The organism is Variovorax nivicola (assembly GCF_051216475.1).
GTDB lineage: Bacteria > Pseudomonadota > Gammaproteobacteria > Burkholderiales > Burkholderiaceae_C > Variovorax.
On record NZ_JBPJZK010000007.1, the window covers coordinates 113,540 to 169,996 of the forward strand.

Genomic DNA, 56,457 nt, shown 5'->3' on the forward strand with positions numbered 1-56,457 from the left:
TGCCGGTGCGCGTGCCGCCGATCTGCCTGATCACGCGGGAAGACCGGGCGCTGTCGCCGGCGGCAGCGCAGTTCCGGCGCCAGCTGCTGGGCGGCGTCTGAGGCCTTTGGGATGCGGTTTTCCATGCTGTATTGCATCAACTAGGGAATTCACTAGCCAACTGGTGCATGAAAGTACCGGTAGTGGCTATCGAAGTACCAAAACTGCAAGCGCGTTTCTCCAGAATCCGGCCACGGCGACCCGACAAGAGGGCGTCGCTCACCTCTAGGAGACAACATGAAGCGTTTTCTGAAAGCGGGCCTCGTCCTCGCACTCATCGGCTCGGGCGTCGTGTCCCAGGCCGCCACTGAACTCGTGATCGCGACCGTGAACAACGGCCACATGATCGAGATGCAGAAGCTCACTCCCTTCTTCGAAAAAGCCTACCCCGACATCAAGCTCAAGTGGGTCACGCTGGAAGAAGGCACGCTGCGCCAGCGCGTGACCACCGACATCGCCACCAAGGGCGGCCAGTTCGACGTGATGACCATCGGCCTGTACGAAACCCCGATCTGGTCGAAGAAGGGCTGGCTCAAGCCCATTGCCACCGACGCTGCCTATGACATCGACGACCTGCTGCCCGCCATCCGCGACGGCCTGTCGACCGACGGCAAGCTCTACGCCGCTCCCTTCTACGGCGAGAGCTCGATGCTCATGTACCGCAAGGACCTGGCCGACAAGGTGGGCGTGAAGTTTTCCGACCAGCCGACATGGGCGCAGGTGAAGGAGTTCGCCGACAAGGCCAACGACCCGAAGGGGGGCGTGTACGGCATGTGCCTGCGCGGCAAGCCGGGCTGGGGCGACAACATGGCCTTCTTGACCACGCTGGTCAACACCAACGGCGGCCAGTGGTTCGACATGCAATGGAAGCCGCAGATCGACACCAAGGCCTGGAAGGACGCAATCACCTTCTACGTCGACATGATGAAGAAGGACGGCCCTCCGGGCGCATCGGCCAACAGCTTCAACGAGAACCTCGCGCTCTTCAACGAAGGCAAGTGCGCGGCCTGGGTCGACGCGACCATCGCGGCCTCGTTCATCAGCGACCCGAAGCAATCGAAGGTGGCCGACAAGGTGGCCTTCGCGCAGGCACCGACCGCCAGCACGCCGAAGGGCGCCAACTGGCTGTGGTCGTGGAACCTCGCCATTCCGGCCAGCTCGACCAAGGACGACGCGGCGCAGAAGTTCATCAAGTGGGCCACTTCCAAGGAATACATCAACCTCGTGGCCAAGGAAACCGGCTGGGCCTCGGTGCCGACCGGCACGCGCAAGTCGACCTATGCGAACCCCGAGTTCCAGAAGGTCGCCAAGTTCGCCGCGGCAGAGAAGAAGGCGATCGACAGCGCGAACCTCACCGACAGCACCTTGCCGAAGTCGCCGTACGTCGGCGTGCAGTACGCGGCCATTCCGGAGTTCCAGGCCATCGGTGTGGCGGTGGGCCAGCAGATGAGCGCGGCGCTGGCGGGCAAGGTCACGGTCGACCAAGCGCTGAAGACTTCGCAGATCGCGGCCGAGCGTGAGATGAAGAAGGCCGGGTACTACAAGTAACCCGCTTCTTTTCCCTCTCCCCTCGGGGAGAGGGCCAGGGTGAGGGGGCAGCAGCGCGTGCGTCGCCGACGCCGCTTGCCCTCACCCCAACCCTCTTCTGACCCTTTGTGAAGGGAGGGAGAGGGGGCAACAGCCCCGGAGAGGAACACACAATGAAAAGACTCCTGCCCCGCGCCCTCATGGCGCCCGCGGTGCTCACGCTCTTCCTTTGGATGATCGTGCCGCTCGCGATGACGTTGTACTTCTCGTTCGTCAACTACAACCTCATGCAGCCCGGTGAACGCACCTTCGCGGGCATCGAGAACTTTCACTACTTCATCACCGACCCCGATTTCTGGCCGGCCACGTGGAACACGCTGCTGCTGATCGGCAGCGTGATCGTCATCACGGTGGTGTTCGGCGTGCTGCTCGCGCTGCTGGTGAACGAGCCCTTCCCGGGGCGCGGCATCGTGCGGGTGCTGCTGATCTCGCCCTTCTTCGTCATGCCCGCGGTCAACGCGCTGCTGTGGAAGCACATGATGATGAACCCCATCTACGGCGTGCTGGCCGACGTGTGGCGCGCCTTTGGCGCCCAGCCGGTGGACTGGCTCACCGACGTGCCGCTGCTGTCGGTGATCATCATGGTGGCCTGGCAGTGGCTGCCCTTTGCCTGCCTGATCTTCATCACATCGCTGCAGTCGCTCGACCGCGAGCAGATGGAAGCCGCGCGCATGGACGGCGCGAGCTCGTTCCAGCGCTTCTTCTATCTCACCATTCCGCACCTCGCGCGTCCCATGGCGGTGGTGATCATGATCGAGATGATCTTTCTGCTCAGCGTGTTCGCCGAGATCGCCATCACCACCAATGGTGGCCCGGGCAACGAGAGCACGAACATGACCTACATGATCTTCAAGCAGTCGCTCATGAACTTCGACGTGGGCGTGGCTTCCGCGGGCGCACTGTTCGCGGTGGTGCTGGCCAACATCGTGGCCGTGTTCCTCATCCGAATCATCGGCAAGAACCTCGACTAGACATGATGCACACCCCCAGTCTTCGCGCACTTCGTGTCGCTTCGCCAACCCCCTTGCAGGGGGCAACACCAACGGCCCGGCAGAGCCGGTTCCGTGGTGTTCCTGGAATGAGCCGTGCCTCGCCCCCTGCACGGTGGAGGAACTGAACCATGCAACAACAAGCCCCCAGCAACTTCCTGCCGCAAGCCATTCGCACAGTGGGTGCGTGGGCCGTCACGCTGCTGCTGTTCTTTCCGCTCGGCTGGCTGTTTCTCACGGCCTTCAAGACGGAGCTGCAGGCCATCCACGTGCCGCCGCTGTTCATCTTCGAGCCCACGCTCGGCAACTTCAGCGAAGTGCAGCGCCGCAGCGACTACCTGCTGTACGCGCGCAACTCGCTCATCACCAGCCTGGGCTCGACCATCCTCGGCCTCTTGATCGCGGCGCCTGCCGCGTACTCGATGGCCTTCTTCCGCACGAAGAAGACGCGCGACATCCTGATGTGGATGCTTTCCACCAAGATGATGCCGGCCGTGGGTGCGCTGGTGCCGATCTACGTGATCGCGCAGACCGCGGGCATGCTGGATTCGCTCACCGCGCTGACCATCGTGTTCACGCTGTCGAACCTGCCGATCATGGTGTGGATGCTCTACAGCGCCTACAAGGACATCCCGCCCGAGATCCTGGAGGCCGCGCGCATGGACGGCGCCAACCTCTGGACCGAGTTCCGCCACGTCGTGATGCCGCTGTCGGTGGGCGGGCTCGCATCGACCGGCCTGTTGTGCCTGGTGCTGAGCTGGAACGAGGCCTTCTGGGCGCTGAACCTCACCTCCGCCAAGGCCGGCACGCTGGCCACGCTGATCGCCTCGTACTCCAGCCCCGAGGGCCTGTTCTGGGCCAAGTTGTCGGCGGCTTCGCTGATGGCCATCGCGCCCATCGTCGTGTTCGGCTGGTTCAGCCAGAAGCAACTCGTCCAAGGCCTGACCTTCGGCGCCGTCAAGTAAAGAAAGGGAGACATCTCATGGCCTACCTCGAACTCAAGAACATCAAGAAGAGCTTTGGTGAAGTCAACATCATCAAGGGCGTCGACCTGCAGATCCAGAAGGGCGAGTTCATCGTCTTCGTCGGACCCTCGGGTTGCGGCAAGTCGACGCTGCTGCGGCTGATCGCGGGGCTCGAGCCCATCACCAGCGGCAACCTGCTGCTCGACGGCAAGGACATCACTTGGGCTCCCTCGGGCAAGCGCGACCTCGCGATGGTGTTCCAGAGCTACGCGCTCTATCCGCACATGAGCGTGTACGACAACATGTCCTTTGCGCTGAAGCTCGCGGGCGTGTCGAAGAGCGAGATCAAGACCAAGGTCGATCATGCGGCGAAGACGCTCAACCTCACGCAGTACCTCGACCGCACGCCCAAGGACCTGTCGGGCGGCCAGCGCCAGCGCGTTGCCATCGGCCGCGCCATCGTGCGCGCGCCCAAGGTGTTCCTGTTCGACGAGCCGCTGTCGAACCTCGATGCGGCGCTGCGTGGCAACACGCGGGTTGAAATCCACAAGCTGCACCGCGCACTCGGCGCGACCACCATCTACGTGACGCACGACCAGGTCGAGGCCATGACGCTGGCCGACCGCGTGGTGGTGCTGAAAGACGGGCTCATCGAGCAGGTCGGCACGCCGCTGGAGCTGTACGACCACCCGGCCAACCAGTTCGTCGCGCAGTTCATCGGCATGCCGTCGATGAACATGGTGGCGGCGAATGCCATTCCCAGCTTCTCGGCCGCCACCGGCGGCAGGCTGCCCGCCGACGGCTTCCTGGGCGTACGCCCCGAGGGCCTGCGCGTGCATCCGAAGCAGGGCGCGCCGGTGAGCGACGTGCAGGGCCGCGTCGAGCTGATCGAGGCGCTGGGCGCCGACACGCTCATTCACGTCGACGTGGGTGGCGTGCCGCTCATCGCACGGCAGAACGACCGCACGCCGCTGCAGGCCGGCGACGACGTGGCCGTGGAGCTCGACCCGTCAGTGCTGCATCTCTTCAACCGCGAAGGCCGCACGGTCAGCGCGTGACCACCCCTTTTTCTTCACTGCATTCTTCAACGGACATTCCCGTGACCATCGCGCAAATTCCACCGGCTCTCACGGAGTTCACGGTGCTTCACCTGGGCCTTGGCTCATTCCACCGCGCCCACCAGGCGGTGTACCTGCAGCGGCTGATTGACGCGGGCGACACCCGCTGGTCGCTGTCGGGCGCCAACATCCGGCCGGACATGGCCGATGTGGTCGCTGCCCTGCAGGCACAGGGTGGGCGCTACACGCTCGAAACCGTGTCGCCAGCGGGCGAGTACCGCTATGAAGAGATCGAAGCCATCCGCGAGGTGCTGCCCTGGGAGCGCTCGCTGGCCGGCGTGATCGCGCGCGGTGCGGCGCCAACGACCCGCATCGTGTCGTTCACCGTGACCGAGGCTGGCTACTACCTCGACGACAAGAGCAAGCTAGACCTGTCGTTCGCCGACCTGGCGGCCGATGTCGAACGCGCGCGTCGCGGCGAGGCCGGCGGCGACGGTGTGACCATCTACGGCGCCGTCTGCGCGATCCTGCGCGCGCGCAAGGCTGCCAATGCTGGCGCGGTGACGCTGCTGAACTGCGACAACCTCCGCCACAACGGCGACCGCTTTCGCGCCGGACTGCTGGAGTTCATCGAACTGGCGGGCGACGCCGACCTGCTGGCGTGGGTCAACGCGAACACGCGCTGCCCGAACGCGATGGTCGACCGCATCACGCCGCGCCCGCCGCCCGAGCTGCGCGCACGCGTGAAGGCCGCCACGGGCCGCGACGATGCGGCTGCCGTTACCGGCGAGAGCTTCATCCAGTGGGTGATCGAAGACAACTTCGCGGCCGGGCGACCCGATTGGGGACGCGTGGGCGTGGAACTGGTCGAATCGGTGCAGCCTTATGAAGAGGCCAAGATCCGCATCCTCAACGCCACGCACAGCTGCATTGCCTGGGCGGGCACGCTGGTGGGGTTGAACTTCATCCACGAAGGCACGCACAACGCAGCCATCCGCAAGATGGCGTTCGACTACGTGACCGACGACGTCATCCCATGCCTGAGCCCGAGCCCGATCGAACTTGCGTCGTACCGCGACGTAGTGCTCGACCGCTTCGGCAACCCCGCCATCCGCGACACCAACCAGCGCGTGGCGGCGGACGGTTTCTCGAAGATTCCGGGCTTCATCGCGCCGACGGTGCGTGAGCGGCTGACGGCGGGCCAGACCATCGACAGCGTGGCGATGCTGCCGGCGCTGTTCCTCGCGTTCCTGCAGCGCTGGCACAAGGGCGTGCTGCCCTATGTCTATCAGGACCAGGGCATGGACGAGGCCGTGGCTCACGCGATCTGCGGCGCGGCCGACCCGGTCGTTGCGCTGTGCTCGGACGCGGGCCTGTGGGGAAACATCGCCGCCGACGCCCGGTTGATCGATGCCGTGCGCCGGGCCGCCGAGCGCGTCGCGCGCTTCGTCGCCGCGGAAAGCCGACCATGACGAGCGGGCGCCTTCAGGACAGGCATGTGCTGCTGACCGGCGCGGGCGGTGGCATCGGCCTGGCCGTGGCGCAGGCCTGCATTGCCGAAGGCGCGCGCTGCACCGTGATCGACCGCGCCACCGCCGCGCCCGAAGCCGTGCGCATGCTGCAGCAAGAACACCCCGACAAGCTCGCCTACATCGCAGCCGACGTCACCGACACCCAGGCCATCGCGCACATGCTGGCCGAGGCGCAGGTGGCCTTCGGGCCGATCCACACGCTGTTCAATAACGCGGCAGTGTTCGACCTGGCACCGCTTCTCGACAGCGACGAAGCATCCTTCGACAAACTCTTCGCCGTCAATGTGAAGGGCATGTTCTTCGTGATGCAGGCCGTGCTGCGCCACATGGTCGAAGCCGGCACGCAGGGCGCGTCGGTCATCAACATGGCCTCGCAGGCGGGGCGCCGGGGCGAGGCACTGGTGTCGCACTACTGCGCGACCAAGGCGGCCGTCATCAGCTACACGCAGAGCGCCGCGCTGGCCATGGCGCCGCACGGCATCCGCGTCAATGGCATTGCGCCCGGTGTGGTCGATACGCCGATGTGGGACCATGTAGACAGCCTGTTCGCCAAGGCCGAAGGGCTGCCGCCCGGAGAGAAGAAGCGGCAGGTCGGGCTGGCGGTGCCTCTCGGGCGCATGGGCGTGCCGGGCGACATCGCGGGGGCGGCGGTATTCCTTGCCAGCGACGAGGCGCGTTACATCACGGCGCAGACCCTCAATGTCGATGGCGGTAACGTGATGAGCTGAGATGAGCGAAGACTTCCACCTGTACCTCGACAGCGCTGACCTGATAGAGCTGAAGGCCTGCCTGCCGCACCCCGTAGTGCACGGCGTGACAACGAACCCGACGCTGCTGCAACGCGCAGACATCGGCCGCGCCGCCTTACCGGGCCTGCTGAAGCGCTGCATCGAACTGGGCGCACGCCAGGTCCAGGCGCAGGTGTATTCGAGCGAAGTCGACGGCATGCTCGAAGACGCACAAGCCCTGCTCCCGCAGTTCGACAGCGGTCAATTGGTCATCAAGATTCCCGCCACGCGCCAGGGCCTCGATGCCGGCGCGCGGCTCATTGCGCAGGGCGTGCCCGTCACCTTCACTGCCGTGTATGCGCCCGAGCAGGCGCACTTCGCGGCGCAACTGGGCGCGGCCTATGCGGCGCCGTACCTCGGGCGGCTCGATGACTCCGGCATCAACGGCCTGGCGCTGATCGGGCAGATGCAGTCGCTGGTCGCACGCCGGCCCTCGTCGGGCACGCGGCTGCTGGTGGCCAGCATCCGCTCGCGCGAGGCGTATCTTTCATTGCTGGGGCTTGGCGTGGGAGCCATCACCATCCCGCCGCGTCTTTTTGCCGAACTGCTCGACCATCCCGCCACGCTGGCCGCCGAACGCGGCTTCCTGGCCGATGCACGAGCTTTGCCGTGATCCAGAATCCAGACACCATGCGCATTGCACTCACGGGCGAAGCCCTTATCGATTTCACCGCCAGCGAGGCGGGCACCCTGGCTTTCCTCGGGCACGAGGGCGGCTCGCCGCTCAACACGGCCGTGGCCTGCGCGCGGCTCGGGCAGCCGACAGGTTTTCTCACGCAGCTGTCGACGGACTTGTTCGGCGAGCGGCTGATGGACTTTCTGCAACGCAACGGCGTGGACACCAGCTTCATCCTGCGCAGCAACGCGCCCTCGACGCTGGCTTTCGTAGAGCGCACGCCGCAGACCAACCGCTACGCGTTCTACACACGGGGCAGTGCTGACGCCACCTGGGCGCCCGAGCCGCTGCCGCAGTTGCCGGCGGACTGCCGCTTTTTGCACTTCGGCTCGATCTCGCTGCTGCAGGACCCGGCCGCCACGCGCATCACCGACCTCGTCGCAGCGAACAGGGAGCGCTGCGTGATCATGTTCGACCCCAACGTGCGGCCGAGCCTGATCCAGGACATGGCAGCCTACCGGGCACGCGTCACGGGCTGGTTCGCCATGGCCGACTTGGTCAAGCTCAGCGACGAAGATGCGGCGCTGCTCGCGCCCGGCCAGCCGGTCGATGCACTCGCCGCCGAGTGCCTGAAGGCCGGCGCGCGCGCCGTGATCGTCACGCGCGGCGGCGACGGCGCGACGCTCTGGCGCACGGGGCACGAGCCGCTGACTGTGGCCGCGCCACGCGTCACGGTGGTCGACACCATCGGCGCGGGAGACACCTTCACGGCCGGGTTGTCGGTCTCGTTGCTCGCGCATGGCGTCGAGCGACCGGCGCAGCTCGGCGAGCTGGGCGACGACGCATGGCGCGAAGTGATGAGCTTCGCCGCCACCGCTGCCGCCCTCAACTGCACCCGCGAGGGTGCCGATCCACCGACGCTGGAGGCGGTTCACGCCGCGCTGGCGAAGGCACAAAATACCGCTGTTGCTGCTGCTTCCCGGCCCTGAGCCGGGCTGCCATCATGACGACGTCCACCCGCAAACGTTCGATCCCTCGCCAGCGCCAGCCCGAGCTGGAGCGCGACTTTGCACGCTCCCCCTCGCTGGGCTACGAGGCCCCCGAAGAAACAGGCTTGGTGCGCTGCCTCGCGCATGGCTTTCCGAGCCCGCTGGTGCGATGGCACTTCCATGAAGACTACGAGCTGCATCTGATCACCGAGACATCGGGCAAGGCCTTCATCGGCGACTGGATCGGGCCGTTCCAGCCCGGGCACCTGGTGCTGTGCGGGCCGCGGCTGCCGCACAACTGGATCTCGCTCGACGTGCCCGAAGGCGGCGCCGCGGGGCGCGACCGGGTGATCCAGTTCCGCCACGAGCCTATCGAGCATGCGGCCGACCAGATTCCCGAGCTGCGCGAAGTGATGCACCTGCTGGAGCGGGCGCGCCACGGCATCGAGTTCTTCGGCATGTCGGAGAACGCGCAGGCGCACTGGGACAGCATCAAGGCCGCGCGCGGCGTGCGGCGCCTGAGCCTGTTTCTCGACTTCATGGCCGATCTGGCGCAATGCACCGACTACCGGCTGCTGTCGAGCGTGCAGATGCAGGGCGCGCAGGGTGCGGACGGCGACGCGCAGGTCGACCAGATCAACGGCATCGTCAACCGCATCACCAACAACATGGCCGACCCGATCTCGATGTCGGACGTGGCGGCCGAGTTGGGCATGAGCGAGAGCCGCTTCAGCCGCTTCTTCCGGCGCTCCACCGGCAACAGCTTCACCGATTTCGTCAACCGCGTGCGCATCAACAGCGCCTGCCACCTGCTGATGCAGACCGACCACTACGTGACCGACATCTGCTATCAGGTGGGCTTCAACAACGTGGCGAACTTCAACCGCCGCTTTCTTGAAATCAAGGGCATGACGCCGAGCGAATTCCGCAAGCAGGCCGATACGCGCTTCGGCAGCGGCATCTCTTCCTAAGTAAGTAGCAGAAAACCAGGGGGTTCATCTTGTATCTGGGACTCGACCTCGGCACGTCCGAGCTCAAGGCGCTGTTGCTCGCCGACGATCATCGCATCGTGGGCGTGGCCCGCGCGCCGCTCACGGTCGAACGGCCGCAACCGCTGTGGTCGGAGCAGGCGCCGCAGAAGTGGTGGCAGGCGCTGGAGCAGGTGATGGCGCAGCTGAAGGCGTCGCATGGCGAGGCGCTGTCGGCGGTGCGTGCTATCGGCCTGTCGGGCCAGATGCATGGCGCCACGCTGCTCGACGCAGCGGGCGAGGTGCTACGTCCGGCGATCCTCTGGAATGACGGGCGCAGCGGCGCGCAGTGCGAAGCGCTTACGCGCGCGGTGCCTCGGCTCGGAGAGATCGCGGGCAACCTGGCGATGCCGGGATTCACTGCGCCCAAGCTGCTGTGGGTGAGCGAGCACGAGCCCGAAATTTTCAGTCGTGTCGCGCGCGTGCTGCTGCCGAAGGACTGGCTGCGCTTCATGCTCAGCGGCGAGGCGGTCAGCGAGATGTCGGACGCGGCCGGCACGCTGTGGCTCGACGTGGGTGCGCGCGACTGGTCCGACGAACTGCTCGCGGCCACGGGGCTCACGCGTGCGCACATGCCGCGCCTGGTCGAAGGCAGCGAGGTGTCGGCGCAGCTCAAACCCGAGCTGGCGGCGCGCTGGGGTGTGGGCGGCGGCACGGTGCTGATCGCCGGCGGCGCAGGCGACAACGCGGCCAGCGCGGTCGGCATGGGGCTGGTCGAACCGGGGCAGGGCTTTGTGTCGCTGGGCACGTCGGGCGTGGTGTTCGTGTCGACCGACCGCTTCTTGCCGAACCCCGCGCAGGCCATGCACGCCTTCTGCCACGCGCTGCCGAAGCGCTGGCACCAGATGTCGGTGATGCTCTCGGCCGCGAGCGCGGTGAGCTGGGCGGCAAAGACCTTCCGGTTCGCCGACGAGGCCGCGCTGCTCGAAGCGGCGGCGTCCGTTCCGCTGGCGCAGCGCGAACGCTGCCCGCTGTTCCTGCCGTATCTCTCGGGCGAGCGCTCGCCGCACAACAACCCCAATGCACAGGGCGTGCTGTTCGGGCTGACGCACGCGCACGGGCCGGCGGAAATCGCATACGCCGTGGTCGAGGGCGTGAGCTTCGGGCTGCGCGATGGCTTCGACACCCTGCGGCTGCCGGCAGACATGCCGTTGCGCGAAATGGCGCTGGTGGGTGGCGGTGCGCGCAGCGTGTGGTGGGGCCAGTTGCTGGCCGACATCTTTCAGGTGCCGTTGACGCTCTATGCGGGTAGCGAGACGGGCGGGGCGCTGGGGGCGGCGCGGTTGGCGTGGCTGGCCGATGGGGGCGATGTCGCCGAGGTGTGCACGCTGCCGCCGGTGAAGCAGCAGTTGCTGCCTTCGGGTGACGGTGCGGATCGGCACAAGGCACGGCATGCGCGGTTCCAGGCGCTGTACGCGGCGTTGAAAGGCTAGTTCCAGTAGGCAGGTTGTCGGGCGGGGCCTGGAAGCTCAATCGATGCGGGTCGAAGTCTGCGACGCGATGAGAACGGCGCCGCATGCCGTGAACATTCCTTCGACCGCAATCTCGGTTCCCTTGATCGTGGCGGCAGGGCCAGGGCCGACGATCGGAAACACGCCGCCGCATTTCGGACACATCACCTTGTGTCCGACGCCGGACGGTGTTCTTCCGTCCAGAGAAAAATCGGAGAAGCCTTCGATAACGACACCTCCGTGCGAGGTCTTGTCATTGACGCAGATGACAGGCCTTGCCATGAGCCTCTACGTCCTCGCGTATCTACCGGCGCACTTCTCGACAGGCTGGATGACCCAGACATTGTCCCTTGAGAAGACGATGGCTCCGGACCGTTTGGCTTCCGACGTGTTGGCTGGGATCAGCAGCTTCGAGTTCTTGTAGAAGAGGATTTCGGGCTCGGATTTTTCTTTTCCAACCCATTCATCGTCCTCGACCTTGAGCTTGTTCCTGTCCGAATTGAAGAGGATGAATATGCCTGCCTCGACGACTCCGACGCTGGCCTTCTTGATGTACACGTTCGAGTCGATCCGCCTGTCCGTACGAAGGAAAGAGAGGTCCGAATCCGTCACGCTTGCCTTCCTGGAGAGGTGGAACAACTTCTCCATGATGCTGTTCATTCTGGTTGGCGACATAGATGGCTGGCACGCATGTGCGCTGCTTAGGAAAAATGCGAGGCAAAGTGTCAGAAGCTTTCTTGTCACTTGAACTTCCCCGGCGGATAGATGGTGGGCGGCTTTATCTTCGACATTTCTTCGTTCAGCTTGTAGGGGTTCGCATAGTCTCCTGCGCCGAAGGGAAACTTCGTATCGACTTTCCCGACGCCCGAGGGTAGTCCGATTCCGCACGCCTTGGCCAATGCGAGTGCCGCAGAAGTGCATTGATATTCGGGCGTGTACGACTTCTTTGCCTTCTTCTCGCTCTCGCATTTCTTCAGGCAGGCGTCATACATCGGATCGCTGATCTTGTATTCGAACGCCCGTACTGACTCGCCGACGGGCCAGTTTGTCACAGCCGGTATCTTCCCGTTCTTGAAGCTCTTCACATTGCCCATGCCAATTGGATTGGACGGTCCTACGCTCAGCTGGCAAGTGATCTTCCCGCTGCTGTCTCTCAGATAAGCCACCGTATGGCCGGGATCGTCCATGACGTAGTGAACGCCCGCCGCATACGCCTTTGGGTTGTTCGCCTCGATGCCGATGCCGAAGGTCTTCGTCGTCTCCTGGTACCAGGGGTCCAGCCCCATGGGGTCGCTCCAGTAGTTCGGATTTCCCTCGGCATATGCGAACGGATTCGTTCCTCCCGCCAGCCCGATCGGGTCCTTCGACAGGTATCTCCCGGTTCGCGGGTCGTAGTACCGGTGCCGGTTGTAGTGCAGGCCGCTTTCTTCGTCGAAGTATTGCCCCTGGAACCGGATGTTGTTCGTTCGCGCTTCGGTCCTGCCCATCCGTGCCTCTCCGAATGCCTTGTAGCTTGCGCTCCAAACGATCTTGCCCTCGGCGTCCGTCAGCTCCATCGGTGTACCCAGGTGGTCGCACTGGTACCAGGCCGTCTGCCCTGTCTGCAACGCTTGTCCCGAGCCCTGCTTCCTGCGGATCGAGATCATCGGCACGAACCTTCCCGGCTCGTAGATGTAGTTCACGGCTTCCGCGGCGCTGCTTTCGCAGGCCAGGGTATTTCCGTCCCAGACGTACAGGGTGGTGCCGTGGTTCCGACTGGCGTCGCCATGTCGCGCGGAGCCAGCGTCGGTCTCGTTGTACTTGCCGATGCGGCGGCCCAGCGCGTCGTAGCGATACGCCACGCGCCAGCCGCCCGCTTTCTCGATGCTCGCAAGCCGGCCGAAGCCATCCCAGTGCAAGAGCATGTCGGACTGGCCGGTCGTCCTGATCCTGATCGAGTTGCCGCGCCCATCGTGCTCGTGGTGGCGTTCGTCGAGGCCGGCCCTGAACTGGCGCAGCAGGTTGTCCATCAGCGCCGGCTGCGAAGGCTTGCGCGCGGCCGGGCTTGCCTCTGCATCGGCGCCCATCGAGATGTGCAGGAGGTTGCTCGCCGGATCGAATTCGAAGCGCTCCTGGCCGAGTGCGCTGTTGGCCTCGATGAGCCGGCCCAGCGGGTCGTACCGGTAGCTCAGCGCACCGCGGCGGCTGTCCTGGGTGGTTTGCAACTGGCCGGCCGGATCGTATTCGTACTGGCGCCGGACGACCGGTGCGGCGCCGGCCCCGGCGATGTTGCTGCCCGGCCGGGTCCCGGGCTCTTCCTTGGGGCCCCATTGCTGACTGACCAGCCGGCCTTGCGGGTCGTAGCTGAATCGCTGGGTCAGGCCGTTGCCCTGGATGCGGACCGTCTCCCGATGCAGGCTGTCACGCTCGAAACCGACGAGTTCCTGGCCATCGAGCATCAGCCCGTGGACGTGGCCGGAGCCGTACGTCAGCCATTGCAGTTGCTCGCCGTCGGGGCGGATGGTGGATACGCGCTCGTCGAGTTCGTCATACGTGTGTTGCCACACCTTGCAATAGGACTCGCGCAGGAAGTCGTAGTGCTGGTGCTCGCGCACCAGATTGCCCACCGGGTCGAAGAACCATTGCAGCCTGCTCGCGCTGTTGCTGGCCGATATGCGACGTCCGGCCGGGTCGTACTGGAACGTCTCGACCTCTTCCTCGCCGACCGGGCCGGGGCTGCCTCCGGTGGTGCCCATGCGCTGCGCGCAGCGGCGCAGCAGGCGACCCATCGGGTCGTACTCGAAGCGAAAGAGCCAGTCCGCGGTTTGCTGCATCACGGTTCGTGGCTCGTGGCGATAACGGGTGACCTGGCCATCGAAGCCGCGTTCCTCGATCAGGCGCCCCATGACGTCGTAGGCAAAGCTGTGGCGTGCCCCGTTCTCGTTGATCAGCGCCGTCAGGCGTCCCAGTCTGTCCCACTCGTAGCGCAGCGTCTGGCGGCCGTACCTGGCGAGCACGTCGGCCTCGCCGGACTGCATTCCCTGGACCCGCTCCTGGATCAACCCGGCCTGGTTGTAGCGGTATTCCGTTCTGCGTCCCAGGGGGTCCGTGTGTACCAACAGTCGCCCCTCGCCATCGCGCTGCTGGCGCGCTTCGGCACCGCCGGGCTCGACCATGGCGGCTAGCTGGCCGTTCTGGTAGACGTACCCGGTCTTCCGGCCCGCCGCGTCGGTTTCGGAACTCTGGCGGCCCTGGTCGTCGTAGCTCCAGCGGGTGACCGAGCCTGAGCAGTCTGCATAGCTGGCGAGCTGCCCCCTGTCGGTGTAGCCCAGCTTCTTGCTGGCGCCCTTGGGGTCGACGATCTCGGCAAGCTGTTGCTGCTCGTTGTAGACGTATCGCGTGACGCGGCCGAGCGCATCGGTCTGGCTGGCGAGCAGGCCGGAAGCGGTATAGCTGCGCTTCCAGCTTCCGCCCTGGGCATCCACGACGCGAGACAGTCGCCCTTGGGCATTCCAGCCGTAGCCGATCTTGCTGCCGTCGGCGCGCAGATGCTCGATCAGCCGGGCTTGCCCGCTGGCGTGCGTGGTGTAGCTGAAGTGCTCGACGCCGCCATCCGGGTGATGATGCTCGATGACGTTCTTGGCGGCATCGCGCACGAAGCGTTCCCGCGTTCCGTCAGGGTGATCGATTTGGCGCGTGTAGCCCAGGCTGTCGACGTGATGCACGGTGGTGTGGCCGAGCGCATCGACGACGGTGACGGCGCCGCTGTCCGTGGCCCAGGACAGCCGGGTATCGAAGCTGCCGTCATCGGCCCACTCGCGAACGGCCCGTGGCTGTTCCCAGGCGCCGGCCTCGGCTGGCCCGGCCGGCTCCCACCACTGCAGGTTCATGCCGCGACCGGTGCGGTCGGTGTAGCGCGTCAGCAGATGGCGGTGATACCCGTAATGCCACGCGGCCTGCGTGCAGTCTTCGCGCGTGAGGGCGTTTTCATCGGCGGCTTGGACCAGGTTGCCGGCATCGTCGTACTTGTAGGAGGCTAGTTGCCGTGTCTGCCGGCCATCGGCGACCTCCCACAGCGCGCAAATGCGCCCGTGTTCCCATTGCACCTTCACGTGAGCCATCAACTGGCCCCCCTGGTAACTGAGGATGTCGCTCAGCCGCCCGGCAGGCAGGAGCGCGGGCGGCGGGAGCTCGTGGCCATCGGAGCGTTCGGGAATGACGTCTTTGCTGTGTTCCGGGCGCGCGTCTGCTTGCGTGTAGCGCAGCTCGATGCGGTGGCCTTGCGAGGCCTGATAGCCGCGCAGGCGCCACACGGTTCCCGCGAGCTCGAAGACTTCCTGCCAGTCCGGACCGCGCTCGATGGTCAATATCTCCTGGCTGGTTCTGCGCAGGACCAGTTCCTCCACGGCATCGGTGTGGGCGTCGCCGATGGCGGGCAGGGGATAGTCGTGGCTGCGGCCATCGGCGGCGTGATAGCGCAGGCCGCGGGCCTGCAGAGCACTCTGCCCGTCCAGGGCGTCGATGGCTTGAAAGCACACGGTGTAGGGAGTGATCCAGCGCGCACCCAGATCGCCGGTGTCGTATGCCGTCAGCGCGGAGTGATAGCGCCGGCTCCATTGAATGGGAAGCGGGGCCTGCAGCACGAAGTCGGTGTGAGTGATTCGTTCGGTGCCGCGGGCAAAGCTGATGCTCCCGCCGCTGCCGGTGGGGGCGGCGTTCTTGCATTCCTGACAGTCCTCTTGGGCCGGCCCTTTGTCCGCCGCCTTGCTGTTCGGGCCCAGGAAGTCATGGCTTGCGGCATGGGTCCGTGCAGGGCCCTGGGTGCCGTGCGTGATGCCGGAAGCCAGCCATTCGGTGTAGCTGCCGCCACCGCCGATCAGCTCGATGAGCGTCTTGCCGTTGAGCCTCAGATTGACACCCGTGAGATGGATGTCTCCGTCCTTGCTCATTGTGAAACTGGACTTCCCGCAAGTCAGCGTGTAGTTGTCGGTGACGCTGATGTCGTAGTTTTCCCCAACGCTCGTCGTCCAGGTCTTGCCCACGATGTCGGTGCGCCCCAGCAGCACGGTACCCAGCATGGCCGCGCCCACGTTGCGGTTGTAGGCAAGTCCGACATTCTCGAGGCGCGCCATTCCCACGTTCTGGATCGAGAACATGTAGATGTTCTCGGTCTTGGTTTTCTCGACCTTCAGATCCTGATAGCCGCCGATGCTGACGTCTTCGTTCTGGTCGACGCGCTCGTGGCGGTTGTTGTGCACCGTGATGGTTTCGTCGTGGTCCACCGTTTCCGTGCGGTCGTGCTTCACGTGCACGGTCTCGTCGTGGTCGATGGTCTTGGTGCGGTCGTGGCCCACCCAGTGGGTTTCGTCGTGCTCGACCTCGATGTCCTGGTTGCGCTCGGCGTGCAGCCATACCTGCTCCGCACCCTTCTTGTCTTCGAAGCGCAGTGCGTTGGCGTTGGCGTCGGTCGCGCCCTCGGAGCTGCGCGTGAGCAGGCCACTTTGCGTTGCGTTGGCGGGCAGGTCCCACGGCGGCATGTTGTCGGCGTTGTAGACGCGGCCGGTAACGATGGGCCGGTCAGGGTCGCCGTTCTCGAAGTCGACGATCACCTCCTGCCCGATGCGGGGGATCTGGATTCCGCCGAAGTTGGTGCCGGCCCAGGGCGACGACACGCGCACCCAGCACGAGCTGTTCTCGTCCTTGGTGCAGTAGCGGTTCCAGTGAAAGCTCAGTTTCACGCGGCCGTATTCGTCGGTCCAGATCTCGCGCCCAGCCGGGCCGGTGACGATGGCGGTCTGCGGGCCCGTGGTGCGTGGGCGCGGCGCTTCGGGTGCAGGTGCGCGAAAGACCTTGCTCGACGGGATCACTTCGAAGTCGACGCGACATTCGAACTCCTGCTGCGCGCTGGCGTCGCCGATGTCCTGCAGTCGCAGGTGCGCATCGGTCACGAGGTATTCGCGGTTGGAGTCGTTCTGCGGATGCCGCTCCAGCGACATCAGGCAGCCCGGCACAACGGCACGCAGGTTGCCCGAACCGTTCGCACGCTCGCCCTGGCTGCCGGTTTCTTCCATACGGGTGCGCACCAGTTGCTCGCCTTCGGACTCAACCACGTAGTCGCCCGGCCAGCCGTAGCGCTCCTGGCTGCTTTGCGCGGTCTTGCGCGGCATGGCACTCACCTGCTGCAGCCGCGCCTTCGGCCGCTTGAAGTCGAAATCGTCGGTGACCCAGCGGCCGCTTTGCAGCGTCTCGCAGGCGTTGAATCGATCGCAGTGCTCTGCGCGCACGGTGTCGTCGGCGCCGTAGAAGGGGATCTTCTGGTAGCCCGCATTGGCGTTCGGCTGGTGCGCGGACATGTCGTCCACGATCACGAGCTTGTGGCTGTCCTCGGCGTGCTCGAAGTAGTAGTACAGCCCCCACTCGTGCAGCAGGCGTGCGACGAAGTCGAAGTCGCTTTCGCCGTACTGCACCTGGAATTCGCGCGTCGGGTAGCTGCGGCTGGCCTTCACTTCATGGGCGAAGTCGTAGTCGGACAGCACCTCGCGCAGGATGTCGAGTACGGTCTTGTTCTGGAAGATCCGGTAGTCGCTCGTTCGCGTGGCCAGCGTGAGCCAGGGCTCGATGACAGCTTCGTACAGCGCGCGACGATTCTCCAGGCGCAGGAAGCGCACGCGTGTGACCAGGCCCGAGATGTGGCGCTTGCCCCCGTCAGCGCCGGGGCGCCCGTCGAGCACGATGTGCACCGTGAGCGTCTCGCCCACCAACTTCTTGATGTCCACGTTGGCGGCCTGCCGCTCGTTGTAGCCCGCCTGCTCGGGCGTGCTGAACGTGACGGTGTAGCGGAACAGGTTGCTCAGGCCTTCGTCGCCTTCTATGGCCACTGGCTCCAGTGCGGGTTGCCCGCCCAGCGTGGGCATGGCGGCACAAGAGGCGGTGAGGACGCGAATAGAGCGCGTAGCGCCTGACGACATGAAAACTCTCCCTGACGTTCTTCAAAGGCAGCATGCGCCGCCGCATCAGGAGAGTTGGGCAAAGGAGGGAGTCGACTCTTCAGCCGGAAACACCGCCAATCTCTCCCTTTTCTTTGTGGAACTTTAATCGGAGAATAAAAGAGATGAAAGCAGAAAAAGATACTATCTGATGTAAACGAGCGCATTTAATTCTGCAAATCACGCCAAAAAATATGACTTTTGGCACTTCTCGCGATTACCGCAAATGAATTAGGCGGGAGCCTTCTTGTGGCATTCAATCGGGAAGCTCTCTTTGCATTGCAGCGCTTTGATCAGCGTGCACTCATGAAAAAAAGCCCGTCGGAGACGGGCTTTTTTTCATTTCGCAAAACACTGCGGATCCGGCTCAGCCGGTCCGCAGGTGTTGCCCCCGGCAGGGGGTAGGCGTAGCGGACACGAAGTGCCGCGCAGCCTAGGGCCGGGCAATTACATGCCCATGCCACCCATGCCACCCATGCCGCCCATGTCGGGCATGCCGCCGCCGGCGCCAGACTCGTCCTTCGGTGCGTCAGCGACCATGGCTTCGGTCGTCAGCAGCAGCGAGGACACCGAAGCGGCGTTCTGCAGTGCGGTGCGCGTGACCTTCGTCGGGTCCAGGATGCCCAGTTCGAGCATGTCGCCGTACGTGTCGTTCGCAGCGTTGAAGCCGTAGTTGCCCTTGCCGGCCAGCACAGCGTTCACCACCACCGAGGCTTCGCCGCCGGCGTTGTTCACGATTTCGCGCAGGGGAGCTTCGATGGCCTTGAGCACCAGCTTGATGCCGGCTTCCTGGTCAGCGTTGTCGCCCTTGACCGACTCGCCCACGGCTTGCTTGGCACGCAGCAGAGCCACGCCGCCGCCAGCCACAACGCCTTCTTCCACTGCAGCGCGGGTAGCGTGCAGGGCGTCTTCGACGCGAGCCTTCTTTTCCTTCATTTCGACTTCGGTGGCAGCGCCAACCTTGATCACTGCAACGCCGCCGGCCAGCTTGGCCACGCGCTCTTGCAGCTTTTCACGGTCGTAGTCGCTCGTGGCTTCTTCGATCTGCACGCGCACTTGCTTCACGCGGGCTTCGATGTCGCCAGCGGCGCCGGCGCCGTCGATGATGATCGTGTTTTCCTTGCCCACTTCGATGCGCTTGGCTTGGCCCAGGTCGGCCAGCGTCACCTTTTCGAGCGTCAGGCCCACTTCTTCAGCGATGACCTTGCCGCCCGTCAGGATGGCGATGTCTTCCAGCATGGCCTTGCGGCGGTCGCCGAAGCCAGGAGCCTTGACGGCCACGACCTTCAGGATGCCGCGGATCGTGTTCACGACCAGCGTAGCCAGGGCTTCGCCTTCGACTTCTTCGGCAATGATCAGCAGCGGACGGCCAGCCTTGGCGACTTGTTCCAGCGTGGGGAGCAGGTCACGGATGTTGCTGATCTTCTTGTCGAACAGCAGCACGAAGGGGTTGTCGAGCAGCGCCGATTGCTTCTCGGGGTTGTTGATGAAGTAGGGCGACAGGTAGCCGCGGTCGAATTGCATGCCTTCGACGACGTCGAGTTCGCTGTCGAGCGACTTGCCGTCTTCGACAGTGATCACGCCTTCCTTGCCGACCTTGTCCATCGCGTCAGCGATGAGCTTGCCGATGGTTTCGTCGCTATTGGCCGAGATCGAGCCGACTTGAGCGATTTCCTTCGACGTGGTGGTGGGCTTGGAAGCCTTCTTCAGCTCGGCGACCAGGGCCGTCACGGCCTTGTCGATGCCGCGCTTCAGGTCCATCGGGTTCATGCCGGCAGCCACCAGCTTGAAACCTTCGCGAACGATGGCTTGTGCCAGCACGGTCGCGGTGGTGGTGCCGTCACCGGCGTTGTCCGAAGTCTTGGAAGCCACTTCCTTCACGAGCTGGGCGCCCATGTTCTGCAGCTTGTCCTTGAGTTCGATTTCCTTGGCGACCGACACACCGTCCTTGGTGACGGTGGGGGCGCCGAACGAGCGCTCGAGCACCACATTGCGGCCCTTGGGGCCCAGGGTCACCTTGACTGCGTTGGCCAGGATGTTCACACCCTCGACCATGCGTGCGCGGGCTTCACCGCCGAAGACTACGTCTTTTGCTGCCATGTTTGTTTACTCCGAATGGGATGTTTGAATTACTTCTCGACGACCGCGAACAGGTCGTCTTCCTTCATGACGAGCAATTCGTCACCGCCGACCTTGACGGTCTGGCCGCTGTACTTGCCGAACAGGACGCGGTCGCCGACCTTGACGGTCAGTGCGGCCAGTTCGCCCTTGTCGTTGCGCTTGCCCGGGCCCACGGCCAGGACTTCACCCTGATCGGGCTTTTCAGCGGCTGCGTCGGGGATGACGATGCCGGAGGCGGTCTTGGTTTCGCTGTCAACACGCTTGACGATCACGCGATCGGCCAAAGGACGAAGTTTCATTGCATCTCCTGGATGTATGGATAAGAAACGGGTTTTGTGGTCGGGTGCCGGACCGGAGGCCGGCAGCCCATCGACTGGAAGCGAGGGCTGTTAGCACTCATCAGCAGCGAGTGCTAATCATAAGGGCAATCGGTGGGCTTTCAAGTGACAGGGGCTGCTGTCGGTTCTCATGCGGAACGCCGGTGGAAATCAGTGGACACGCCATTTAACCTTCGCTTGCTTTTTGCCCGGGTAAAAAAGAGATCCGCTGGAAGCAAGGCGAAGCTGCCGTCGAAGAGGATGCCAACTGCGGGACCTCACAGGTCGCGCGACGAGCTTCCGTTTTGCAGCGTTTCCGGTCACTCGCCCAGGCTCGACCGACTCCCGGTCTCTGCACAATTCCGGGCATTGCGTGGGCCGAGGTGCCAGAAGCCAGCGATCAACCCGGTGCGCAGGTGACCCACCATGCCCCGCATCGAAACTCTCTCTCGCCGCACTATCAGTCCGACTGGCCGTTCGACTCAGATCGAGTGACCGAGCACCATCGCGACGCCGGGCTGCTTGTTCGGCCGAACGAAGCTGTCGCGAGTCAGGCGTCCCATCTTGATGGTGAGTGTCTGGGTGTTGAACCACTTGTCATAGAGCGCATTGATCTCGCCGTTGGCGTACAGCTGCGCGAGGCTCCGGTCGACCGCCGCGAGCAACGCAGTGTCGCCCTTGCGCATCATCACGGCGTACGGTTCGACCGACAGCGCAAGCCTGCTCAGGCTGAGCGTATCGATCCCCTTGTCGTTCGACACGAGGCCTTGCAGCAGCGAGTCATCCTGCGCAAATGCGCGCACCTTGCCTTCCTTCAGGGCCTTGTAGGCCTCGCCGTTGTTGTCGTAGGTGGTGAACTTCGCATCGCGCAGTTCACCTTCGGCGAGTTGCTTGAAAAGCTTCTCCGAGGTCGAACCTTTGGCCAGCGCGATCGGCATGCTCTTCAGGTCCTTCACCGTCTCCACGTGAAGGCTCTTGCTCGTCAGCACGCGCATCCCGGCGACGAAGAAGGTGTAGCTGAAGTCCACCTTCTCCTGGCGCGCCATCGTATTGGTGGTCGAGCCGCACTCGAGGTCGATTTCGCCGGCGAGCAGTTTCGGAATGCGCTCCGGGCCTGCCACGAGCTTGTACTGGACCTTGATGTCGGGAAGCTTGAGCTCGCGCTTGATCTCCTCGACCGCGTTCATGCACAGGTCCACCGAATAGCCCGCGGGCTGCTTCTGCGCATTGACGAACGAAAAGGGCGGCACGGCTTCGCGCACGCCGAGCACGATCGTGCGCGTTTCGCGGATCTTGCTCATCGTGTCGACGGCGGCCTGAGCAGGCAGGGCCACCAGCGCGATGGCCAGGGGAATCATCGCGGCACGCAGCAGGCGCACGGGAAAAGGGGACATGGGGTATGGCGCCAACGGCGGTTTGAATTTCGATGTTGATCACACGCCGTTGCTGTTTCGCCGACCCTCGGGAGTCGCGTTCGCATCCACCGCCCGTCATCGCTCGCAAGAGATTCGGCTCTTGCGAGCGACGCGGACCCCATGTGTCACTTGGGAACTTGCGCGCCGATTGTTCGCTGGACTGCGTACTTTTCACTAGCCAGAAAAAATGGAATTCAGACACTCATTTTTCGAGGCAATCATCGGGGACGCCAAATGCTCGGTGCTCTGAAATCAGCGTGCCTGAATGCGCAAACTCTAAGAGCCCACAGTCGCCCATTACGGTCGCTGAATGGCTGTCTCTGCTTGGGGGTGATGAGGCTCTGGTTGCAACTGCCGTGGCAAACCTTCTCGCCAGCGGAATGGATTTGCCCGCCATCGATGCGTCTCCAGGTGCGGCCGATGCCTTGAAGACGCGGATGCGTAATTACCTAGCTGGGAGGGTACCTCTGGGAGTCGTACGCTTTCCAAAGGTGTCGTGAGTGAGCTTGGAAAGGTCGTGGCCGGATCTCACGCCCGGCCGGCCACGCCGCCGGCAGCCGCACCCGCCCGGTGGCCCATCAGGAAGTCCACGAAGGTGCGCACGCGCAGCGGCGCGAAGCGCAGCTTGGGATACAGCAGGTTGTAGGGCCGGGACCGGCCGCCGAAGGGCTTGAGCACTTCGACCAGTCGCCCCTGGCGCAGGTCTTCCTCGACCACGAAGCGATAGGCCTGGAAGATGCCCGCGCCATGCCGGGCCAGCGTCACGCCGGCCAGGACGTCGTCCGAACAGGCGTAGCCGCCGGAGGTGAGCATTTCGATGTCCTGCCCGTCCTGACGGCACAGCCAGGGGATGGTGCGGCCGCTGCTGGGCAGCTCGAACTGGATGCATTCGTGGGTCTGCAAGTCGTCCAGGGTCCGGGGTTCTCCGCGCCGGCGCAGGTAGTCCGGGGCGGCGACCAGCACGAGTTCGGCGTCCTCGAGATGGCGTGCAACCAAGGTCGAGTCGGCGGGCGCGCGCACACGCACGGCGAGGTCGTACCCCTCCGCGGCGAAGTCGATGTTGCGGTTGCTGACGTGAACCTCGACCCGGATGTCCGGGTAGTGCGTCCTGAACTCCGGCAGCAGCGGCAGCAGCCGGTAGTGCCCGTAAGTGGTGGGAACGCTGATCCGCAGCAGGCCGCTTGGCGTGATCTGTTGGCCGCCGACCACGCGTTCGGCCTCCACCAGCTGGTTGAGCGCCTGGCGGCATTGCTCGTAATAGGCCTGGCCCGCCTCGCTCAGCCGTATCTGCCGCGTCGTGCGCAGGAAGAGGCGCACGCCGAGGCGTTCTTCCAGCCTGCCCACGGTCCTGCTCACGGCGGCGGGCGTCACGCCCGCGACGGCCGCGGCGGCGGTGAACCCCTCTTGCTCGGCCGCAAGGCAGAACAGTTCCAGGCTTCCCAGCAGCAGGTCGTCGAACTGGCGATTCATGATTGATTACATGGAGTAATAACTGAAGATTCTCTGATCATCTTTATCAACTTGAAGGTAGTCAATACATTTGATCCCAGAGGCGAGAGCCTCCCTGAATCAACCGCCTCCGCTTTGACCACCCGAAAGGAAACCATCATGAAGACCCAACCCAAGACGATCGTGATCACCGGCGCCTCGAGCGGCATCGGCCTGGCCTTGGCCGGCGCGTACCTCCAGCGCGGCGACAACGTCGTCGGCAACGCCCGCAGCGCCGAACGGCTGCAACAGGCGTCCGTGTCGCTCGGCTCGCCCGACAACTTCCTGGGCGTTGCCGGCGATGTCGCCGACCCCGCCGTCGGCGAGCTGCTGGTGCGGCGCGCCGTCGAGCGCTTCGGCCGCGTGGACGTGCTCGTCAACAACGCCGGATTCTTCAACGCCAAGCCGTTCGTCCAGTACACGCCGGACGAGCTGGACGCCCTGGTGAGCACCAACTTGAAGGGTTTCGTCTATCCGTCGCAGGCCGCAGTCCGCCACATGGTCGAGCGCAAGGCGGGCCACATCATCAGCATCACCGCAAGCCTTGCCTCGCAGCCCAACCAGGCCGTGCCGGCGGTGCTGCCGCTGCTGATCAAGGGCGGCATCAACCAGGCGACGAAGGCGCTGGCGCTGGAACTGGCGCCGCACAACATCCAGGTGACGGCGGTGGCGCCGGGCATCGTTGACACGCCGATGTACACGAAGGAAATGCACGGTTTCCTCAACACGCTGCAGCCGGCAGGCCGAATCGGCACGGTGCAGGAAATCGTCGACGCGGTTCTCTACCTGAGCGACGCCGGCTTCACGACCGGCATCGTGCTGCCCGTGGACGGCGGCATGGGCACCGGCAAGTGGTGATCGCAGCAGCGAAGCAACGAAGCATCGACAACGAATACCGGAGAACACCATGCCCTACATCCGCATCGAAATCACCCGCGAAGGCACCACGCTCGACCAGAAGAAGCAGCTGATCGCCGAGGCCACCGACATGATGGTGCGCGTCCTGAACAAGGACCCTGCCTCGACCTTCGTCGTGATCGACGAATACGACACCGACAACTGGGGCCAGCACGGCCGCACGATCACCGAGGTGCGCCGCGAGCAGGCCGCCGCCAAGGCTGATCTGCAGCAGCGTCCCCGCCTCAGTCCACCTTGATGCTCGCGGCCTTGACCACCTGCTGCGCCTTGGCGGTTTCATCGACGATGAACTTGTTGAACTGCGCCGACTGCATCGTGAACGGCTCGGCACCGAGCTTCTCCAGCCGCTCTTTCAGCTCGGGCGACACCATGATCTTCGCGACCTCGGCCTGAAGCCGCTCCAGCACCGCTTGCGGCGTCTTCGCCGGAGCGAAGAGGCCGACCCAGAACAAATACGCCGAACCCGGCACGCCGGCCTCCACCGTGGTGGGTGCATCGGGCAGGGCCAGCGAGCGCTGGGCGGTTCCCACTGCCAGCGCCTGCAGCTTGCCGCTCTTGATGAGGGGCAGCGCCGACACCATCGGTGCGAAGAACCAGTCGACGCGGCCCGACATCACCTCGGTCATGGCCTCGGGGGTGCCGCGAAAGGGCACGTGCTGCGCATCGAGCCCGGCCGCGAGGCGGAACACCTCGGCGTTCATGTGCGTGGCCGAGCCATTGCCTGCGGAGCCGTAGTTGAGAGCGCCAGGCTTGGCCTTTGCCTTGGCCACGAGGTCCTGCACGTTCGTGAAGTGCGAAGGCGCGGTCACCAGCACGTTGGGCAGGCTCGCCATCGGCGTGATGCCGGTGAAGTCCTTGATCGTGTCGTACGACAGGCCCTTGTATATCCACGGGTTCACGAGATGGCCCGCCGAATGCACCAGCAGTGTGTAGCCGTCGGCTGGCGATTTGGCCGTGATGGCCGCGCCCAGCGTGCCGCCCGCGCCGGGCTTGTTGTCGACGATCACGCTCGTGCCCAGCGCGGGCCCGAGCTTTTCGGCCACGAGGCGCGCGACGATGTCGGTGCCGCTGCCTGCCGTGAAGGGCACCACCAGCTTGATCGGTTGCGTGCCTGGCCACGCGCCCTGCGCCAGCGCGCCGCTGCTGCCCAGCGTGCAGGCCGCGAATGCCGCGGCCACGGTAAGGGCCTGCCGGCGGCTCCAGGGGAATGTCTTGTTCTTCATGCGTCTTGTCTCCGTTGATTTGTTCGATGAGCGATGAATGACCGAAGGGCGCGCGAGCGCTAGGCCGGTGGCGCGTTCGGCATCACCAGCGCCACCAGCACCGGCCGGTTGCTGCGGTTTTCCAACTGGCGCTTCTCGCCGGGCGCGAAGCGGCAGCTGTCGTACTGCTCGAGCACGTCTTCCTGGTGTGCGCCGTCGAGTTCGCCGACCACATGGAGCTGGCCTTCGAGCACGAGGTAGAGCTTTTCCATTGGTGAGCCATCGAGGCCTGTGTGGCCGCCGGGAAGAATCTGGCTCATGCCCATCCACATCTGCGTGGAGGGGCCGGCTTCCTTGCCCTGCAGGCGCAGGCAGCGCATGTCGAAGTGGTTGGGCGCTTCGTAGTGCGGCGCTTCGTTGAAACGGGTCACGTGCATGGCGGGTGTTCCTCGCGGTTTCAGGGGTGCAGCACGACGCGGTCGGTGCTGCCCGACAGCACCAGCCGGTAGGCCTCGATGGCTTCTTCGAGCGCGAAGTGGCGCGCCACGGGAAAGGGCTTCAGCGTGCCGCGCTCGAAACCCTCGCGCATCGAGTCGAGCTGCGCGGTGGAGGCGACGCAGTCCATCCCCAGCGAGTCGACGCCCACGAAGGTGTGCATGCCGCGGTAGAACGCGAAGATGTCGAAGGGCACCGCGCGGTCGTGCGTGGCAATGAAGATCTGCGTCGCGCCCTTGGCCATCGCCTTGTTGGCGGCCTCGAAGTAGGCGCTGCCCACGGTGTTGTAGACGATGTGCGCGCCGCGCCCGTCGGTGAGTTCGCGCACCCGCGCGCCGACGTCGGCGTGGTGGCGCGCGTCGATCACGTCGACCGGCCCGCTCGCGAACCCCGCGAAGGGCCCGGCGCTGCGCTGCACCGCGATCACCCGTGCGCCGGCCTGCGTCGCAAGCTGCACTGCCGCCTGCCCGACCTTGCCGTTGGCGCCGAGCACCAGCACCGTCTGGCCGGCCTGCGGCATGCCGCTGCGGCGAAAGCCTTCATAGGCTGTGACGAAGGGCACGCCCACCGCGCCGGCTTCGTCCATCGAAATGCCCCGGGGCTTTGCGCGCAGCGCCGCTTCGGGCAGCACCAGGTAGCGCGCATGCGAGCCGTCGCGCGTGATGCCGACGTCGCCACCCGAACCGTAGACCTCGCGGCCGATCCATTCGTCGGGGCCGCTCACCACGGTGCCCGCGAAGTCGCGGCCCGGGGTTCGCGGCCAGACAGCCTGCGGCATGATGCCCAGCGTCGCTTTCACGTCGCTCGGGTTCACCGCGGCGGCGGCGATGCGCACCACGGCGTGGCCAGGTGGCGGTGTGGGTTCTGGCTGCGGCGCGGCCTCGAGTCGCAGCGCGTCGAGGTTGGCGGCCTTCTCGCTCACGCGCAATGCGCGGGAGCTGTGGGCGGTGTGCATGGCTGCGATGCTCATCGTTCAGTTCCTTGCATCCGGCAAGCCCAGCATGGCGCGCGCCTCGCGCGGGTTCGCGATTTCGCCGCCCAGGCTCAGCAGGATGTCGCGCGCCTTCGCCACCAGCTGCGCATTGCTCTCGGCCAGCACGCCCTTCTCGAGGTAGATGTTGTCCTCCATCCCCACGCGCACGTGGCCGCCGAGTAGCCAGGCCTGAGCGACGATCGGGAACTCCATGCGGCCGATGCCGAAGGCGCTCCAGAACGCGCCGCGCGGCAGCATGTTGCGGGCGTACAGCAGCGTCTCGGGCGTGGGTGCAAATCCGTACTTCACGCCGAGCACGAAGGTCCACATGGCGGGGCCGTCGAGCATGCCGTCGGCGATGAGGTCGAGCGCGAGGTTGATGTCGCCCGAATCGAAGATCTCCAGCTCGGGCGTCACGCCGGCCTCGCGGATCACCTTCGCCATACGCCGCACGTTCTTCGGCGTGTTCATCACCACGTCGGGGCCGGAATTCATGGTGTTGAGGTCGAGCGAGCACACGTCGGGCCTGATGAGCGCGATGTGCTCCACGCGCTTTTCCGGCGGCAGCAGCGTGGTGCCGGGCGCGGCGATCTTCGGGTCGTCCTCGCTCGGGATGTAGCGACCGCCCGGGCCGGTCGTCAGGTTGATGATGATTTCGCGGTTCTCGCGGCGAATGCGGTCGACCACCTCGCGATACAGCTCGACTTCCATCGAAGGCTTGCCGGTTTCGGGATGGCGCACGTGGATGTGCACCTGCGCCGCGCCAGCCTCCGCGGCGGCCAGGCACTCATCGGCGATCTGCACCGGCGTGATCGGCAGGTGCGGCGTCTGCTCCGGCTTCACGAGGTTGCCTGTGACGGCGCATGTGATGAGGGTTTTCGCGTTCACAGGTGACGCCCCCCATCGACCACGATGCGCGTGCCAGTCACGAAGCGCATCGTCGTCGCAAGCGCTTCCACGGTGGCCGCCACGTCGTCGGGCTTGCCGATGCGCCCCAGCGGCGTGGTGCTGGCCATCTTGCCGGCGAACTCCGCGCCACGGCCGGGCACGAAGCCCGACTCGACCGCGCCCGGCGACACCGACACCACGCGCACTGCCGGTGCCAGCGCCTTGGCCAGCGCGTCGCCGACCACGTCCAGCCCGGCCTTGGCCGCGACGTAGGCGAGGTTGCTGCCCACGCCCGTGAAGCCGGCGATAGACGAGATGTTGACTACGAGGCCGTCGCCGCTGGCCTTCAGCATCGGCGCAAAGGCGCGGATGGTGGCGAACACGCCACGGAAGTTGGCGCGCACGATGTCGTCGATGAGCTCGTCGGTCAGCGCGTCGAGGTCGGCGGCCGGCACGGGCTGCGTGTGGCCCGCGCTGTTGACCAGGATGTCGCAGCGCTCGTGTGTCGCCTTCACCTCTGCGGCAGCGGCCTGCAGGCTCGGCGTGTCGACGATGTCTGCGCGGATCGCGCCGTGGCGTTGTCCTTGCGCGGAGGGCAGGGCGGCGGCGCGTGCGGCTGCATCGTCGCCCTTGCGGTGCAGCAGCACGCAGGTGGCGCCGAGCGCGGCAAGGCGCGTGGCCGTCGCATAGCCGATGGCGCCGAGGCCACCGGTGATGACGGCGACCTTGCCGTCGAGTCGGGAAACAGGATCGAAGCTCATGGGATGAAGAGGAGTTGGGGAATCAGGGGTCAGGGAATTGGCGGGCGGGGGAACTTCATCTCGCCGGGCTCGAGCTGGAAGTCGTACTGCAGCGTGGCTGTCTTGCCGTCGGGTGCCAGCGCGAAGCGGCCGATCAGCCGGCGCGTCACGCCGAAGGTCGGATCGCTCTCCAGGTTCTCGTCGTCATCGGCGAACACCTGCGTGATCAGTACCTTGTGGCCCGGCTTGCTCACCATGAAGTGCAGGTGCGCGGGCCGGTTCGGGTGGCGCTGTTGTGCGCGCAGCAGCACACCGCATGGCCCGTCGGTCGGCACCGGGTAGCCGGCCGGCCGCACGCTGCGGAAGTGAAAGTGCCCCTCGGCATCGGTGCTGAAGCGCCCGCGCAGGTTCATGTCTTCCTGCGTAGGGTCCTGGTTCTCGTAGAGGCCGATGGGCGAGGCCTGCCACACGTCGACCGTGGCGTCGGCCACCGGCCGGCCTTTGGCGTCGCGCACCGTGCCTGTCACCGCGAGCGGAATGCCCGGCGTGCCCGAGCGCGCGATGTTGTCGCCCGGCGCGCAGGCCGGCGAGTTCGCGCGCCAGAAGGGCCCGAGCAGCGCGGCCGGCGATTCGCCGTGCGGGTCCTGGTTGTTCTGCAGCGCCACTACCGTAGACACGCCGAGGATGTCGGCCGCCAGCACCACTTCGTTCTTGGTCTCGCCCGTGGCCTGGCCGATGGCGACGATGAATTCGAGCGCCTGCTCGAACTCATCCTCGGTCAGCTTCACCTCCTGGACGAAGGCATGCAGGTGGCGGGTGAGCGCATCCATCACGGTGCGCAGCCGTGGGTCGGGGGTTCGCTTCATGGCTTCGAGCGTGAAGCTCAGCACCGAGTCGGGGGAGGTGGCGATGTTCATGGTGGGTCTCGTGCAATCTGTGTGATTCATGCAATCGTTTGCACGATATTACGCCAGATCGCTGAAAAGTAAAATGACCCCATTCGACAGGTCAGGAATAGGAAAAGCAGCTCTCAAGGCCTGACACGCACGACAATCGTTTGCACCAATCCATGAGCACCAGCCCGACTTCCTCCCCCGTGACCATCCGCGATGTCGCCCGTGCCGCCGGCGTGCATGTGTCGACCGTCTCGCGCGCGCTCAGCCCCGAGAAGCGTTCGTTGATCAGCGACGAGGTGCTGCGCGTGGTGGAAGAAGCGGCGCAGCGCCTGGGCTACCGGCCCAACCGCGCGGCCTCTGCGCTGCGCACCGGGCGCACCCACACCATCGGCGTGCTGGTGCCCGACATCACGAACGCGGTGTTCCCGCCGATCCTGCAAGGCATCGAGGCCAGCGCGGCCGCGCGCGGCTACTTCGTCTTCGTCACCAACGTGGTCGACCCCGCGCTCGCGCGGCCGGTGCTCGAACGCATGCTGGCGCAGCGCGTCGACGGCGTGATCCTGGCCACCGCCACGCGCGACGACCCGCTGGTCGACTTCGTCGTCAAGGCTGGCATGACCGCGGTGCTGGTCAACCGCGCCGATGAAACCGGCCGCCTGCCGGCCGTGGTCAGCGACGACCGGCTCGCGATGAAGCTCGCGGTCGATCACCTCGTGGGCCTGGGCCACAAGCGCATCGCGCATCTCGCGGGGCCGCAGAACATCCCCACCGGCGTGGGCCGCTCGCTGGGCGTGGAGCAGGCCTTGCGTGACCACCGCATGAAGCCGTTTCGCGTGGTCGAGTGCGCGAGCTACAGCCGCGAGGCGGGCGCGACCGCAATGAAGCAGATGCTCGCGGCCGGCGCCGCACCGCAGGCGGTGGTGTGCTGCAACGACCTCGTGGCGCTGGGCGCCTACGACGCGCTGCGCGAGGCGGGACTGCGCGTGCCGCAAGACATTTCGATCACCGGCCACAACGACATGCCTCTGGTGGACATGGTCGATCCGCCGCTCACCACTATCCGCCTGCCGCACCGCGAACTCGGCTGGCGCTCGGCCGAGATGTTGTTCGCGGAGATCGACGGGGCCGCGATGTCGGCGTCGACCGTGGTGCTGCGGCCGGAACTTGTCGTGCGCAAGTCGACACGCGCGCCGGCTGCGCGCTGAGTCCGGGACGCCCATGCGAGACCCCGCCGAGGCATACTCGGGCCGCATCGATTCCTGCAAATTGTCGAAGTCGCCGCAGGCCGTCCCGCATGAAAAGCACGTCCCCGCAGCTCACCGTCACTGAAGAACGCCGTGCATTCGGCTGGGTCGATGCCCTGGTCATGCTGGCCTTGCTGGGTTTGTTCTGGAGCGCATTGCACTTCGGCAAGGGCATGCTGGTGCATTTCGATCCGGCCGCCGTGCCGCAGGTCGACAACTCGCCGAGCCTGATTCCGTACTACGCGGGCCGCACGCTGATGCGCATGTGGATCGCCTTCGGCTTCTCGCTGTTCTTCGCCATTTCCGTGGGCTACCTTGCGGCAAAGAACCGGACCGCGCGCGCCTTCATCCTGCCGGCGCTCGACGTGCTGCAGTCGGTGCCGGTCCTAGGGTTCCTGTCGGCAACGGTGACGGGGTTCATGGCGCTGTTTCCCGGCAGCCTGCTCGGCGTCGAGTGCGCGGCGATCTTCGCCATCTTCACCGGGCAGGTGTGGAACATGGCCTTCGGTTTCTATCACTCGATGGTCACCGTTCCCACCGACATGCAGGAGGCCGCGTCGACCTACGGCCTGACCCGCTGGCAGCGTTTCAGGACGGTCGAGCTGCCGGCATCGGCGCACAGCCTGATCTGGAATTCGATGATGTCCTTCGGCGGCGGCTGGTTCTTCGTCGCGCAGAGCGAAGCCATCAGCGTGATGAACAAGGACATCAAGCTGCCGGGCCTGGGCTCGTACATGGTGCAGGCGATCTCGAACGGCGACAAGACGACCGCGCTGTGGGCGGTGGTGGCCATGATCGTGTTGATCCTGGCCAGCGACCAGCTGGTGTGGCGCCCTCTGCTGGCGTGGGCGGACAAGTTCAAGATCGAGCTGACGGGGTCGACGACCCCGGCGACCTCGTGGGTCTACAACCTGCTGCGCGGCGCCTACCTGTTCACCTGGATCAGCGAGCGCCTCTGGCGCCCGTTGCTGGACAAGGCGTTCCAGGCGCGGGCTCCGATGGCGCGAATGCCGGTGAGGCTCAAGGCTTCGTGGAAGAAGCTGCTCTGGCGGGTGGTGGGCATCCTGCTTTCCGTCTGGATCGGCATCGAGGTTCTCAGGGCAGTGGCGGCTGCCACTGCCGCGTTGCATGGTGCACTGACCCTGTCCGACTTCGGGCACATCGTCTGGCTGGGCTTTCTTACGGCCTTGCGCGTTGCTGCCATGACGGTCCTGGCCACGCTGATCTGGACGCCGGTCGGCGTGTGGATCGGGTTCCAGCCGCGCGTTGCGCGATTCGCCCAGCCGCTGGCGCAGATCGGTGCGTCGTTCCCCGTGAACATGACCTTTCCGATCGTCGTCGGTTTCTTCGTGGCCAGCCACATCAGCCTCAACTGGGGCAGCATCCTGCTCATTGCCATGGGCACGCAGTGGTACATCCTGTTCAACGTGATCGCCGGCGCCATGGCGATTCCGAACGATTTGAAGGAAGCCGGGCGCGTCTACGGCCTGCGCCGCTGGAGCCTCTGGCGCACCCTGATCCTGCCGGCGATCTTCCCGTTCTGGGTGACGGGCGCCTGCACGGCAGCCGGAGGCGCGTGGAACGCCAGCATCGTGGCCGAGCTCGCCACATGGGGCGGCACCAGCCTGCAGGCGGATGGCCTGGGCGCGTACATCGCCACCGTCACCAAGACGGGCGACACGCCGCTGATCATCGCGAGCATCGGCGTGATGTCGATCTTCGTCGTGCTGATGAACAAGCTCATCTGGCGCCGGCTGTATGCCTTTGCCGAACGCCGATTCAGACTGGACTGAACATGAACACTCCCATGCCCCTGAAGGAGCCGAAGCCGGCCGTGCCGGTGGCCGAGCTCTGCGCCGTCACCAAGACGTTCATGACCGCGGGGAACCATGAACTCAAGGTGCTCGACAACATCGACCTGGCTGTCAGCGAAGGCGAGTTCCTTGCGCTGCTGGGGCAGTCCGGCTCGGGCAAGTCGACCATCCTGCGTTGCCTCACGGGGCTGATCGTGCCGACCTCGGGCCGGGCGCTGGCCAACGGCAAGTCGCTCAACGGCGTGAATCCCGATGCCTCGGTGGTCTTCCAGACTTTCGCGCTCTACCCGTGGCTCACGGTCGAGCAGAACGTGGCGGTGGGGCTGATGGCCAGAAAGATCAGCCGCGCAGAGCGCGATGCGGCTGTCGACCGGGCGATCGAGCTGATCGGCCTGGGCAACTACCACTCGGCTTTTCCGCGCGAGCTGTCGGGCGGCATGAGGCAGCGGGTGGGCATTGCGCGTGCGCTGGTTTCACAGCCCAAGCTGCTGTGCCTGGACGAGGCCTTCAGTGCGCTGGACGTGCTGACGGCGGAGAACCTCCGGCAGGAGCTGATCAGCCTGTGGCGCGACCCGGGCGGCGACCTGAGCTCGGTCTTCATGGTCACGCACAACATCGAAGAGGCGGTGGAGATGGCCACGCGCATCGTGGTCGTGTTTCCGCGCCCGGGGCGCATCGGCCTCGTGCTGGAAAACAAGCTGCCCTATCCGCGCGACACCAAGGACCCCGAGTTCCAGCGGCTGGTCAGCGTGATTCACGAGTGCATCACCACGATGACGCTGCCCGACCTGCCGCCGGAGACGCCCGTGAAGGGCGAGCCCATCTCGCGCGCGCGCACCCGCATGGAATCGATTCCGCTGGTGCCCGTGGGGCAGATCCTGGGGCTGATGAGCATCCTCAGCGACTCGCCGGACCTGTCCAACATCTACGACATTTCCGACGAGATCGGAAAGGAGTTCGGCGAGACGATCGCCATTCTCAAGGCGGCCGAAATCCTCGAGCTGATCGATACGCCGCGGCAGGAAGTGCGCTTCACCGAGCTCGGCCGAAAGTTCGTTGCTGCCGACCGGCTTGGAAAGCGCGCGATCTTCGAGGAGCAGGTGTTCAAGCTCCGGCTGTTCCACATCATCATCGCGCTGCTCAAGGAATACGAAGAGGTCGAGGCCGAGCGCGTGATCAAGGACATCGGCAGCGCCTTGCCGTACGACAACCCCGAGAAGATCTTCGAGACGATGATCGCCTGGGGCCGCTACGCGGGCCTGATGGACTACAACGCCAAGACCGGCATGGTGTTCGTGCCGGAAGACGGGGATGCGGTCGAAGACGCGCACATCTGACGACCGCCGCGGCTCGAATCAAATCAGAGCAGCTCGAACGCGATGTCCTGCGCGCCCTCCCACAGCACCTTCCTGCCGAGCGCGCGCAGCTGCTCCTTGCCTTCCACGATCGTCAGGAAGTGGTTGCCCGCAAGCGGCCCCATCTTGCTGGCGAAGCTGCAGCTGCCGTAGGCCAGGATGATCTCGGTCTCGCTGTAGCCGCCGGGATAGAACAGGATGTCGCCCACCGAAGGATGGCTGGTGTGGTTCTCGAAGCCGACGCCCAGTTCGAAGTCGCCCAGCGGAATCCAGCAGCCCTCGCCGCTCCAGCGCACGTGGATGATCTTCTGCCTGTAGGGCAGCAGCCTGGTGAACGCCTCCACGGTCTTGGGTGCTTCGGGGTTCGTTTCCGCGATGAAGCGCAGGCCCGCTGCTTCGATGCCAATTCTTGCCATGAGTGATTGATTGAAAGTAAGAGAGGTTGGGTCAGTGCAGCAGCTGGCTCAAGAAGAGCCGGGTGCGTTCGTGTTTCGGATTGCTGAAGAACTCCTTCGGCTCGGCCTGCTCGACGATGGCGCCCTGGTCCATGAAGATCACACGGTTGGCAACCTGGCGCGCGAAGTTCATCTCGTGCGTGACCGACAGCATGGTCATGCCGTCGTCGGCGAGCGAGACCATGGTGTCCAGCACCTCCTTGACCATCTCGGGGTCGAGTGCCGAGGTCGGCTCGTCGAACAGCATGACCTTGGGGCCCATGCACAGCGCGCGCGCAATGGCCACGCGCTGCTGCTGGCCGCCTGAAAGCTGCGACGGATACTTGTTGGCCTGCTCCGGAATGCGCACGCGCTCCAGGTACGACATGGCCACTTCCTTCGCCTGTTTGGGCGTGTACTTCTTGCTCCACACCGGCGCCAGCGTGCAGTTCTCGAGGATGGTGAGATGCGGGAACAGGTTGAAGTGCTGGAAGACCATGCCGACGTCTCGCCGCACCGCGTCGATGCGCCGCATGTCGGCCGTGAGCTCGGCACGGTTCACCACGATCTGCCCTTGCTGATGCTCTTCGAGCCGGTTGATGCAGCGCAGCAGCGTCGACTTGCCCGAGCCCGAAGGCCCGCAGATCACGATGCGTTCGCCGCGCTGCACTTCGAGGTCGATGTCGCGCAGCACCTGGAAGTCGCCGTACCACTTCTGCACGCCGACCATGCGGATGACGAGTTCGGCCCGGCTGTCGGTGGCCGACGCGGGCGTGTCCGGTTGCAAAGCGCTCATGGGAATACCTCAGGCGGTGGTGGTTTGAATCTTCAGGCCGAGTTCGTCGACCAGGCGCTTCGCCGCGGCGATGCCCTCGGTGCCCAGCGGCAGGCGTGGCGGGCGCGGCGCACCCACCGGCAGGCCCATGGCCGCGAGCAGGGCCTTGGTGCCCGCCACGTACGACTGGCCGGCGACGAAGTCGATCATCGGAAAGTGTTTGAACGCCAGCTCGCGCGCCTCGGTCAGCTGGCCGGCCATGACGAGGTCGTACAGGCGCGCCATTTCGCGCGGAGCGCCGTTGGACGGCACTGCGGCCCAGCCCACTGCGCCTTCGACGTACGACTCGAAACCCATGATGCCGCCGAACACCGCCATGCGGCCGTCCGACAGCCGCATGATGTCGCGCACGCGGGTCACCTCGAGCGTCGATTCCTTGATGTAGCGGCAGTTGTCGATCTGCGAGAGCCGCGCCACCAGCGGCGGCTTCAGGTCGACGTTGGCAACGGCCGGGTTGTTGTAGACCATGATCGGAATGCCGATGGCGTCCGAGATGGTCTTGTAGTGCAGGAACAGCTCGTCGTCGGTGGGGGTGCTGTAGAAGGGCGGCAGCACCATCACGCCGTCGGCGCCCTGCGCCTCGGCGCGGCGGCTCAGGCGCACGACGGCGCGCGTGTCTTCGGCGGTGGTGCCGATCAGCACCGGCACGCGGCCGGCGGCGCGATCGATCACGGTCTGCGCGACGAGCGCGATCTCGTCGTCCGACATCGACATGAATTCGCCCGTCGAGCCGAGCGGGATCAGGCCGTGAATGCCGGACTCGATCTGCCAGTCGACATAGCGCTCGAGGGTGGGCACGTCGACCGCGCCGTCGGCGTCGAAGGGCGTGACCATGATGGTGTAGGTGCCGCGGAAATCAGCCATGGGACAGGTTGCTCGGTGGGTCAGTGGGTGGAGGAAGGCAGCAGGCCCGAGGCCACGAGTGCCGCGCGAATGCGCGCCGTGTCGTCGGCCGGCACGGGCAGCAGTGGCGGGCGCGGGTCCGGATGGGGCAGGCGGCCGAGAAGATGCAGCGCAGTCTTCATGCGGTTGTGGGCGTCGAGGTAGGGCGCGCGGTAGAAGGCCCGGCACAGCGGCACCAGTCGATCGTTGACTGCGCGTGCGGCCGCCAGGTCGCCGCGCGCGACGGCTTCGTGCAGCGCCACCAGCAGCGGGGCGGCCACGCTGCCCAGGCCCGACAGAATGCCGTCGGCGCCATAGGCCAGTGAAGCGAACAGCCAGCTGTTGCTGCTGCTCAGCAGTGTGACCGGGCGCGGCAGTGCGCGCAGGGCCCGGAGGTTGTCCTCGTAGAGCTCGGGAATGTCGCTGCCTTCCTTCACGGCCACGATGGCCGGCACGTCCATGCAAAGCCGCGCCAGCGTTTCGGTCGAGAACGCGAGGCCCGAGGCGCGCGACAGCTGGAACAGCACGATGGGCAGGCTGCTCGCACCGGCCACCTCGCTCACGAAGCGACGGGCCATGTCTGGGCGCGCGCCGGCGCCCTGCGCGAACACCGCGGGCGGAAACAGCAGCAGGGCCGAGGCTCCGGCCTGCGCCGCGTCCTGTGCCAGCGCGCAGGCGTAGCGGGTGTCGTCGGCCACCACGCCGGCCACCACGGGCACGCTGCCGGCCGCAGCCACCGCAACGCTCACCACCTGGGCGCGCTCGGCGCGATCAAGCGAAGTCGCCTCGCCCGCATGCCCGTTGACCACCACCGCGCGCACGCCGGGCGTGCTGGCCACGTCGCGCACATGGGCGGCCAGCGCGTCGTCGTCGACGCGGCCGTCCGGGGTGAAGGGGGTGAGCGTGGCGGGCCAGATGCCGCCGACTCCGGAAATGTGCATGGCCATCCTGGGTTGGGTCGCTGAAGCCGGCAGTATGCAAGAAAATTGGAAACGATTGCAATAATCCCGACCAGACCGCATGGCTTGAAGTTTTCTTCTTGACTACAGGCCTTATGAAAACCTACGATAAAAAAATGCAAACGTTTACAAGAAACTGCTCTCACGAGGCCAAGCCATGGCGGTAACGCTGCGCGACGTGGCCCGTGCCGCCGACGTTTCCATTGCCACGGCCTCCCGTGCGCTGGCCGGCTCCACCCTCACCAACCACGCGACGCAGCGGCACGTGATCCAGGTCGCCGCCGCCCTCGGCTACCGCACCAACACCTTCGCCCGGGCGCTGAAAACCAAGCGCTCGCGGCTCATCGGCCTCACCGTGCACAACCTGGAGAACGCCTCGTTCCAGGTGCTCGCCTCGGTGGTGCAGACGCGCATGCAGGCACTCGGCTACCAAGTCATCCTGAGCATCAGCGCCGACGATCCCGAGCAGGAGCGCGACATCTTCAAGACCCTGGTCGACCACAGCGTCGACGGCCTGATCGCCGTGCCCAACGGTGCCAACGGCGCCCAGCTGCTGGCCATGGAGCACGCTGACATCCCGGTGATCTGCGCGGTGCGCCGGGTCGAGGGCGCCACGCTCGAATCGGTGCTCGCGGGCGACCTCGACGGCGCTTATGCCGGCACGAAGCACCTGCTGGACCTCGGACACCGGCGCATCGGCCTGATCGTGGGCATGAGCGACACCACCTCCGGCAAGGAGCGTCTCGCGGGCTACAAGCGGGCCATGCAGGAAGCGGGCCTGCCCATCGATCCGGCGCTGATCCAGGCCGGCCGCTATGCGCCCGAGACCGGCGTGGTGGCCGCCAACGCGCTGCTGTCGATGCCCACGCCGCCCTCGGCCCTGTTCGTGGCCAACCACGAGTCATCGCTTGGCGTGCTGCGCGTGGTGTCGGAGCGCGGGCTGCTGATTCCCGACGACCTGTCGCTGCTGTTCTACGAAGACTCGCCATGGTTCGAGTGGCAGCGCCCCGCCATCAGCGTGGTGGACAGCGGCGCCTTTGAGATGGCCAACCTCGCGGTCGACCGGCTGGTGCAGCGCCTCTCGGGCGTGGCCAACAGCGGGCGCGAATACCGCGTCGGCTCGCGGCTGATACAGCGCGCCTCCTGCCGCGCCATCGCGCCGAACTGAAACAACCTCTTCCCGACATGCCCTATCTCGAAATCCTGGCGCCCAGCGCCCCCGAAACCCGCAAGCGCACCGCCAGCCGCGCGCTCACCGACGGCGTCGTTGCGTCGTTCGGCGTCGAGCCCTCGACCGTGACGCTGTACTTCATGCCCGTTGCGCCCCACGACTACGCCCACGAGGGCCAGTTGGGCCACGACGGCGGGGGGGAGGGCACGCGCGTGTTCGTCAAGGTGCACGCCTACCGCCGCACGCCGGCCCAGCGCCGCGCGCTGGCCGCCGCCATCACGCCCGCGCTGGCGACCTGCTTTGCGACCAGCAGCCACAACGTGGCTGTCTATTTCCTCGACCGCGAACAGGACGAAGTCGCGCACGACGGCCATCTGGCCAGCGACGAAGCCGAGCAGCAACCCGATCACACCGCCTGAAGACCATGACCCATTTCCTCACCGAAGACCAGATCTCGCTGTGCGACACCGCGCGCCGTTTCGCCGAGGGCGAAGTGCTGCCGCGCGCCGCGGCCATCGACCGCGAAGACAAGTTCGACCGCGTGCTGTACCGCGGCATGGCCGAGCTCGGCCTGTTCGGCGTGAGCCTGCCCGAGGTGGCTGGTGGCTCGGGCTTCGACACCGTCAGCACCTGCCTCGTGATGGAAGAGCTGGCGCGCTGCTCGGGCGCCATTGGCAACGCGTTCGCGATTCCCGTCGAGGCGGCGCTCTTCCTGCACCACCACGGCAACGAGAGCCAGAAGGCGCTGATCCCCGGCATCCTCGACGGCTCCGTCGTCATGGCCACCGCAATGTCGGAGCCCGACTTCGGTTCCGACGTGGCCAGCATCACCACCACCGCGCGCGCCGTGGACGACGGCTGGGTGCTCAACGGCACCAAGGCCTGGGTCACGCTCGGCGGCGTGGCCGACCGCATCATGGTGTTCGCGCGCACCGGCAAGGAGGCCGGCCACAAGTCGATCAGCTGCTTCATGGTCGATGCGCACCAGGCCGGCGTGAGCCGCGGCAAGAACGAGGAACTGCTCGGCATGCACGGCCTGGAAGACTGTCAGATCGTGCTGCAGGACGTGCACGTGCCGAAGACTGCGCTCATCGGCGCCGAGAACGAAGCCTTCAAGACGGCCATGGGCAACTTCAACTTCAGCCGCCTGCTGATGTCGTCGATGGCACTCGGCATGGCGCAGGCCGCGATGGAAGACGCCGTGGCCTACGCCACCACGCGCAAGCAGTTCGGCGAGCCGATCATGAACTTCCAGGCCATCCAATTCATGGTGGCCGACATGGCGACCGACATTGCCGCGGCACGCCTGCTGATCCATCACGGCGCGCGGCTGCAGGACGCCGGCCACTCGATTGCCAAGGAAGGTGCGCAGGCCAAGCTCTTCACCACCGACATGGCGATGCGCCACGTGTCGAACGCGCTGCAGATCCACGGTGGCAACGGCTACTCGCGCGACTATCGCATCGAGCGCATCTTCCGCGACGTGCGCCTGGCGCAGATCTACGAAGGCACCAACCAGATCCAGCGCCTGATCATCTCGCGCCAGGTCGTGAAAGAACTGACCTGAGGACGCGGCCATCATGATCGACTGCATCACCCCCGACGCCGCTGCCGCGCTGCTGCGCGATGGCGACATGGTGCTGGCTGGCGGCAACGGCGGTTCGGGCGTACCCGAAGCCGTATTCGAAGCCATCGAGCGCCGCTTCACGGCCGGCGACGGTCCGCACGACCTCACGCTGTTCCACGTCACCGGCGTTGGCGCGCTCACCGAAAAGGGCATGTGCCATTTCGCGCACCCGGGACTGGTGCGCCGAGTGATCGGCGGCAACTTCGGCATGCAGCTGCCGTTCATGAAGATGATCCTCGCGCAGGACGTGGAGGCCTACAACTTCCCGCAGGGCGTGATGACGCACCTGTGCCGCGCCATGGCGGGCCGCCAGCCCGGCGTGCTCACGCACGTAGGCCTCGAAACCTACATGGACCCGCGCCAGGACGGCGGCCGCATGAACGCGCGCACCACCGAGGAACTGGTCGAGCTCGTGCACGTGGCAGACCGCGACTGGTTGTTCTACCGCGCGCCCGGCGTGCCGAACGTGGCGTTGATCCGCGGCACCTCGGCCGACGAAGACGGCTACGTGAGCATGGAGCACGAAGCCACCGCGCGCGAAGACCTCTCGATGGCGCAGGCCGTGCACAACGCTGGCGGCATCGTCATCTGCCAGGTCAAGCGCATCGTCAAGCGCGGCACGCTGCATCCGCACATGGTGAAGATCCCGGGCTTCCTGATCGATCACTTCGTGGTCGAGCCCGAGCAGATGCAGACCTACACCACGCGCTACGACCCGGCGCGCTGCGGCGAGATCGTGGTGCCCGCTTCGAGCATTGCGCCCGATCCGCTCGATGTGCGCCGCGTGGTGGCAAGGCGCGCAGCCTTCGAGCTGCGCCCGCGCGACGTGGTGAATCTCGGCGTGGGCATCTCCGCGATGATTCCCAACGTGGCCTCGGAAGAGGGCATTGCAGACCTCATCACGCTTACGGTCGAGTCGGGTGTGGTCGGCGGCGTGCCCGGTCACGCGCGCGAGTTCGGCACCTCGGTCAACCCGCGCGCGATCCTCGACCAGTCGTACCAGTTCGACTTCTACGACGGTGGCGGCTTGAGCTGCGCGTTTCTCTCGTTCGCGCAGGTCGACCCGCAAGGCAACGTCAACGTCACGCGCTTCGGCAAGCGCTACGACGGCGCGGGCGGCTTCATCAACATCACGCAGAACACGCAGCGGCTGGTGTTCAACGGCTCGCTCACCGGTGGCGACTTCGACATCGGCGTGGCCGACGGCAAGCTCGATATCCGCCGCGATGGTGCGTTCAAGAAGTTCGTGCCGGCGGTCGATCAGATCAGCTTCTCGGGGCGGCTCGCGCGCGAGCGCGGCCAGCAAGTGAGCTTTGTCACTGACCGCGCCGTGTTCGAACTCGAAGCCGATGGGCTCGTGCTCACGGAGATCGCACCAGGCGTGCGGCTGAAGGAAGACGTGCTCGAAAAGATCGGCTTCGAGGTGCGCGTCAGCGAGCAGTTGCGCACCATGGATGCACGCATCTTCCGCAACGGCCCCATGGGCGTGCACGACGAGTTCATTGCGAAGGCGCCGCGTCACGCGGGCGATGCTGCGCAAGGAGAGCGGGCATGAGTGACGTGTATTTCGAAGACGTGGTGATCGGCGCAGAACTGCGCAGCGAAAGCCACGTCGTGAGCGCCGAGGACATCGGCCGCTTCTGCGATCTCACGCACGACCACCATCCACTGCACACCGATGCCGACTACGCACAGTCGCGCGGCTTTCCGGGCGTCATTGCGCACGGGCTGTTCGGTCTTTCGCTGATGGAAGGGCTGAAGACCGCATTGAAGATCTACGAGAACAGCTCCATCGCTTCGCTCGGTTGGGATCAGGTCCGGTTCTTGCGACCTGTTGTTGCAGGCGATGCGGTGCATGTTGTGTTCCGCTTCACCGACAAACGTCTTTCGTCGCGTGGTGGCCGCGGCGTGGTGACCGAGAGCTTGCAGCTCGTCAACCAACGCGCGGAGCCAGTGATCGAAGCTGTGCACGTGGCGCTGGTTGCATGCCGGCATGCGACGCAGACGGCCTGACTTCGATTGCCCTAGTTCTTCTCTTTCTTTCCTCCCTGTCTTCAACGAAAGCATCTCATGCACATGATCAAACTGTCCCTGGGTTTCATCGTCGGCCTCGTGCTGAGCGGCTCGGTCCTTGCCCAGACCTGCACACCCAAGGTTTCCGCTGAACATCTGACCGCACCCGGCAAGCTCCAGATGTCCACCAACCCGACGCTGCCGCCGCAGCAGTTCGTCGACAGCAAGGGCGAGTTGCAGGGGCTGAACATCGAGCTTGGCCGCGCCGTCGCAAAGCAGCTGTGCCTCGAGCCCGTCTTCGTGCGCATGGACATGCCGCCGATGGTGCCCGCGCTGCAGGCCGGCCGCTTCGACGTGATCAACACCGGCCTGTTCTGGACCGAAGAGCGCTCCAAGCTCATGTTCCAGGTGCCGTACGGCCAGCAGTCGATGAGCATCTACACCGTGCCCAACAGCAAGCTGGCGCTGACCAAGTTCGAAGACCTCTCGGGGCACGTCGTCGGCATCGAGACCGGTACGTACGCCGAGCGCAAGTCGCGCGAATCGAACGCGGCCATGGTCGCCAAGGGCATGGCGCCGATCGACTTCCGCACCTTTGCAACGGCCTCCGAAACCACCGCCGCACTGCGCGCTGGCCAGCTCGAAGCGGGCATCAACATCGACGAGACGGCCATTGCCTTTGAAGAGCGCGGCATCGTCAAGATCCGCGCGAGCGGTCTCTACGGCACTGACATCACGCTGTCGTTCCGCGACCGTGCGGTTGCCGAAGCCGTGGCGCAGGCGCTGACCGACCTGAAGGCCGACGGCACCTACGACAAGCTGTTCGACAAGTTCCGCATGACGCGCCTGAAGGACACCACCAAGTTCGCGATCCGCGGCCCCGGCCCGGCGCCGAAGTAAGCGAGTCGAGCAAGAAGAGGGTCCGGCCGTGTTCAATTTCGATGCCTTCCTGTCCTACTTCGTCAACCCGTTCCTCCTTGGGGGCGTGGGCATCACGATCGGACTGACCATCGCGACCATCGTGATCGGCCTTGCCCTGGCGTTGCCGCTGGCGTTGGGCAGCATGTCTTCGCATCGATTGTTGTCAGCGCCGGCGCGCTTCTACATCTGGGTGTTTCGCGGCACGCCGTTGCTGGTGCAGATCGTCATCATCTACACCGGGCTGCCGCAGCTGGGCCTTCGCTTCGACGTGTTGACCTCCGCGGTGCTGGCGCTGAGCCTGAACGAAGCGGCGTACCTGTCGGAGACCATTCGGGGCGGGTTCTCCGCCATTGCGAAGGGGCAGATCGAAGCGGCCAAGGCGTTGAGCCTTTCGCGCTTCGCGACCTTGCGGCTGGTGACGCTGCCGCAAGTTTTACGGGTGATCATTCCGCCGCTGGGCAATTCGGTGAACGGGCTGCTCAAGGCAACCTCTCTGGCTTCGGTGATCTCGATGGAAGAGCTGATGCGCCGCGCCCAGGTGCTCATGCAGGAGAAATTCGAAGTGCTGGAGCTCTATTGCGTCGCGGCCTGTTTCTACCTTGTACTGACCACGCTCTGGGATCGCGTGCAGGTGCGACTGGAGCGCCACTACGGCAGGGGCTATGCGGCGGCGCGTGGCGCGGCCTGAACCGGAGTCATCTGAACCATGTCCACTTCAACTTCCGACTTCGATCTTGTGGTGCGCAATGCGCGCGTCGTCACCGCTTCCGACACCTTCGATTGCGACATCGGCATCAGCGGAGGGCGCATCGTGCAGCTCGGGGCGAAGCTCGGTGCTGCCGCGCGCGAGATCGACGCGGCCGGCCGCACCGTGACGCCAGGTGGCGTCGATGCCCACTGCCATCTCGACCAGCCGATGCCGCCGCCCACGCGCAACGCCGACGACTTCGACACCGGCACGCGTTCGGCGGCCTGCGGTGGCACGACGACGGTGATTCCGTTCGCCGCGCAGCAGAAGGGCCAGTCGCTGCGCGCGGCGGTCGAGGACTATCGCGCTCGCGCTGCGGGCAAGGCTCACGTCGACTACGCCTTCCACCTGATCGTGAGCGACCCGACGCCCACGGTGCTGAAGGAAGAACTGCCGGCGCTGATCAAGGAAGGCTTCACGTCTTTCAAGATCTACATGACCTACGACGACATGAAGCTCGACGACGGCCAGATCCTCGACGTGCTGGCGGTGGCGCGTGAACACGGCGCAATGGCGATGCTGCATGCCGAGAACTCAGACTGCATCGAGTGGCTGACCAAGCGCCTGGAGGCTGCTGGCCGCACCGCGCCGCGCTTTCACGCGCATGCACGGCCGATGCTGGTCGAGCGCGAGGCAACGCACCGCGCCATTGCGCTGGCCGAGCTGGTTGATGTGCCGATCCTGATCGTGCATGTGTCGGGCCGCGAGGCCGTCGAGCAGATCCGCTGGGCGCGTGCACACGGCCTGAACGTGTTCGCGGAGACCTGCCCGCAGTACCTGTTCCTCACCGCAGAAGACCTGGGCATCGACGACAGCTACAAGGGCGCGAAGTGCGTCTGCAGCCCGCCACCGCGCGACAAGGCCAACCAGCAGGTGATCTGGGACGGACTCAACGACGGGCTCTTCACCGTGTTCTCGTCGGACCATGCGCCGTTCAAGTACGACGCGCCGGAAGGCAAGAAGCCCGATGGTGCAGAGGTTGCGTTCCGCCACATCCCCAATGGCATTCCGGGCATCGAGACACGCATGCCGCTGCTGTGGTCCGAGGGCGTGCTCTCGGGCCGCATGACGGCCAACCGTTTTGTCGAACTCACGGCCACGGGCCCGGCCAAGGCCTACGGCCTGCATCCACGCAAGGGAACGATCGCGGTGGGTGCGGACGCAGACATCGTGATCTGGGACGAACGCGACTTCGTGCTGAAGAACGAGCAGCTGCACCATGAGGTCGACTACACGCCCTACGAAGGCATGCGGCTCAAGGCCTGGCCGGGCGTGACGCTGAGTCGCGGCGAGGTGGTGTGGGACGGCGGCGGCTTTCATGCGCACTTGGGACGTGGCGAGCTGCTGGCCTGCGGCGTGCCGACGTTGATGCCCAGGCGTCGTTGAGAGAACGTCGGAGGCCGCCAGTCGATGACATCGCGAACCGGTTAATCAAATCTTAAAACAGCTAAAAACTTATTAAAGCCATCCCTTCAGCATCGGCTCCAGAAGGCGACGACATGGTGTCTGTCGCCGACCATTCGTACTGGAGCCTCCATGTTGAACCACCTCAAGTCAAACTTCCTTTCGAGTCAAGACAAGAACAGCCGCGCGCGCATACCTCTCAGAACCATCGCCGCGGGCATCGCCTCTGCGGCATGCGTTTCGTCGGCGTGGGCGCAAGTCGCGCAAGACCAGCTCTCCGAAGGGGGCGCGCAATGGGGCATTGGCATTGCTGCAGGCATGGAGCGCAAGCCCTACCGTGACTTCGACAACAAGGGCCTGGCCATCCCCATGCTCACCTACGAGAACAAGTGGGTCAGCGTTGCGTTCCCGAGTGCCGATTTGAAGCTGACGTCCGTAGGGTCTGTCTCTTTGCGGCTGCGTGCGCGCTACGGGGGCGATGGCTATGAAGCCGACGATTCGCCCTATCTCAGCGGCATGGACAAGCGCAAGGGCAGCCTGTGGCTGGGCGGAGCAGCCATCTGGCGCAACGACATTGCCAACCTGTCGGCCGAGCTGCTGGCCGACGGGTCGGGCAACAGCAAGGGCACGAGGTTCAAGGTGCAGGTTGACCGGCGCTTTTCTTCGGGGGCCTTCGGCTTCACGCCGCGCCTGGCTGCGCATTGGGTCGATCGCAAATACGTCGACTACTACTACGGCGTGACGGCAGCCGAGGCCCGATCCGACCGGCCCGAATATGCCGGCAAGGCCACCGCCAACATCGAAGTGGGCCTGCGCGTGGACTACGCCGTGGCGCCAAAGCAGGCAGTCTTCCTGGACGTGAGTGCGACCAGCTTCGGTAGCGGCATCAAGAACAGCCCGCTGGTCAGCCGGTCGAGCCAGACCGGCGTGCGCCTCGGATACGTCTACAGGTTCTGAGAAGAGGTCGACGGGGGCGGCGCTGCCGCCGCCGGGAACACCACCCGGATGGCAAAGCCCCGCCCTTCCAGCCCGTCCCCGGTCTCGATCGTTGCGTGATGCAGCTGCGCGATTCCGGCCACCAGCGACAGGCCGATGCCGCTTCCACGCGCGGAGGTGCCTGCGGCCCGATGGAAGCGCTCGAAGATCGCCTTGCGTTCCGACGGCGGCACGCCGGGACCGTCGTCTGCCACTTCGAGGTAGACCTTGTGCGTTTCTTCCCATCCGGTGGCTGGCTTATGGCCACAGCTGACCCGGACGCGCCCGCCTTTCGGGGTGTAGCGCAGCGCGTTGTCGATCAGGTTGCGCAGCAGGATGCCCATTTCGTCGATGTTGCAGTGGATGGTGCACTTGCGAATATCGAGCAGGATCGAGCGCTCCTGCTGCAGGGCATGGGTATCGAAATCGCGGGTCACGTGCAGGATGAGATCGCTCAGGTCTGCCAGCATGTGCTGCGGAGCGTTGGCACTCGCATTCAGACGTGCCAGGTCGAGCAACTGTTCGGACAGCCGCGAACTGCTCTGCGCGACCCGAAGCAGCTTTGTCAGTGCCACGTCCTTGTCGGCCGCGGTGTTCGCACGCAGCGCGATCTGAGCCTGCGCCTGCAGCGCGGCCAGCGGCGTGCGCAGCTCGTGCGCAGCATCGCCGATGAAGCGGCGCTCGCCTTCGATCGACTCGGAAAGCTGCTCCAGCAGATGGTTGAAAGACGCAACGAGCGGATGCAGTTCGCGTGGCAGGGTGGCCGAAGACAGTGGCGTGAGGTCGAACCTTTGCCGGCTTCGCATGGCAGCCTCCAGTGCCACCACCGGTTTGAGCGAACTGCGCACCACCAGCCACATCAGCGCGCCCACGATCAGCAGCAGGATCGAGTTGAGTACCAGGCCAATCACCGCTTCATGCTGCATCTCGGCATCGACCACGCTGTGGAGATTACCGACTTGCACGTAGATCCGGCTTTCGAAATCCGACACTGAATAGACGCGCCAGCGCCTTCCCTCGATCACTGTAGTGGCAATGCCATCCTCGAAGTCAGGCCGCAGCGGGGATTCAGGGGCACCGGGCGTACGCACGGACAGCCGTTTGCGGTCAAACCAGACTTGAAAAACAAGCTGAGTGCTCTCTGCCAGTGCAGGATCCCGCAGCTGCAGTCCTGGCCCTGTCGTGACCATGTCCTTGCCTGCAGGAATTGTCAGCAGGATGCGCGTGGCGATGGTCTTGAGCTTGTCGTCCCAGATGCTGGTCTTGTTGTGCGTGAGATACGCGAAGAGCACCGCGAGCGCCACGATCCAGCACAGGACGATAGTCGCCCCGAGCATCAGGATCATTCGCGCATACAGTGACTTTGACTTCACGACGGAGCTTGGCCGACGACATAGCCGTGGCCGTGAACGGTGCGGATCAGGTCGTCGCCGAGCTTGCGGCGCAACTGGTGGATGAACACGGCAATGGTGTTGCTTTCGACGACGCTGGCCGTTCCGTAGACCACATCCTGCAGTTGATCGCGCGTGACGACGTGACCGGGGCGTTCCAGCAGGGCGAGCAGGGTGCGGTACTCGTGCGCGCTCAGCGGCACATCGACGCCGGCCTTGGTGACCACGCGGCGACTGCGGTCGACCGTGACGTCGCCACGGGAAAAAACGGGTATCACGCGACCCTGGCTGCGGCGGATGACCGAACGCACGCGTGCCCACAGTTCGTCGAACTGGAAGGGCTTGACGAGGTAGTCGTCGGCGCCTGCGTCGAGGCCGTGGATGCGCTCGCTCAACTGATCGCGCGCCGTAAGAATCAGGACCGGTGTCGGGTCGTAGCGGCTTCGCATCGACCGCAGCACCGTCAGGCCCGACTCCCCGCCTGGCAGGCCCAGGTCCAGCAGCACGGCTGCATAGGCATGGTCGATCAGGGCGATCCGGGCGGCTGATGCATTGCCGACACGGTCGATGGACCAGCCGCTCTGGCGTGCACCGTCGCACACGGCTTCACCCAGCATGTCATCGTCTTCTACGAGGAGCAGGTGCATGAGAGCGGAATTTCTTGTGGCCGAACGAAACAGCCCGGATGATGCGCCAGGATCATTAATGACTTTTTAAGATGTGCGAGAAGGCCATGAACGAAGTTGCGAGTAAAACCATGCGAGCCGTCGTGCTGGATGCACCCGGGCCGCCCGAGGCGCTGCACTATCGCGTGCTGCCCATACCGGTGCCGCTCAAGGGGCAGGTGCTCATCAAGGTCCGCGCCTTCGGACTCAATCGGTCGGAGCTTCATACGCGGCTGGGGCTGGCGGAAGGCGTGACCTTCCCCCGGGTGCTCGGCATCGAAGCCTGCGGTCAGGTTGCCGAGTGCCCCGGAGGCGAGTTCGCTGTCGATCAGCAAGTGGTTGCGGTGATGGGGAACATGGGGCGCACCTACGACGGCGGCTATGCCGAGTACACCTGCGTGCCGGTCAGCCAGGTGATTCCGTTCAAGAGCACGCTTCCCTGGAGCACGCTCGGCGCGGTGCCAGAGATGCTGCAGACGGCCTATGGCTCGCTGGTCAACGCGCTCGATGCGCAGCCCGGCCAATCGATCCTGGTGCGAGGTGGAACTTCATCGGTCGGGTTGGCCACGGCCATCCTGGCCAGGCAGCGCGGCCTCGTGGTCTTTGCAACCACGCGCAATCCCGGGAAGCGGGACGTGCTCACGGCTGCCGGGGTCGACCATGTGATCGTCGATGACGGCGATGTGGCTTCGCAGGTCCGCAAGATCATGCCGGGCGGCGTGGATCTCGCGCTGGAACTGGTCGGCACGCCTGCTCTGCCCGACACCTTGCGAGCGGTTCGGCCCAGGGGGCTCGTCTGCTTCACGGGAATGCTGTCGAACGAGTGGCTGGTCAAGGACTTCTATCCGATCGGCTATCTGAAGAATCTCGTGCGGCTTTGCGCGTACTCCGGCGATGCCTCCGACCTGCCGGCCTCGGTGCTCCAGGACTATCTGGATGGCGTGAGCGCGGGCAAGCTCAGCGTGCCCATCGATCATGTGTACGGCTTCGACGAGATCGTCGAGGCTCACAGGAAGATGGAGAGCAACAGCGCGGCCGGCAAGCTGGTGGTGGTCGTGTAGCAGGCCGCCCCGCCGATGACTTGAAGGTTTTCGGCCGCGTCTTCGAATGCCTTGCTCTTCCGGCCGGGCGGTCGCGCTTCATAGACTGAAGCGCATCGCTCAACGGGAGAACCGCGAATGGAAAATCCAGTCTTTGTCGTGCCTGGGCATGGCAATTCAGGCCCTGCGCATTGGCAGAGCATCTGGCAGTCGGCTAGGCCGCAGTGGCGCCGTCTGCAGGTCGATGACTGGGATCGGGCGGTTTGCGACGACTGGGTCTCGGCGATGGAGCAACAGGCTGGTGGGTTGGGCAGCGATCTGGTGGTCGTGGCGCACAGCCTGGGCTGCCTGGCCGTCGTGCACTGGGCGATGCGGTGCGCGCCCCGGATTCGGGGCGCCTTGCTTGTTGCGGTACCTGACCCTCAAGCGGCTGCCTATCCAGCGGAAACGTCGTTGGGGTTCGAGCCACTGCCGTCTGCCCGGCTGCCGTTTCCGAGCATCGTGGTCGCCAGCAATGACGATCCGTATGGCAGCACGGCCTATGCGAGCGAGCGCGCACGCGCCTGGGGCAGCGAGTTCGTCGAGGTGGGAGCGCGTGGGCACATCAACGCTGCCAGCGGCCTCGGCGATTGGCCCGACGGCTATCGCCTGCTGCAGGGATTGCTCTGAACCGGGCGCTGCCTACAGCTGGTCCGTGGGCACGAACCACGAGAACAGCAGCAGCTGCAGCCGCGTCAGCATGCTCGAATCCGGCTCGCTGTCGAGCACCTCGTTGTCGACGTCGCCGGTACCGACCCATTGCACGTTCTGGCCATCGGGCTTGAGCGTGACGCGATAGACACCCTCGATGTCGTCGAGTTGGTAGGCGAAGAGCAGCGCCTGCGTCAGATCGAAGCTGCGCACGCGCACGCCGAACTCGGTGTTCAGCCGGGCGGAGCGCGGGTCGAGGTTCATCGAGCCGAGCAGCACCCACTGGCGGTCGACGAGCGCCAGCTTGGCGTGCAGGCGGCCGCGCGCCTTCTTGAGCAGGTCGCGGAACTGGCCGCTGCGCCGCAACTGCTGGGTGCTGACCTCGTACAGGTTCACGCCCAGCTTGAGCATGTCGACGCGGTAGCGGTTGTAGTTGATGTTGACCAGCGGCTCGTCGCTGTCGGCCAGCGAGTTGGTGATGACGGTGATGTTCACGCCGTGGTCGCGGCCTATGCGGATGCGTTCCATGCCCTCGTCGCCCGGGATGAAGTAGGGCGAGATCACCACCACGTTCGACTGGGCCGTGGCCAGCATCTCGTGAAAACGCTGCGCCAGCGACTCCGTGGGATGCGCCATGACGCCCAGCGCCTTGTTGGGGCTGTCGGCGGATGCATGAGCCTCGGCGCGCATCCACTTGGCCTCGTCGATGTTGGCGAGCTGGGTGGCCAGTGGCGGGTCGCCGAGCAGGTCGGTGGCGGCCAGCGGGTCGGGCGGCGGCGCGTGGGTGGGGGAGGTCGCCTCTTCGAAGTCGGTTTTCAGCTCTTGCGGCGTGCGGCTGGTGCTGGCCACCCGCTGCAGGGGGTAGACCACGTCGCTGTTCCAGTAGGTGTCGAAGATGGCGGCGGACTCGGGGACCACCGGGCCGGCCAGCAGCAGTTCGAAATCGATGAAGTTCGCGCTTTCGCTGCGCAGGAAGTATTCGTCGGCCAGGTTGCGGCCACCCGCGATGGCCATGGCGCCGTCGGCCACGAACAGCTTGTTGTGCATGCGGTGGTTGAGCCGCCGGAAGTCGGAGAAGAACTCCAGCCAGCGCCCCGATGAATGGTCGCGCGCGTTCACGAAGGGATTGAACAGCCGGATCTCTGCATTGGGCTCGGCGGCCAGGCCCAGCAGCAGGCGGTCCATGCCGGCCGTGTAGAAGTCGTCGAGCAGCAGCCGCACGCGCACGCCGCGCCGGGCGGCATTGCGCATTTCGCGCAGCAGCAGGCGGCCGGTCTTGTCGTTGCCGAGCTGGTAGGTCTGGATGTCGAGCGACGACTTGGCGCGCCGCATCAGCTCCAGCCGCGCATCGAGCGCGAAGGAGGCCTCGATCAGCGGGCGCATGCTGGTCAGGCCGTCGGGCGGGGAATTGAGGCTGACGGCGGCGCGGCCGAGCTCGGTGGCAGGCGAGGCAGCAATGGCCAGCGTCGGCGGTTCGGGTGTGCGCGGCGGGAGGCCGGCGCAGCCGGTCAGCGCAATGGCAGTCGCAAGGACCATCAGCCGCAAAGCCGGACCGCGCAGCGCGGGAAACAGAAAGGCAATGAGCTTGAGCATGAGGGCTGCCAACGCACGGGAAGCGTGCGGGCGGCATCGTAGCCGGTTCACCCCCGACCGGAAGACGCAATTTCGCAACGCAACGCCCTTCACTCAGGGCGGTGATTGAGAGAAGCGGAAATTTGTCACGACTAAAATGCGAATCGTTCGTATTAATCAAAATTTCGAGGAGTGGAGCAGGAATGAAGAGGTTGGTGGCGCGGCGCAAGGCTGCATCGGTGCTGATGGGGTGCCTGGCGATTTCCACCCAGCACCAGGTGCTGGCCCAGACGACGAATGCAGGCTCGCTGCCTGAAGTGCGGGTCGACGCGAATGCCGAAGCCGAGACGGCGACCACGCCGGTGATCGGATACCGCGCGAAAAATGCGGTCACCGCCACCAAGACCGACACGCCGCTGTCGGAAACGCCCCAGTCAGTGACCGTGATCACGCGCGACCAGATGGTCGACCAGGGCGCGATCAACGTGCAGGACGCGCTCAACTACGCGGCCGGCGTGCGCTCCGACGCCTACGGCCTCGATTCGCGGACCGACTCCGTGCGGGTGCGAGGCTCCACCCCCGACGTCTACCTCGACGGCCTGCGCCAGGCCTACGGCTACTACACCAGCACCACCCGCACCGAGCCCTACACGCTGGAGCGCCTCGAAGTGCTGCGCGGCCCCTCGGGCATGTTGTTTGGCGCCGGCACGGCCGCCGGCGTGGTCAACATGGTGAGCAAGCGTCCGCTGCAGGAGGCCCAGCGCGAAGTGGGCGTGCAGTTCGGCAGCTTCGGCCGCAAGCAGATCCAAGCCGACCTCACCGGCCCGCTGAACGCTGATGGCACCCTGTCGTACCGCCTGATCGCGCTGCAACGCAAGTCCGACACGCAGGTCGACTACGTGCCCGACGACCGTAGCGTGATCGCGCCTTCGCTGACCTGGCGGCCCAACGCCATGACCTCGCTGACGCTGCAAGGCCTCTGGCAGAAGGACAAGAGCGGCAGCAGCTCGCAGTTCCTGCCGTGGGAGGGCACCTTGCTGCCGAACCCGAACGGGCGTCTTCCAAGCAGCCGCTTCATCGGCGAGCCGGGCGATTACTACGACAGCGAGCGCAAGACCTTCGGCTGGCAGTTCGAGCACAAGTTCAACGACAGCTGGACGCTGCGCCAGAACTTCCGCTACGCATACAACGAAAACGACAACCGCTACCACTACGGCGGCGCGTTCGCGGGGGCCGAAAGCTGGGATGCCACCGACCCGATCTTCAAGCGCGTGCTGGGCCGCTACTACGACAGCTCGCTCACGCGCAACCGCACGCAGACGCTCGACAACCACGTCGAAGGCCACTTCCAGACCGGCGCCCTGAAGCACACGCTGCTCGTGGGTGCGGACTTCGCACGCCAGCGCGAGAACGTCTGGGTCGGCACGACCTTCGACACCATCGATGTCTATGCGCCGGTCTACGGCCATCTCGACGAGCCCGTGCGCGACGCGCGGCCGCGCACCCGCCAGCGCCAGACGGGTGTCTATCTGCAGGACCAGATCAAGCTCGACAACTGGATCTTTGTGGCTGGCCTTCGGCACGACAGGGCCGTGTCCAGTGCCGCTGGCAGCGACGACGAGAAAAGCAGCGCCACCACCAAGCGCTTCGGCCTGATGTACGCCTCGCCCTCGGGCTGGTCGCCGTATGTGAGCTACAGCGAGTCGTTCACGCCGCAGGCCGCGCGCGAGGGCCGCCTCTTCAAGCCGCTGCGCGGCGAGCAATGGGAAGTGGGCGTGAAGTACGAGCCCAAGGACCGCGCCCTGGCCTTCAGCGCCGCGGTGTACGACCTGCGCGAGAAGAATCAGATCAGCGAGCCACAGCTCAAGGTGTTCACGCAGCTCGGCGAAACCAAGACCCGCGGCGTCGAGCTGGAAGCCAAGGGCTCGATCGGCCCGAACCTCGACCTCATCGCCCACTACAACTACACCGACGCCGACGCGCTGATCGAGGGCCTGCCCAAGCACCAGGCGAGCGTCTGGGCCAAGTACAAGTTCTCGGTTGGCGGCGTGAACGGCTTCTCGGCCGGCGCCGGCCTGCGCATGATGAGCTCGTTCCGCGACATGCAGTCGGGCGTTGGCCCGCGCATTCCGGGCGTTGCGCTGGCCGACCTCGTGTTCGCCTACGAGACCGCCGCCTGGCGCTATGCGCTCAACATCAACAACGTGACGGACAAGGTCTACTTCAGCACCTGCCTGTCGCGTGGTGATTGCTGGTACGGCTCGCGCCGCAACATCGTCGCCAGCGCGACCTACCGTTTCTAGAATCCCTTTCTCCATCAGAGCCACCACGACATGAACAGCCGAAAGATCAAGACCTGGGCCTGGGTGCACAAGTGGAGCAGCCTCGTGTGCACGGTGTTCATGCTGCTGCTGTGCATCACGGGCCTGCCGCTGATCTTCCACCACGAGATCGGCCACCTGCTCGGCACCGAGGTCGAGTCGCCGAAGATGCCGGCGGGCACGCCGCACATCAGCCTCGACCGCGTGCTCGACATCGCGAAGGCGAAGCACCCCGACCGCGTGGTGCAGTTCGCCTCGCAGCCCGAGGACGACAACGGCCTGTGGTTCGTCACGCTCACGCCCACGCCGGAGCCCACGGACGACTTCAAGTCCGTCGCGGTCGATGCGCGTACGGGCGAGGTGCTCGCGCAGCCGAAGTTCGACGAGGGCTTCATGTACGTGATGTTCAAGCTGCACGTCGATCTCTTCGCGGGGCTGCCGGGCAAGCTGTTCCTCGGCTTCATGGGCCTGCTGCTGCTGGTGGCCGTCGTCTCGGGCGTGGTGCTGTATTCGCCCTTCATGCGCAAGCTCGATTTCGGCACGGTGCGGCGCGAGAAGCGTCCGCGCCTGAAGTGGCTCGACCTGCACAACCTGCTGGGCATTGTCACGCTGGTGTGGGTGTTCGTGGTGGGCGCCACCGGCATGATCAACACATGGGCCGACCTGCTCATCAAGTACTGGCAGTACGACCAGCTCAGCGCGCTCATGACGCCCTACAAGAACGAGCCCATCGTGGCGGTGAACGAGCGCGCCTCGGTGCAGCGCTCGATGGACGCCGCGATGCAGAAGGCGCCCGGCATGAAGCTGTCGTTCATTGCGTTCCCGGGCACGTCGTTCTCGAGCCCGCATCACACCACCTTCTTCGTGCGCGGCAACGAGCCCTTCACTTCGAAGCTCTTCCAGCCGGTGCTGGTCGACGCCAAGACAGCAGAGGTGACCGCGACGCCGAAGCTGCCCTGGTACCTCTGGGCGCTGCTGGTGTCGCAGCCGCTGCACTTCGGCGACTACGGCGGCATGCCGATGCAGATCATCTGGGCGCTGCTCGACATAGCGACCATCATCGTGCTGGGCAGCGGGCTGTATCTCTGGCTCAAGCGGGGCAACCCGGTGCCCGCATCCAGCAAGAAGACGGCTGCGGCGCATGAACAGCATGTGCCGCCCACCGCTCCGCAGGGCGAGCCGGCTCCGGCGATGAAGGTTCAGGCATGAAGCCGCATCAACACCATCAAAGCTTCTGGCGCATGTGGGGCTGGCCGATCGTGCTCGGCCTGTTGACCACCTTCGGACTGATCTCGGCGCTTTTCAGCGATGGCGGGTTGGGCGACATCCTGGCCTGGTTTGCACTGGGCATTCCGTGCGTGGTGGGCGCCTGGTATGGCTGGCGCAGGGCGCCGGAGCGCTAGTTTTCCCTGAGAGTCGCGCCACCGCGACACGCGTGGCTGGCGTGCCGAAGCAGAATCGGCGCGATGAAACCTGCGCCCGTTGCTGCCGCCTGCCTTCTCTTGCTGGGTGTTCCGCTGGCCGCGCAGGCCCAGCAGGAGCCATCGGCCGACGCTGATACCAGCGGCGCGCGTCTGCGCGAGATCACTGTCTCCACGCCACGCGGCCAGGTCGCGCCCTTCAACGTGCCCGGCTCGGTCGACCGCGTCGACGGCGACGAGATGCGCGACAGCCGCCTGCAGGTCAATCTCTCCGAAAGCCTCGGCGCGGTGCCGGGGCTGCAGGTGCAGAACCGGCTGAACTACGCGCAGGACCTGCAGCTGTCGATCCGCGGCTTTGGTGCGCGCTCGACCTTCGGCGTGCGCGGCGTGCGGCTGTATGTCGATGGCATTCCCGCGACCCTGCCCGACGGGCAGGGGCAGACTTCGAACATCGACATTGGCTCGCTGGACCGGGTCGAAGTGCTGCGCGGGCCGTTCTCGGCGCTGTATGGCAATTCGTCTGGCGGCGTGTTGCAGGCCTTCACCGCTTCGGGCGAGGGCGCGCCGCGGCTGTCCTATTCGCTTGCGGGCGGCAGCTTCGGCACCTGGCGGCAGTCACTGCAGCTCAGCGGATCGCAAGGAGCGGTGGACTATCTGCTCGATGCGAGCCGCTTCCACACCGACGGCTGGCGCGAGCACAGCGCGGCGCGGCGCGACATTGCCAACGGCAAGCTCGGCATTGCACTGGACAACGGCGACAAGCTGACGCTGATCTTCAACAGCGTGCACATCGACGCGCAGGATCCGCTGGGCCTCACGGCCGATCAATACGCCCTGGCGCCGCGCAACGCCCCGCTGGCCACGCAGTACAACACCCGCAAGACAGTCGAGCAGACGCAGGTTGGCCTGCTCTACGAGCGGCGCATCGACGCGCAGCAGGGACTGCGCCTCATGGTCTACGGCGGCGAGCGCAAGACCACGCAGTTCCAGTCGATCCCGCCATCTGCGCAGCAGAACCCGCTGCACGCGGGCGGCGTAATCGACTTGTCGCGGCAGTACGGCGGCGTGGACCTGCGCTGGAACGCCGCGCTCACGCTGGCCGACCGGCCTTTCGACGTGGTGGCGGGCCTGGCCTACGACAGCCTGCGCGAAAAGCGGCGCGGCTACGAGAACTACCTCGGGCCGGTCTCGGCGCCGGTGCTCGGCGTCCAGGGGCGGCTCAGGCGCAACGAGCTCAATGAGGCGTGGAACCTCGATCCCTACGCGCAGGCCACCTGGCGCTTTACTGACCGCTGGACGCTCGAAGCCGGCGTGCGCCGCAGCAGCGTGCATTTCAACTCGCAGGACCGCTACATCGTGGGGGCGAACCGCGACGACAGCGGCAGCGCGCGCTACAGCAAGACGCTGCCGGTGGCCTCGCTGCGCTACCAGGCGACGCCGGACCTGGCGCTGTACGGCTCCATCGGTCGCGGCTTCGAGACGCCGACGCTGAACGAGCTTTCCTACCGGGCGAAC

51 protein-coding genes (2 of these 51 only partly in view) are annotated in these 56,457 nt (G+C 65.5%); 31 read left to right on the forward strand and 20 right to left on the reverse strand.

Annotation, left to right across the window (positions count from 1 at the left end; all coding sequences use genetic code 11):
• The 11 genes from ACSFBF_RS25810 to xylB all read left to right on the forward strand — a co-directional run.
• A protein-coding gene (locus ACSFBF_RS25810; protein WP_435472016.1) for a LysR family transcriptional regulator crosses the window boundary here: on the forward strand, positions 1-101 show its end. The gene continues 829 nt to the left of window position 1, outside the view; the window shows 101 of its 930 coding nt (coding positions 830-930); its start codon lies off the left edge, out of view; its stop codon occupies positions 99-101.
• A 175-nt stretch (positions 102-276) separates the two neighbouring features.
• Entirely contained in the window at positions 277-1,587 is a 1,311-nt protein-coding gene (locus ACSFBF_RS25815) for an ABC transporter substrate-binding protein (RefSeq protein ID WP_435472018.1), read from the forward strand.
• A gap of 152 nt (positions 1,588-1,739) precedes the next feature.
• A complete protein-coding gene (locus ACSFBF_RS25820) occupies positions 1,740-2,597 on the forward strand; it encodes a carbohydrate ABC transporter permease (RefSeq protein WP_435472020.1) in 858 nt (285 codons plus the stop codon).
• A gap of 149 nt (positions 2,598-2,746) precedes the next feature.
• Positions 2,747-3,580 carry a carbohydrate ABC transporter permease gene (locus ACSFBF_RS25825; protein ID WP_093048385.1) on the forward strand — a complete coding sequence of 278 codons (834 nt, stop codon included), beginning with the start codon at positions 2,747-2,749 and terminating at the stop codon, positions 3,578-3,580.
• A 17-nt stretch (positions 3,581-3,597) separates the two neighbouring features.
• Positions 3,598-4,638, forward strand: a complete 1,041-nt coding sequence (locus ACSFBF_RS25830) for an ABC transporter ATP-binding protein (RefSeq protein ID WP_435472023.1) — start codon at positions 3,598-3,600, stop codon at positions 4,636-4,638.
• An 83-nt stretch (positions 4,639-4,721) separates the two neighbouring features.
• Complete coding sequence (gene dalD / locus ACSFBF_RS25835) at positions 4,722-6,110, forward strand: D-arabinitol 4-dehydrogenase (RefSeq protein ID WP_435472371.1); 1,389 nt, start codon at positions 4,722-4,724, stop codon at positions 6,108-6,110.
• Positions 6,107-6,898, forward strand: a complete 792-nt coding sequence (locus ACSFBF_RS25840) for an L-iditol 2-dehydrogenase (RefSeq protein ID WP_435472025.1) — start codon at positions 6,107-6,109, stop codon at positions 6,896-6,898. Before dalD ends, ACSFBF_RS25840 begins: the two co-directional genes overlap by 4 nt.
• 1 nt (position 6,899) lies before the next feature.
• Positions 6,900-7,571, forward strand: a complete 672-nt coding sequence (locus tag ACSFBF_RS25845) for a transaldolase family protein (protein ID WP_435472027.1) — start codon at positions 6,900-6,902, stop codon at positions 7,569-7,571.
• Positions 7,572-7,588: 17 nt separating this feature from the next.
• Positions 7,589-8,563, forward strand: coding sequence for a carbohydrate kinase family protein (locus ACSFBF_RS25850; RefSeq protein ID WP_435472029.1), 975 nt, complete (start codon positions 7,589-7,591; stop codon positions 8,561-8,563).
• A 14-nt stretch (positions 8,564-8,577) separates the two neighbouring features.
• The gene (locus ACSFBF_RS25855; RefSeq protein WP_435472031.1) at positions 8,578-9,534 is read left to right on the forward strand and encodes an AraC family transcriptional regulator; all 957 of its coding nucleotides are present in this window, start codon (positions 8,578-8,580) and stop codon (positions 9,532-9,534) included.
• A 29-nt stretch (positions 9,535-9,563) separates the two neighbouring features.
• Positions 9,564-11,024, forward strand: a complete 1,461-nt coding sequence (gene xylB, locus ACSFBF_RS25860) for a xylulokinase (RefSeq protein WP_435472033.1) — start codon at positions 9,564-9,566, stop codon at positions 11,022-11,024.
• 36 nt (positions 11,025-11,060) lie between these two features.
• Here the strand turns inward: xylB and ACSFBF_RS25865 are convergent, their stop codons facing one another.
• From ACSFBF_RS25865 to ACSFBF_RS25895, 7 genes are all read right to left on the reverse strand, one after another.
• Positions 11,061-11,324: a PAAR domain-containing protein gene (locus tag ACSFBF_RS25865; protein ID WP_435472035.1), complete on the reverse strand. Its 264-nt coding sequence runs from the start codon at positions 11,322-11,324 to the stop codon at positions 11,061-11,063.
• Positions 11,325-11,330: 6 nt separating this feature from the next.
• Positions 11,331-11,690: a hypothetical protein gene (locus tag ACSFBF_RS25870; RefSeq protein ID WP_435472037.1), complete on the reverse strand. Its 360-nt coding sequence runs from the start codon at positions 11,688-11,690 to the stop codon at positions 11,331-11,333.
• 92 nt (positions 11,691-11,782) lie between these two features.
• Positions 11,783-17,989, reverse strand: a complete 6,207-nt coding sequence (tssI, locus tag ACSFBF_RS25875; protein WP_435472039.1) for a type VI secretion system tip protein TssI/VgrG — start codon at positions 17,987-17,989, stop codon at positions 11,783-11,785.
• 465 nt (positions 17,990-18,454) lie between these two features.
• Complete coding sequence (gene groL, locus ACSFBF_RS25880; protein WP_093048403.1) at positions 18,455-20,107, reverse strand: chaperonin GroEL; 1,653 nt, start codon at positions 20,105-20,107, stop codon at positions 18,455-18,457.
• Positions 20,108-20,136: 29 nt separating this feature from the next.
• Positions 20,137-20,427 (reverse strand): co-chaperone GroES, encoded by a 291-nt coding sequence (locus ACSFBF_RS25885; RefSeq protein WP_007835162.1) that lies wholly within the window; start codon positions 20,425-20,427, stop codon positions 20,137-20,139.
• A 500-nt stretch (positions 20,428-20,927) separates the two neighbouring features.
• On the reverse strand, positions 20,928-21,839 hold the full coding sequence (locus ACSFBF_RS25890) for an amino acid ABC transporter substrate-binding protein (RefSeq protein ID WP_435472042.1): 912 nt from the start codon (positions 21,837-21,839) through the stop codon (positions 20,928-20,930).
• Positions 21,840-22,388: 549 nt separating this feature from the next.
• Entirely contained in the window at positions 22,389-23,330 is a 942-nt protein-coding gene (locus ACSFBF_RS25895) for a LysR family transcriptional regulator (RefSeq protein WP_435472044.1), read from the reverse strand.
• Between the two features lie 138 nt (positions 23,331-23,468).
• Here ACSFBF_RS25895 and ACSFBF_RS25900 point away from each other — a divergent pair, with 138 nt between their 5' ends.
• Together ACSFBF_RS25900 and ACSFBF_RS25905 are read left to right on the forward strand one after the other, a co-directional pair.
• On the forward strand, positions 23,469-24,206 hold the full coding sequence (locus ACSFBF_RS25900; RefSeq protein WP_435472046.1) for an SDR family NAD(P)-dependent oxidoreductase: 738 nt from the start codon (positions 23,469-23,471) through the stop codon (positions 24,204-24,206).
• 49 nt (positions 24,207-24,255) lie between these two features.
• The gene (locus ACSFBF_RS25905; RefSeq protein WP_435472048.1) at positions 24,256-24,504 is read left to right on the forward strand and encodes a tautomerase family protein; all 249 of its coding nucleotides are present in this window, start codon (positions 24,256-24,258) and stop codon (positions 24,502-24,504) included.
• On the opposite strand, the gene ACSFBF_RS25910 is transcribed toward ACSFBF_RS25905, so the two are convergent.
• From ACSFBF_RS25910 to ACSFBF_RS25935, 6 genes are read right to left on the reverse strand one after another with little or no spacing between them, the layout of a single operon-like run.
• The gene (locus tag ACSFBF_RS25910) at positions 24,491-25,489 is read right to left on the reverse strand and encodes a Bug family tripartite tricarboxylate transporter substrate binding protein (RefSeq protein WP_435472050.1); all 999 of its coding nucleotides are present in this window, start codon (positions 25,487-25,489) and stop codon (positions 24,491-24,493) included. The genes ACSFBF_RS25905 and ACSFBF_RS25910 overlap by 14 nt on opposite strands.
• Before the next feature lie 59 nt (positions 25,490-25,548).
• On the reverse strand, positions 25,549-25,905 hold the full coding sequence (locus ACSFBF_RS25915) for a cupin domain-containing protein (protein ID WP_426391626.1): 357 nt from the start codon (positions 25,903-25,905) through the stop codon (positions 25,549-25,551).
• A gap of 20 nt (positions 25,906-25,925) precedes the next feature.
• Positions 25,926-26,933 carry a quinone oxidoreductase family protein gene (locus tag ACSFBF_RS25920; RefSeq protein ID WP_435472052.1) on the reverse strand — a complete coding sequence of 336 codons (1,008 nt, stop codon included), beginning with the start codon at positions 26,931-26,933 and terminating at the stop codon, positions 25,926-25,928.
• 3 nt (positions 26,934-26,936) lie between these two features.
• Entirely contained in the window at positions 26,937-27,824 is an 888-nt protein-coding gene (locus ACSFBF_RS25925) for a beta-keto acid cleavage family enzyme (protein ID WP_435472054.1), read from the reverse strand.
• Positions 27,821-28,585, reverse strand: a complete 765-nt coding sequence (locus ACSFBF_RS25930; RefSeq protein ID WP_435472056.1) for an SDR family NAD(P)-dependent oxidoreductase — start codon at positions 28,583-28,585, stop codon at positions 27,821-27,823. Before ACSFBF_RS25930 ends, ACSFBF_RS25925 begins: the two co-directional genes overlap by 4 nt.
• A gap of 29 nt (positions 28,586-28,614) precedes the next feature.
• Positions 28,615-29,481: a dioxygenase family protein gene (locus tag ACSFBF_RS25935; protein WP_435472058.1), complete on the reverse strand. Its 867-nt coding sequence runs from the start codon at positions 29,479-29,481 to the stop codon at positions 28,615-28,617.
• Positions 29,482-29,633: 152 nt separating this feature from the next.
• Here ACSFBF_RS25935 and ACSFBF_RS25940 point away from each other — a divergent pair, with 152 nt between their 5' ends.
• The 3 genes from ACSFBF_RS25940 to ACSFBF_RS25950 all read left to right on the forward strand — a co-directional run bounded on the left by ACSFBF_RS25940 (position 29,634) and on the right by ACSFBF_RS25950 (position 33,855).
• A complete protein-coding gene (locus tag ACSFBF_RS25940) occupies positions 29,634-30,665 on the forward strand; it encodes a LacI family DNA-binding transcriptional regulator (protein ID WP_435472060.1) in 1,032 nt (343 codons plus the stop codon).
• Between the two features lie 89 nt (positions 30,666-30,754).
• Positions 30,755-32,497, forward strand: coding sequence for an ABC transporter permease (locus tag ACSFBF_RS25945; RefSeq protein ID WP_435472062.1), 1,743 nt, complete (start codon positions 30,755-30,757; stop codon positions 32,495-32,497).
• 2 nt (positions 32,498-32,499) lie between these two features.
• Positions 32,500-33,855 (forward strand): ABC transporter ATP-binding protein, encoded by a 1,356-nt coding sequence (locus ACSFBF_RS25950; RefSeq protein WP_435472064.1) that lies wholly within the window; start codon positions 32,500-32,502, stop codon positions 33,853-33,855.
• Between the two features lie 23 nt (positions 33,856-33,878).
• Here the strand turns inward: ACSFBF_RS25950 and ACSFBF_RS25955 are convergent, their stop codons facing one another.
• From ACSFBF_RS25955 to ACSFBF_RS25970, 4 genes are read right to left on the reverse strand one after another with little or no spacing between them, the layout of a single operon-like run.
• A complete protein-coding gene (locus ACSFBF_RS25955) occupies positions 33,879-34,289 on the reverse strand; it encodes a DUF3830 family protein (protein ID WP_093048441.1) in 411 nt (136 codons plus the stop codon).
• Positions 34,290-34,320: 31 nt separating this feature from the next.
• Positions 34,321-35,103 carry an amino acid ABC transporter ATP-binding protein gene (locus tag ACSFBF_RS25960; protein ID WP_435472066.1) on the reverse strand — a complete coding sequence of 261 codons (783 nt, stop codon included), beginning with the start codon at positions 35,101-35,103 and terminating at the stop codon, positions 34,321-34,323.
• Between the two features lie 9 nt (positions 35,104-35,112).
• On the reverse strand, positions 35,113-36,006 hold the full coding sequence (locus ACSFBF_RS25965; RefSeq protein WP_435472068.1) for a dihydrodipicolinate synthase family protein: 894 nt from the start codon (positions 36,004-36,006) through the stop codon (positions 35,113-35,115).
• A gap of 20 nt (positions 36,007-36,026) precedes the next feature.
• Positions 36,027-36,965: a dihydrodipicolinate synthase family protein gene (locus tag ACSFBF_RS25970; RefSeq protein ID WP_435472070.1), complete on the reverse strand. Its 939-nt coding sequence runs from the start codon at positions 36,963-36,965 to the stop codon at positions 36,027-36,029.
• Positions 36,966-37,140: 175 nt separating this feature from the next.
• Here ACSFBF_RS25970 and ACSFBF_RS25975 point away from each other — a divergent pair, with 175 nt between their 5' ends.
• From ACSFBF_RS25975 to ACSFBF_RS26015, 9 genes are all read left to right on the forward strand, one after another.
• Positions 37,141-38,151 carry a LacI family DNA-binding transcriptional regulator gene (locus tag ACSFBF_RS25975; RefSeq protein WP_435472072.1) on the forward strand — a complete coding sequence of 337 codons (1,011 nt, stop codon included), beginning with the start codon at positions 37,141-37,143 and terminating at the stop codon, positions 38,149-38,151.
• A gap of 17 nt (positions 38,152-38,168) precedes the next feature.
• Positions 38,169-38,573, forward strand: a complete 405-nt coding sequence (locus tag ACSFBF_RS25980; protein ID WP_435472074.1) for a tautomerase family protein — start codon at positions 38,169-38,171, stop codon at positions 38,571-38,573.
• Positions 38,574-38,578: 5 nt separating this feature from the next.
• On the forward strand, positions 38,579-39,721 hold the full coding sequence (locus ACSFBF_RS25985) for an acyl-CoA dehydrogenase family protein (RefSeq protein WP_435472076.1): 1,143 nt from the start codon (positions 38,579-38,581) through the stop codon (positions 39,719-39,721).
• A 13-nt stretch (positions 39,722-39,734) separates the two neighbouring features.
• Entirely contained in the window at positions 39,735-41,336 is a 1,602-nt protein-coding gene (locus ACSFBF_RS25990; protein WP_435472078.1) for an acyl CoA:acetate/3-ketoacid CoA transferase, read from the forward strand.
• Positions 41,333-41,794, forward strand: a complete 462-nt coding sequence (locus tag ACSFBF_RS25995; RefSeq protein WP_435472080.1) for a MaoC family dehydratase — start codon at positions 41,333-41,335, stop codon at positions 41,792-41,794. Before ACSFBF_RS25990 ends, ACSFBF_RS25995 begins: the two co-directional genes overlap by 4 nt.
• 63 nt (positions 41,795-41,857) lie before the next feature.
• Positions 41,858-42,694, forward strand: coding sequence for an ABC transporter substrate-binding protein (locus ACSFBF_RS26000; protein WP_435472082.1), 837 nt, complete (start codon positions 41,858-41,860; stop codon positions 42,692-42,694).
• Between the two features lie 28 nt (positions 42,695-42,722).
• Positions 42,723-43,403 (forward strand): amino acid ABC transporter permease, encoded by a 681-nt coding sequence (locus tag ACSFBF_RS26005; RefSeq protein ID WP_093048470.1) that lies wholly within the window; start codon positions 42,723-42,725, stop codon positions 43,401-43,403.
• 18 nt (positions 43,404-43,421) lie between these two features.
• The gene (gene hydA / locus ACSFBF_RS26010) at positions 43,422-44,849 is read left to right on the forward strand and encodes a dihydropyrimidinase (protein WP_435472084.1); all 1,428 of its coding nucleotides are present in this window, start codon (positions 43,422-43,424) and stop codon (positions 44,847-44,849) included.
• 150 nt (positions 44,850-44,999) lie between these two features.
• Positions 45,000-45,824 carry a MipA/OmpV family protein gene (locus tag ACSFBF_RS26015; protein ID WP_435472086.1) on the forward strand — a complete coding sequence of 275 codons (825 nt, stop codon included), beginning with the start codon at positions 45,000-45,002 and terminating at the stop codon, positions 45,822-45,824.
• Here ACSFBF_RS26015 and ACSFBF_RS26020 read toward each other — a convergent pair.
• Entirely contained in the window at positions 45,812-47,188 is a 1,377-nt protein-coding gene (locus ACSFBF_RS26020) for an ATP-binding protein (RefSeq protein WP_435472088.1), read from the reverse strand. The two genes, ACSFBF_RS26015 and ACSFBF_RS26020, sit on opposite strands and share 13 nt — an antisense overlap.
• A 23-nt stretch (positions 47,189-47,211) precedes the next feature.
• Entirely contained in the window at positions 47,212-47,880 is a 669-nt protein-coding gene (locus tag ACSFBF_RS26025; RefSeq protein ID WP_435472090.1) for a response regulator transcription factor, read from the reverse strand.
• A 110-nt stretch (positions 47,881-47,990) separates the two neighbouring features.
• Between ACSFBF_RS26025 and ACSFBF_RS26030 the strand changes: the two genes are divergently transcribed.
• Entirely contained in the window at positions 47,991-48,959 is a 969-nt protein-coding gene (locus tag ACSFBF_RS26030) for a zinc-binding alcohol dehydrogenase family protein (RefSeq protein WP_435472092.1), read from the forward strand.
• A 117-nt stretch (positions 48,960-49,076) separates the two neighbouring features.
• The gene (locus tag ACSFBF_RS26035; RefSeq protein ID WP_435472094.1) at positions 49,077-49,607 is read left to right on the forward strand and encodes an RBBP9/YdeN family alpha/beta hydrolase; all 531 of its coding nucleotides are present in this window, start codon (positions 49,077-49,079) and stop codon (positions 49,605-49,607) included.
• A 12-nt stretch (positions 49,608-49,619) separates the two neighbouring features.
• Here ACSFBF_RS26035 and ACSFBF_RS26040 read toward each other — a convergent pair whose 3' ends face one another.
• A complete protein-coding gene (locus ACSFBF_RS26040) occupies positions 49,620-51,221 on the reverse strand; it encodes a phospholipase D family protein (RefSeq protein WP_435472096.1) in 1,602 nt (533 codons plus the stop codon).
• A gap of 182 nt (positions 51,222-51,403) precedes the next feature.
• On the opposite strand from ACSFBF_RS26040, the gene ACSFBF_RS26045 reads away from it, so the two are divergent.
• The 4 genes from ACSFBF_RS26045 to ACSFBF_RS26060 all read left to right on the forward strand — a co-directional run.
• Complete coding sequence (locus ACSFBF_RS26045) at positions 51,404-53,503, forward strand: TonB-dependent siderophore receptor (RefSeq protein ID WP_435472098.1); 2,100 nt, start codon at positions 51,404-51,406, stop codon at positions 53,501-53,503.
• A gap of 30 nt (positions 53,504-53,533) precedes the next feature.
• Positions 53,534-54,730 carry a PepSY-associated TM helix domain-containing protein gene (locus tag ACSFBF_RS26050; protein WP_435472100.1) on the forward strand — a complete coding sequence of 399 codons (1,197 nt, stop codon included), beginning with the start codon at positions 53,534-53,536 and terminating at the stop codon, positions 54,728-54,730.
• A complete protein-coding gene (locus tag ACSFBF_RS26055; RefSeq protein ID WP_435472102.1) occupies positions 54,727-54,924 on the forward strand; it encodes a hypothetical protein in 198 nt (65 codons plus the stop codon). Before ACSFBF_RS26050 ends, ACSFBF_RS26055 begins: the two co-directional genes overlap by 4 nt.
• 63 nt (positions 54,925-54,987) lie before the next feature.
• A protein-coding gene (locus tag ACSFBF_RS26060; protein ID WP_435472104.1) for a TonB-dependent receptor domain-containing protein crosses the window boundary here: on the forward strand, positions 54,988-56,457 show its 5' portion. 669 nt of this gene lie beyond the right edge of the window; 1,470 of the gene's 2,139 nt are visible here — the first part of the coding sequence; it begins with the start codon at positions 54,988-54,990; its stop codon lies off the right edge, out of view.

What these genes read in the sequence shown, in the direction of transcription:
- ACSFBF_RS25905 (WP_435472048.1), top strand. Translation starts at nt 24,256, where the DNA reads ATGCCCTACATCCGCATCGAAATCACCCGCGAAGGCACCACGCTCGAC.
- ACSFBF_RS25960 (WP_435472066.1), bottom strand. Translation starts at nt 35,103, where the DNA reads ATGAGCGCTTTGCAACCGGACACGCCCGCGTCGGCCACCGACAGCCGG.
- ACSFBF_RS25990 (WP_435472078.1), top strand. Translation starts at nt 39,735, where the DNA reads ATGATCGACTGCATCACCCCCGACGCCGCTGCCGCGCTGCTGCGCGAT.
- ACSFBF_RS25830 (WP_435472023.1), top strand. Translation starts at nt 3,598, where the DNA reads ATGGCCTACCTCGAACTCAAGAACATCAAGAAGAGCTTTGGTGAAGTC.
- ACSFBF_RS25825 (WP_093048385.1), top strand. Translation starts at nt 2,747, where the DNA reads ATGCAACAACAAGCCCCCAGCAACTTCCTGCCGCAAGCCATTCGCACA.
- ACSFBF_RS25920 (WP_435472052.1), bottom strand. Translation starts at nt 26,933, where the DNA reads ATGAGCATCGCAGCCATGCACACCGCCCACAGCTCCCGCGCATTGCGC.
- hydA (WP_435472084.1), top strand. Translation starts at nt 43,422, where the DNA reads ATGTCCACTTCAACTTCCGACTTCGATCTTGTGGTGCGCAATGCGCGC.
- ACSFBF_RS26050 (WP_435472100.1), top strand. Translation starts at nt 53,534, where the DNA reads ATGAACAGCCGAAAGATCAAGACCTGGGCCTGGGTGCACAAGTGGAGC.
- ACSFBF_RS25820 (WP_435472020.1), top strand. Translation starts at nt 1,740, where the DNA reads ATGAAAAGACTCCTGCCCCGCGCCCTCATGGCGCCCGCGGTGCTCACG.
- ACSFBF_RS25870 (WP_435472037.1), bottom strand. Translation starts at nt 11,690, where the DNA reads ATGGAGAAGTTGTTCCACCTCTCCAGGAAGGCAAGCGTGACGGATTCG.
- ACSFBF_RS25965 (WP_435472068.1), bottom strand. Translation starts at nt 36,006, where the DNA reads ATGGCTGATTTCCGCGGCACCTACACCATCATGGTCACGCCCTTCGAC.
- ACSFBF_RS26045 (WP_435472098.1), top strand. Translation starts at nt 51,404, where the DNA reads ATGAAGAGGTTGGTGGCGCGGCGCAAGGCTGCATCGGTGCTGATGGGG.
- ACSFBF_RS25995 (WP_435472080.1), top strand. Translation starts at nt 41,333, where the DNA reads ATGAGTGACGTGTATTTCGAAGACGTGGTGATCGGCGCAGAACTGCGC.
- ACSFBF_RS25855 (WP_435472031.1), top strand. Translation starts at nt 8,578, where the DNA reads ATGACGACGTCCACCCGCAAACGTTCGATCCCTCGCCAGCGCCAGCCC.
- ACSFBF_RS26035 (WP_435472094.1), top strand. Translation starts at nt 49,077, where the DNA reads ATGGAAAATCCAGTCTTTGTCGTGCCTGGGCATGGCAATTCAGGCCCT.
- ACSFBF_RS25975 (WP_435472072.1), top strand. Translation starts at nt 37,141, where the DNA reads ATGGCGGTAACGCTGCGCGACGTGGCCCGTGCCGCCGACGTTTCCATT.
- ACSFBF_RS25930 (WP_435472056.1), bottom strand. Translation starts at nt 28,585, where the DNA reads ATGAGCTTCGATCCTGTTTCCCGACTCGACGGCAAGGTCGCCGTCATC.
- ACSFBF_RS26025 (WP_435472090.1), bottom strand. Translation starts at nt 47,880, where the DNA reads ATGCACCTGCTCCTCGTAGAAGACGATGACATGCTGGGTGAAGCCGTG.
- ACSFBF_RS25865 (WP_435472035.1), bottom strand. Translation starts at nt 11,324, where the DNA reads ATGGCAAGGCCTGTCATCTGCGTCAATGACAAGACCTCGCACGGAGGT.
- ACSFBF_RS25935 (WP_435472058.1), bottom strand. Translation starts at nt 29,481, where the DNA reads ATGAACATCGCCACCTCCCCCGACTCGGTGCTGAGCTTCACGCTCGAA.
- ACSFBF_RS26030 (WP_435472092.1), top strand. Translation starts at nt 47,991, where the DNA reads ATGCGAGCCGTCGTGCTGGATGCACCCGGGCCGCCCGAGGCGCTGCAC.
- ACSFBF_RS25840 (WP_435472025.1), top strand. Translation starts at nt 6,107, where the DNA reads ATGACGAGCGGGCGCCTTCAGGACAGGCATGTGCTGCTGACCGGCGCG.
- ACSFBF_RS25955 (WP_093048441.1), bottom strand. Translation starts at nt 34,289, where the DNA reads ATGGCAAGAATTGGCATCGAAGCAGCGGGCCTGCGCTTCATCGCGGAA.
- ACSFBF_RS25980 (WP_435472074.1), top strand. Translation starts at nt 38,169, where the DNA reads ATGCCCTATCTCGAAATCCTGGCGCCCAGCGCCCCCGAAACCCGCAAG.
- ACSFBF_RS25970 (WP_435472070.1), bottom strand. Translation starts at nt 36,965, where the DNA reads ATGCACATTTCCGGAGTCGGCGGCATCTGGCCCGCCACGCTCACCCCC.
- ACSFBF_RS25885 (WP_007835162.1), bottom strand. Translation starts at nt 20,427, where the DNA reads ATGAAACTTCGTCCTTTGGCCGATCGCGTGATCGTCAAGCGTGTTGAC.
- ACSFBF_RS25940 (WP_435472060.1), top strand. Translation starts at nt 29,634, where the DNA reads ATGAGCACCAGCCCGACTTCCTCCCCCGTGACCATCCGCGATGTCGCC.
- ACSFBF_RS25895 (WP_435472044.1), bottom strand. Translation starts at nt 23,330, where the DNA reads ATGAATCGCCAGTTCGACGACCTGCTGCTGGGAAGCCTGGAACTGTTC.
- ACSFBF_RS25910 (WP_435472050.1), bottom strand. Translation starts at nt 25,489, where the DNA reads ATGAAGAACAAGACATTCCCCTGGAGCCGCCGGCAGGCCCTTACCGTG.
- ACSFBF_RS25950 (WP_435472064.1), top strand. Translation starts at nt 32,500, where the DNA reads ATGAACACTCCCATGCCCCTGAAGGAGCCGAAGCCGGCCGTGCCGGTG.
- ACSFBF_RS26055 (WP_435472102.1), top strand. Translation starts at nt 54,727, where the DNA reads ATGAAGCCGCATCAACACCATCAAAGCTTCTGGCGCATGTGGGGCTGG.
- ACSFBF_RS26000 (WP_435472082.1), top strand. Translation starts at nt 41,858, where the DNA reads ATGATCAAACTGTCCCTGGGTTTCATCGTCGGCCTCGTGCTGAGCGGC.
- ACSFBF_RS25845 (WP_435472027.1), top strand. Translation starts at nt 6,900, where the DNA reads ATGAGCGAAGACTTCCACCTGTACCTCGACAGCGCTGACCTGATAGAG.
- ACSFBF_RS25900 (WP_435472046.1), top strand. Translation starts at nt 23,469, where the DNA reads ATGAAGACCCAACCCAAGACGATCGTGATCACCGGCGCCTCGAGCGGC.
- ACSFBF_RS25850 (WP_435472029.1), top strand. Translation starts at nt 7,589, where the DNA reads ATGCGCATTGCACTCACGGGCGAAGCCCTTATCGATTTCACCGCCAGC.
- ACSFBF_RS26040 (WP_435472096.1), bottom strand. Translation starts at nt 51,221, where the DNA reads ATGCTCAAGCTCATTGCCTTTCTGTTTCCCGCGCTGCGCGGTCCGGCT.
- groL (WP_093048403.1), bottom strand. Translation starts at nt 20,107, where the DNA reads ATGGCAGCAAAAGACGTAGTCTTCGGCGGTGAAGCCCGCGCACGCATG.
- ACSFBF_RS25945 (WP_435472062.1), top strand. Translation starts at nt 30,755, where the DNA reads ATGAAAAGCACGTCCCCGCAGCTCACCGTCACTGAAGAACGCCGTGCA.
- tssI (WP_435472039.1), bottom strand. Translation starts at nt 17,989, where the DNA reads ATGTCGTCAGGCGCTACGCGCTCTATTCGCGTCCTCACCGCCTCTTGT.
- ACSFBF_RS26020 (WP_435472088.1), bottom strand. Translation starts at nt 47,188, where the DNA reads ATGATCCTGATGCTCGGGGCGACTATCGTCCTGTGCTGGATCGTGGCG.
- ACSFBF_RS25985 (WP_435472076.1), top strand. Translation starts at nt 38,579, where the DNA reads ATGACCCATTTCCTCACCGAAGACCAGATCTCGCTGTGCGACACCGCG.
- ACSFBF_RS25890 (WP_435472042.1), bottom strand. Translation starts at nt 21,839, where the DNA reads ATGTCCCCTTTTCCCGTGCGCCTGCTGCGTGCCGCGATGATTCCCCTG.
- ACSFBF_RS25815 (WP_435472018.1), top strand. Translation starts at nt 277, where the DNA reads ATGAAGCGTTTTCTGAAAGCGGGCCTCGTCCTCGCACTCATCGGCTCG.
- ACSFBF_RS25915 (WP_426391626.1), bottom strand. Translation starts at nt 25,905, where the DNA reads ATGCACGTGACCCGTTTCAACGAAGCGCCGCACTACGAAGCGCCCAAC.
- ACSFBF_RS26015 (WP_435472086.1), top strand. Translation starts at nt 45,000, where the DNA reads ATGTTGAACCACCTCAAGTCAAACTTCCTTTCGAGTCAAGACAAGAAC.